The following is a 57,671-nucleotide window of genomic DNA, read 5'->3' on the forward strand; positions in this document are numbered from 1 at the left end:
GACCGAGGCGTTCGACCTGCTGCCCGAGCGGCAGCGCACGCGGCGCGCGGAGCTGAACCGGCCGTCGGCGCCGGTCCCTTCGGGGCTGCTGCACCACCCGCTGCGCCGTCGGTCCGTCGACCGTCCCCGCCGTCCGGCGGTCGTGGCGGCGGACGGGGCCCTGAACTACGGGGAGTTGGGCGAGCACTGCGAGCGGATCGCCGCGCTGCTGCGGGCGCACGCCGCGCCCGGTGGCGGCACGGTGGCCGTCGTCCTGCCCAAGAGCCGTCTCCAGGTGGCCGCCGTCCTCGGGGTGCTCTCGGCGGGGCGCGCGTATGTGCCGCTCGACCCGGAGTGGCCGCGGGAGCGGCTGCGGGCCGTCCTCGCCGACGCCGCGCCGACCGCCGTCCTCGCGGACCCGTCGGCCGTCGCCCGGCTCGCCGCCCTGACCGACGCGCCGGTGCTGGACGTGACGGCCCCGGCGCCGGACGCGCCGCCCGCCCCGGCACCCGAGCCCGCGCCGACCGACCTCGCGTACGTCATCTACACCTCCGGCTCCACCGGTCGGCCCAAGGGCGCGATGCTGGACCACCGGGGGCCGCTCAACACCGTCGCGGAGATCAACCGCAGGTTCGGCGTCACCGAACGCGACGTGCTGTTCGGCGTCTCCTCGCTCTGCTTCGACCTGTCGGTGTACGACGTGTTCGGCGCCGTCCACGCGGGCGCCTCGCTGGTCCTGCCGAAGCCGGGCGACCCGGACCCGGGCGGCTGGCTGGAGGCGGTGCGCGAGCACGGTGTGACCGTGTGGAATTCGGTCCCGGCCCTCATGCAGTTGCTGGTGGAGGAGGCCGAGGCGACCGGCGTGACGTGCCCGTCCCTGCGGACCGTGCTGCTGAGCGGCGACTGGATTCCGGTGGACCTGCCCGACCGGATCCGGGCGATCGCGCCCAACGCCGCGGTGATCGGCCTGGGCGGCGCCACCGAGGCGTCGATCTGGTCGATCTGCCACCCGATCGGCGAGGTCGACCCCGCGTGGGCCTCCATTCCCTACGGCAAGCCGCTGGCCAACCAGAGCTGGCACGTGCTGGACGACCGCGGCCGGCTCTCCCCCGCCTGGGTCCCCGGCGAGCTGTACATCGGCGGGGTCGGGCTCGCGCTCGGCTACCTCGGCGACGAGGAGCGCACCCGGGCCGCCTTCGTCCACCACCCGCACACCGGTGAACGGCTGTACCGCACCGGGGATTTGGGGCGCTGTCTGCCCGACGGCACGATCGAGTTCCTCGGCCGGGCCGACCAGCAGGTGAAGATCCAGGGCTTCCGGGTGGAGCCGGGCGAGGTGGAGCACGCGCTCACCGAACTGCCCTCGGTGGGCCGGGCCGCCGTGGTGGCGCACGGCACCGACGCGGGCAAGCAGTTGGCCGCCTACGTCACGGCCGCCGAGGAGGCCGTGCCGCCCACCGGCGAGGAGCTGTCGGTCCAGCTCGCCGAGCGGCTGCCGAGCTATCTGGTGCCCGCCCGCATCACCGTCCTCGACCGTCTTCCGCTGACCCGCAACGGCAAGCTGGACCGCGCCGCCCTCCAGGCGCGCGGCGCCGACGAGGCCCAGGCGGCCCGGCCGTACGCGGCGCCGCGCACCGACCTGGAGGCGGTGCTCGCCCGGATGTGGGCCACCGTCCTCGGCCAGGACCGGGTCGGCGTCCACGACGACTTCTTCGACCTGGGCGGGCAGTCGTTCACCGCGCTGCGGCTGATCGGTCAGATCGCCCGCAGGCTCGACAGGCGGGTCCCGCTGGGCACGCTCCTGGAGCGCCGGACGGTGGCCCGGCTCGCCGAGTGGCTGACGGCCGGGGACGAGGCGTGGGACCCGCTGGTCACCCTGCGCGAAGGTCCGGGGAACCCGTGGTTCTTCGTGCACCCCGCGGGCGGCAACGTGCTCTGCTACCGGGAGCTCGCCGACCGGCTCGGCGGCCCGTTCCACGCGTTCCAGGCCCCGGCGGAGCCCGCCGCGACGATGGACGGCCTGCTGGAGCCCTACGTCGAGGCGCTGCGCGCCGCACGCCCGCACGGCCCGTACCGTCTTGGCGGCTGGTCGTCCGGCGCGGTGATCGCCTCCGCGCTCGCCGAACGCCTTGAGTCGCTCGGTGAGCGGGTGGAGCGGCTCGTGGTGATCGACTCGCCCGCCCCGCTCGACGCGCGGACCCTCGATCCGGCGGACCTGCCCGCCTGGTTCCTGGAGGACCTGAACATCGGCTTCGATCCGCTCACGGCGGACGTCGGGGCGCTCAAGGCGCTGGTCGCCGCGACCGCATCGGACCGCGCACCCGACCCCGCGGAGACCGGCGTGCTGCTGCACCGGGCCGCGGGCGCGGACTGCACCCTCGCACCCTCCGAACTCGCCGCCGCCTACCAGGTGTTCCGTGCCGTCGTCCCCGCCTGCGCCGGGTACTCGGCGGGGCCGGTCGACGCGGACGTGACCGTGGTCCGCGCCGCGCACGGCACGGTCGGCGAGTTCGCGGACCACCCCTGCGCCGACGCCCCGGACTGGGGCTGGGCCGCCCTGGCCCCGGGCCGGACCGGAGCCGTCACCCTGCCCGGCAGCCATCACACCCTGCTCACCGGAGAACTGGTCGGCGCCGTCTCGGACGCCATCACCCGGTGTACCGAGGAGGACGTTCCCCGATGACCCAGGATCTGCTGGCCGAGCTCCATCGGCGCGGCATCAGACTGCGCCTGGTCGACGACCGACTCGACGTGGTCGCGCCGGCCGGCGCGCTCACACCCGAGCTGCGTACGGAGCTCAAGGCCCGCCGCGACGAACTGCTGACCACGCTGCGCGGGGTGCCCACCGAGGGCGTCCGCCCGGCCGTGGTGCCCCGGCCCGAGCTGCGCCACGAGCCGTTCCCGCTCACCGACGTGCAGCACGCGTACTGGGTGGGCCGGCGCCCCGCCGTCGAACTCGGCGGCGTGGCCACCTACCTGTACACCGAGCGGGAACGCGCGGGACTCGACGTGGACCGCCTGGAACGTGCGCTGAACCGGGTGATCGAGCGGCACGGGATGCTGCGCGCGGTCGTCCTGCCGGACGGCCGGCAACGGGTGCTGCCCGAGACGGCTCCGTACCGGATCGCCGTGGACGACCTGCGTGGTCTGCCGGAGTCCGAGCGCGCCGCCCGGCTGGCCGCGACCCGGGCGGCCATGGACCACCAGGTGCTGCCGACCGACCGCTGCCCGCTGTTCGACATCCGGGCGTCCCTGCTCGACGGGGAGCGCACGAGGCTGCACATCGGCCTCGACATCATGGTCGTGGACGGCTTCAGCATGTACGTGCTGTTCCAGGAGTGGCAACGGTTCTACGAGGACCCCTCCTGGTCTCCGGAGCCCCTCGAACTGACCTTCAGGGACATGGTGACGGCCGAGGAGGAGGCCAAGGACGGGGCCGCCCACCGCAAGGCGGAGGCGTACTGGCGGGAGGCGCTGCCCGAACTGCCGCCCGCCCCCGCGCTGCCGCTCGCGACGCAGCCCGCGCAGGTGGGCCGGCCCGTCTTCCGGCACCGGCACGGACGGTTGGCGGCGGAGCGCTGGCGGACAGTGAAGGCCCGCGCCAGGGAGCGCGGTCTGACTCCTTCGGTGGTGCTGATGACGGCGTACGCCGAGGTGCTGCGGCGGTGGTCGCAGCAGCCCGACTTCACGGTCAACCTCACCCTGCTCAACCGTCCGCCGGTGCACCCCCAGGTCGGCGCCGTGATCGGCGACTTCACCTCCACCACCCTGCTGGCCGCCCCCGACCGGCCGGGTGAGCCGTTCGCCGCCCGTGCCCGGATGCTCCAGGAACGGCTGCTGCGGGACCTGGAACACTCCGCGTACAACGGGGTGCGGGTGCTGCGGGAGCGGTCCAGGGCCGAGGGCGGGGGTCCGGGCGCGGGGATGCCCGTGGTGTTCACGGCGATGATCCTGACCGGCGAGGGCGAGGACCCGTCGGCCGGGATGGAGTTCTTCGGCGAACTGGTGCACCAGATCAGCCAGACCCCGCAGGTGTGGCTCGACCACCAGGTGACGGAGGAACACGGCGACCTGGTCTACAACTGGGACGCGGTGGAGGAGCTGTTCCCCGAGGGCCTCCTGGACGACATGTTCGCCGCCTTCGGACGGCTCGTCGAGGCGCTGGCCGACGCCCCCGGGGCGTGGGACGCCCTCGCCTCGCCCCAACTGCCCGCCTGGCAGGCCGAGTTGCGCCGCGAGGTCAACGACACGGCACGGGACATTCCCGAGCGGACGCTGTACGAGCTGGTGGCTGACGCCGCCCGGCGGACCCCCGACGCGACCGCCGTGATCACCGAGAGCGGCGAGCACACCTACGGCGAACTGCTCGCGACGGCCCACCGCTTGGCCCGGGTGCTGCGGCGCCTGGGTGCCGAGCGGGACACGCTGGTGGGCGTCGTGCTCGACAAGGGCTTCGACCAGGTCGCCGCGGTGCTCGCGGTGGCCGCGTCGGGCGCGGCGTATCTCCCGGTCGACCCGGGCTGGCCCGCCGAGCGGCGCCGGATGCTGCTTGAGCAGGGCCGGGTGCGCACCGTGGTGACGACCGGTCGGCCGGCTCCCGGCGGGCTGCCCGAGGGCGTCCGGGTGCTCACCGTCGCCGACGAGGAGGTGCGCGCGGCCGACCCCGGCCCGCTGGAGGGCGGGCCGGCGCCCCGCGACCTGGCGTACGTGATCTTCACCTCGGGCTCCACCGGCCGCCCCAAGGGCGTGATGATCGACCACGGGGCCGCCGCCAACACCGTTCAGGACATCAACTCCCGCTTCGGCGTGCACGCCGGGGACCGGGTCCTCGGCCTGTCGTCGCTCAGCTTCGACCTGTCGGTGTACGACGTCTTCGGCGTGCTCGCGGCGGGCGGCGCGGTCGTCCTGCCCACGCCCGGCCGGGAGCACGATCCGGCGCACTGGGCGGAGTTGGTGCGTCGGCACCGGGTGACGCTGTGGAACTCGGTGCCCGCGCTGATGCAGGCGTGGACGGAGAGCCCCGCCGCGTCCTCGGGCGGCGACGGGCTGCGGCTCGTACTGCTCAGCGGCGACTGGATACCCGTGCCGCTGCCGGACGCGATCCGTGCCGTGCACCCCGGGGCGCGGGTCGTCAGCCTGGGCGGCGCGACCGAGGCCGCCATCTGGTCGGTGTTCCACCCCATCGGCGAGGTGCCGCCCGAGTGGAGCCGCATCCCCTACGGCCGGCCGCTCGCCAACCAGCGGCTGCACGTCCTGCACGCGGACCTGACGCCGTGCCCGGTGTGGACGCCCGGCGAGATTTTCATCGGTGGCGTCGGCCTTGCCCGGGGCTACTGGGCCGACCCGGAGCGCTCCGCCGAGCGGTTCGTCACCCACCCGGGCACCGGGGAACGGCTGTACCGCACCGGGGACCTCGGCCGTTACCTGCCGAACGGGGACATCGACTTCCTCGGCCGGATGGACTTCCAGGTCAAGCTGAACGGCTACCGCATCGAACTCGGCGAGATCGAGGCGACGTTGCGGGCCCGCCCCGGGGTGGCGGAGGCGTTCGCCTCGGTGCGGACCAGCCCGCGCACCGGACGCCGCCAACTGGTCGGGCACGTGGTCCCGGAGCCCGGCGCGGCCGTCGACGCCGCCGGTCTACGGGCCGCCCTTGAGGAGACCCTGCCGTCCTACATGGTCCCGCACCATCTGCTGCTCGTGGACCGGGTGCCGCTGAGCGCCAACGGCAAGGTGGACCGCGCCGCCCTGCCCGATCCCTGGCAGGAGGAGGACGGCGAGGAGCGGGCCGCGCCCCGCGACGAGATGGAGCGGCTGCTCCTGAAGCTGTGGTCGGAGGTCCTCGGGGACCAGGAGTTCGGGGTGCACGACAACTTCTTCGAGCTCGGCGGGGACTCCCTGCACGCGGTGCGCATCCTCGGCCTGATCCACGCGGAACTGGACATCGAGCAACAGGCCGAGGACGACCTGGAGATGCTCTTCGACCATCCGACGATCGCCGAGCTGGCCCAGGCGCTGTCCTCCCGGATCGGGCCGTGATGCCATGCGTACGGTGAACGGCCGGTCCCCGGCATGGGACCACGTCGTGGTCGGCGGCGGCTCCGCGGGCTGTGTCCTCGCGGCGCGGCTCTCCGAGCGGCCGGAGAGCCGGGTGCTGCTCCTTGAGGCGGGCGGGGAACGGTCCGGGGCAGGCGACCGGCCCGTGCTGTCCGGCGCCAACTGGGACCTGACGGCGCACGCCGGGCGGCACGACGCGCCGGGGCGGACGTACCCGTACCCGGTCGGCAAGGTGCTCGGCGGGTCCTCGGCGGTCAATGGGGCGTTGGCGCTGCGCGGTCTGCCGGGCGACTTCGACGGCTGGGCCGCCGCGGGCAACGACGCGTGGGCCTGGGAGCGGGTGGGCCCGGTGTTCGCCGCGCTGGAGGCGGACGCCGACTTCAAGGGCCCCGGGCACGGCCCGGACGGGCCACTGCCCGTCCGGCGTACCCCGGTCGAGGACATGGTGCCCGCCGCGACCGCGTTCCTGGGCGCCGCCGCCGCTCTCGGCATCCCGTCGGCGCCCGACCTGAACAGCCCCGATGGCGCGCTCGGCGCCGGTCCGATCCCCCTCAACGCGGTGGGCCGGCAGCGGGTTTCGGCCGCCGAGGCGTATCTGCGGCCCGTCCTCGACCGGCCCAACCTGACCGTGTGGACGGACTGCGAGGTCCGGGAGGTACGGATCTCGGGCGGGCGGGCCACCGGGGTGACGGCGGTGCGCGCCGGCCGGCCGCTCACAGTGTCCGCCGGGCAGGTCACGCTGACCGCCGGGGCGGTCAACACGGCGTGTGTGCTGCTGCGTTCGGGCATCGGCAGGGCCGATGAGCTGGGCGCGCGGGGCATCCGTCCGGTGGTCGACCTGCCGGGCGTGGGCCGTGACCTGATCGAGCATCCGGTGGTCGCGCTGTGGGCGGTCACGCGGGCGGGGGTGTCCGGTCCCGACGATCCGATGCACCAGGTGCTGGCCCGGGTCAGCAGCGTCGGCTCGGCACTGCCCGATCTCAATCTCACCCTGGTGAACACCCTGGCAGGACTGCCCGTTCCGGGCGCCGCCGCCGTGCTGCGCGGCCGTCCCGCGCTGGCGGTGCACGCCACACTGCTGCGCCCGCGCTCCCGTGGAAGCGTCACGTTGCGCGGCGGGCAGCCGGTGGTCGAGCTGGGGCTCGCCACCGCGGAGGAGGACGTGGCGGTGCTGATGAGCGGCGCGCGCCGGGTGTGGGAACTGGCCCGGCGTCCCGAGCTCGGCCGGCACCTGGAGCGGACCCTGATGTGGACCGAGCGGATGGTCGGCACCGACGCGCTGCTGCGCCGCGCCGTGACCAGTGTCGTCGCCCCCGCCTGGCACCCGGTCGGCACGGCCCGGATGGGGCCGGACGACGACGCCGGCGCCGTCGTGGACCAGCGCCTGGCCGTGCGCGGCCTCGCGGGACTGCACGTCGCGGACGCCTCGGTGATGCCCGGCATGCCCAGCGCCCCGACCAACCTGACCTGCCTGATGATCGCCGAGAGGGCCGCCGCATGGCTTTGCTGACGAGTCCGCGACCGGCCTGGACCGCGGTCTGGGCCCCCGCCCCTGTCACCGCCCCCCGGCTGTTCTGCCTGCCCCACACCGGGGGCGGCGCCTCGGTCTACCGGCACTGGGCGCTGCGCCTGAGCCCGGACATCGAGGTGGTGTCGGTCCGGCTGCCCGGCCGGGAGAGCCGCCTGCGGGAGCGTCCGTACGACCGGCTGAGCGAGCTGGTGCCCGCGCTGGTCGACGCCGTCGCCGGACAACTGGACCGCCCGCACGCCTGGTTCGGGCACAGCATGGGCGCCCTGGTGGCCTTCGAGGTGTGCCGGGAGCTGGCCAGGCGCGGTCTTCCGCAGCCGGTGCGGCTGCTGGTCGCCGGGCGTCGAGCGCCGCATCTGCCGTCCCGGAGCAGGCCGGTGCACGCCGCGCCCGCCGAGGAACTCCTCGCCCATCTCGCCGAGTTGAACGGCACTCCGGACGAGCTCATGGGCAGGCCCAAGGTGCTCGCCGCGGTCCTGCCGAGGCTGCGGGCCGACTTCGCCGTCTCCGAGACGTACCGCTTCCGCCCGGGGCCGCCGCTCGGCACCCCGATCACGGTGCTCGGTGGCGTGGCCGACCCGGAGGCCCACGTGCCCGAACTGCGGGCCTGGCAGGCGCACACCCGCGCCGACTGCCCCGTCCGGCTGTTCCCGGGCGACCACTTCTTCCTCCACCAGGACCCGGAACCGGTGATCTCCACCGTGGCCCGGGAACTGTTCCCGACCAGTCCGCCGCCCGCCGGAGGCCCGCGATGACGTCACCGCACGACCACACGTTCCCGCTGACCGACCTCCAGGCCGCGTATCTGGTCGGCGCCAGCCCGCTGATGGAGCTCGGCGGCTTCAGACCGAACCTCTACTACGAGCTCGACGTGGTCGGATTCGACACCGAGCGCGCCGAGCACGCCGTGCGGTCGCTCGTCGACCGGCACGAGCATCTGCGCACCGTGGTGCTGCCCGAGGGCAGTCAGCGGGTGCTCGCCCCGGACGAGGTGACACCGTTCCGGCTGACGACCATCGACGTCGTCGGCGCGGACCCCGAGGAGCAGCGGGCCGTACTCGCCGCCACCCGGGAGCGGTTGGGCGGCGAGGGTCCTGCGCCGACCGGCTGGCCGCTCTTCGAGATCACCGCCGTACGGCTGCGCAGGCACCGCGTGCGACTGCACCTCGCGATGAGCCTGCTGCTGCTCGACTCCGGCTCCACCCGGCAGCTGGAACGGGAGTGGTGGCAGCTGTACTTGGACCCCGCCGTGGAACTGCCGCCGGTACGGGGCACGTTCCGGGAGTGCGTCGCCGCCGCTGCCGCCCGGGTCGACACCCCCGAGTACCGGACCCACATGGACTACTGGCAGGCGCGCCTCGACGATCTGCCGCAGGCTCCCGGGCTGCCGATGGCGCGACGCCCCGCGACGATCGACCCGGTGCGGCTGACCCGGCGCTCCTTCTTCCTCGACCGCGCCCAGTGGCAGCGCCTGCGCGCCGCGTTCCGCGCCCGTCGCGTGCTGCCGACCACCGGACTGCTGCACGTGTACGCGGAGACCCTCGGCGCCTGGGCGGCCGCCCCGAGGTTCTGCCTCAACGTGCTGCACCAGAACTGGACGAACAAGCACCCCGAAGCGGCCGGTGTGGTCGGCCAGTTCAGCGCCACGCTGCCGCTCGAAGTGGACCTCGAAGCCGCGGACACCTTCTGGGCCCGGGCCGCCGCCTTGCAGAAGCGGCTGTGGCGGGACCTGGAGCACGCGGACGTCTCCGCCGTGGCGATCACCCGGGAGCTGGCCGCCCGCCGGGGCTGGACGTCGAGCGCCGCGCTGCCGTACGTCTTCAACAGCATGCTCGGCCCCGCCGAACAGCGCCCCGCCGCCGGGCCCCGCTGCCGCACCGTCCACACGGGCCTTCGCACCCCGCAGGTGCTGATCGACAACCAGACCAAGGACGCGCCGGACGGCGGCGTCGAACTGGTCTGGGACACGGTCGACGAGGCTTTCCCCGAGGGCCTGCCGCAGACCTTGTTCGACACGTACCGCAGGGTGTTGGAGGAGTTGTCGGGGCCCGAGGGCGGGGGCCTCACCCCCGAACTGCTGCCGCCCGGCCACCGGGACACCGTGGAGACGCTCAACCGGCCGGCCCCCGCCCCTGAGGGCCGCCTTGAGGACGGGTTCCTGAGGCAGGCGCGGCAGCGCCCGGACGCCACCGCCGTGATCGCCGCGGGCCGCACCCTCACCTACGGCGAGCTCGACCGGGCCTCCGGCGCCCTCGCGGACCGGCTCGCCGCGCGGGGGGCCGGGCCCGGCACGGTGGTGCCGGTCGTGATGGCCAAGGGCTGGGAGCAGATCGTCGCCGTGCTCGGCGTGCTGCGGGCCGGGGCCGCGTACTGCCCCGTGGACGCCTCGCTCCCGGCGGAGCGGATCGCCCGGCTGCTCGACGCGTGCGGATCGCCCGTCGTACTGACCCAGTCCCACACCGAGCCGGAACTGCCCGACACGGCAAGCGCGTTGCGCGTCGACGAGAGCGCCACCGACGAGGCCCCGGCGGCCGGGGCGCGGCGCGGCGGCGCCCACGACGTCGCGTACGTCATCTACACCTCGGGGTCCACGGGCGTTCCCAAGGGGGTCGTGGTCGAGCACCGGGCGGCGCTGAACACGGTCGTGGACGTGGGCGACCGGATCGGTCTCGGCCCCGACGACCGGGTCTTCGGGATCTCCTCGCTCAGCTTCGACCTGTCGGTGTGGGACGTCTTCGCGACGCTGGGGGCGGGCGCGGCCCTGGTGCTGCCCGCCGCCGGTTCCCGGCCGGACCCGGTGGGCTGGGCCCGGTGCGCGGCCCGGCACGGCGTGACGGTGTGGAACTCGGTGCCCGCGCTGGCCGAGATGCTGGTGGAGCTGGTGGAGAGCGAACCGGACGGGCACACGCCGCCGGTGCGGGCCTTCCTGCTCTCCGGGGACTGGATACCCACCACGCTGCCGGACCGGATGCGCCGCCGCCTGCCCGGCGTCCGGGTGCTGGCCATGGGCGGCGCGACCGAAGCGGCGATCTGGTCCAATCTGCAGGAGGTCGACGAGGTCGACCCGCGGTGGCCGTCCATCCCTTATGGCGTGCCACTGACCGGTCAGACCATGCGGGTGCTCGACCACCGCCTCGGTCTGCGCCCGCCGTGGGCCACCGGGCGTATCCACATCGGCGGCACCGGCCTCGCCCGCGGCTACGCCGGGGACGCCGAGCGGACCGCCGAGCGCTTCCTGACGCACCCGCACACCGGTGAACGGCTGTACTGGACGGGCGACTTGGGGCGGTACTGGCCGGACGGCACCATCGAGTTCCTCGGCCGGGAGGACCGGCAGCTGAAGATCCAGGGGTTCCGGGTGGAGCCCGGCGAGGTGGAGACGGCCCTGCGCGAGCATCCGGGCGTCGCGGAGTGCGCGGTGTGCGCGGTGTCGGCCGCGGGAGGCGGGCAGACGCTGGTCGCGCTGGTCGTGCCCGCCGGGTCCGAGCCGCCCGCGCCCGCCGAGCTGACCACCCATCTGCGCGAGCGGCTGCCGTCCTACCTGGTTCCCGGCCGGCTCCACCTGGTGCGGCGGCTGCCGCTGACCGCCAACGGAAAGGTGGACGCGCGGGCCGCGCTGGCCCTGATCGAGGACGCGGATCCCGCCGGGGCCGAGGCGGAGCTCGACGACCGGATCCTGAAGCAACTGGCCGAGGTCTGGGCCGAGTTGCTCGACGTGCCGTCCGTCGGCCCGGACAGCGACTTCTTCGCGCTCGGCGGCAACTCACTGCTGGCGCTGCGGCTGGTCAACAGGCTCCGCACGGTGTTCGGCGCGGAGTTGGGCTTCGGCGAGGTCTTCGAGGCCCCGACGCTGCGGGCGCTCGGCGCCCGGCTCACGGACGGCGAGCGGTCCCGTTCCTGCGCGGTGCCGCTGTCCGAAGGCGCGGGGCCCGAGTTGGTGCTGTTCCATCCCGTCGGCGGCTCGGTGAGCAGCTATCTGCCGTTGGCCCGCGCCTGGCCGGGACCGGTGCTGGGTTTCCAGCATCCGGCTCTCGGCGGCGGCCCGGAGACGGTGGACGTGCCGGATCTGGCCGCGCTGGCCGCCGGCTACCGGGAGGAGCTGGAAAGGCTGCGGCCCGCGGGCCCGTATCTGCTCGGCGGCTGGTCGCTCGGCGGGGTGCTGGCCCAGGAAGTCGCCCGGCAGCTGGCCGAGCGGGGCGGGGACGCCCGGGTGGTCATGGTGGACAGCGTCGTACGCGAGCACCGGGTGCCCGCCGACGCGGCCGAGCGGCAACTGGAGTTCCTGCGCGATCTCGCGGGTGGGCGGCTGCCCGGCACGGTGGCCGACGCCGTGCGCGCCGTGCCCGCCGACGAGGCCCCGGCCGCGGCCCTGGCGGCCGCTGTCGCTCACGGGCTGCTGCCCCAGGAGGTCGATCTGGCCGCCCATCTGCGGCTGTCGGCGGTGCACACGCGGAACCTGGCGCTGCTCGCCGCCCACCGTCCGCTGCCCTGCGCGCTGCCCACGCTGCTCGTCGTGGCCGACGGGGAGGCCCGGTCGGGCGACCCGGCGGCGGACTGGGCGGAACTCTGCCACGACCTGCGGGTGGTGCGACGCCCGCGCGACCACTACTCGATCGTCTCCGGCGACGAACTCGGCCTGCTGGCCGAGGAGTTGTCCGGCTGGCTGGCACAGGCCGGCCCGCTGGACGGCTCCGGGCCCGAAGACGGCACCTCTCCCACAGACCCACCCGTTCTCGAAAGGACCAGAACGTGATGACCGATCCACAGCCCGTCGGCGAGCGCGTCGCCCGAGCGCTGGGCGACTCCTTCTCCGGAGCCCTGCACCTGCCGGGCAACGAGCCGTACGACACGGAACGGCTGGCCTGGATGCGCGTCGTGGAATCCCGTCCCGCGGCCGTCGCCGTCGCCTCCGGGGCGGCGGACATCCAGGCCGCCGTGCGGGCCGCCCGGGACCTGGACGTGCCCTTCGCGGTGCAGAGCACCGGGCACGGCGCGGTACGCCCGTCCGACGGCGGGCTGTTGCTGCGCACCTCCTCGCTGAACCGCGTCGTCGTGGACCCCGGGGCGCGTACCGCTCTGGTCGAGCCGGGCGCGCTGTGGTCCGACGTGATCGCGGCCGCCGCCCCGCACGGCCTCGCGCCGCTGTCCGGTACGTCGTCGGTCGGCGCGCTGGGCTTCACCCTCGGCGGCGGCATCGGCTGGCTGTCGCGCCGTTACGGGCTCGCCGCCGACAGCCTGCTCTCGGCAGAGATCGTGGGTGCCGACGGCACTCTGCGCACGGCCGACGCCGACAGCCACCGGGACCTGCTGTGGGCGTTGCGCGGCGGCAGCGGCAACTTCGGTGCGGTGACGCGGTACACGATCCGGCTGTATCCGGTGCGCACGGTGTACGCGGGTGCCGCGTTCTTCCCCGTCGAGCGCGGTGGCGAGGGGTTGGCGGGCTATCTGGAGTGGGCGCCGACGGTGCCCGACGAGATGTCGACGGCCGTGCTTCTCATGCGGATGCCGCCCGGCCCGCCCATCCCGGAGCCGATGCGCGGCAAGCAGTTCCTGTGTCTTCGGGTCTGCTTCGACGGGCCGGCCTCGGAGGGGGAGCGGCTGTTGAAGCCGCTCCTGGACACCTGGGGCACCCCGCTGATGAACGGCATCGCGGAGATGCCGTTCGCGCAGTCCGGCACCGCCATCGCCGGTCCGCCCCCGCCGCCCATGGTGGCGGCGCAGGAGATCGACCTGTTCCACGAGCTGCCCCGGGAGGCCGTGGACGTCATGGTCGCCGCCGCGGGCGCCGACTCGCCCGCGCCGCCCATGTCCACGGTGGAGATCCGGCACTGGGGAGGGGCCATGGCGGCGCCCGGTCCCGACGCGGGTCCGGCGGCCCATCGCGATGCGCCGTACTCCGTGATCACCACCGCGATGATCCCCGGGCCTCAGGCGGCGGAGGGGGTGACGGGCTGGACGAAGGGTCTCGCGTCCCGGCTGCGGCCGTACGCCACCGGGGGCACGTTCCTCAACTTCCTCATCGATCCCGCCAGGACCCGCTCCGCGTTCACGGAGGCCAACTGGGCGCGGCTGACCGAGGCCAAGCGGAAGTGGGACCCGGACAACGTCTTCCGGATCAACCACAACATCCCGCCGAACTGACCTTTCCGGTAGGGCCCTGAGTGACGTCCGCGCCCCGCCCGTCCGCTCCCCCGGAACGGGCGGGGCGCGGCGCTCGGTCAGTCCCGCGCCGTGGAGCCGACGAGGTGCAGGTACAGGACGGCCGAGTTGATTCCGTCCACGCCCACCAGTTGGTTGAGGGCGTCGTCGTAGTAACTGCTCAGCCCGACCGAGGACTTGCCCAGCCAGGTGGCGGTGAGCGCCAGGTTCTGCGCGAGGTGTCCGCTCTCCTGGAGCGTCAGCCGGTAGGAGCGCAGCCCGTAGTGCAGCCGCTGATACGTCAGGTCGCCCACGGTGAGGATCCACAGCGGGCAGTCGGCCGCGTCGATGTTCCGGCCGGACTTCGGCGAGGTGTGCACCTCGGGGTCGGTGGCCGGGGCGCAGCGGCGCAGTTCGGCGGAGATGTCCTCGGTGTCGAGCAGTTCGAGGGCGTGCTCCTCGGGCTCGTAGCGGTAGGTGCCGCGTTCGAGGCCGACGATGTCGTGGCAGTACAGGACGAGTTGCAGCGGATAGCGGGTGCCGGCGCTCGGGTAGGGGCGGACGCGGTACGCGAGGTCCTCGCTCATCCGTTTCACGGCGGTGACGGCGGCCGAGTGGTGCAGCAGGGTGGACAGTTCGGTGAGGTTCAGCGGGCCCCGGTAGGTGCCGTAGCGGCTGCGCCGCGCGAGCAGTACGTCGGGGAGGGCCGCGGCTCCCGGCGGGGCCTGCGGCTCGGGCAGCGGGACGGACTCCAGGACGGGGGCGAAGGGGTGCCGGCCGCGGGTCTCCGCCTGCGCGTGGTCGGGGCACTGGTCGGCCACCCGCGCGGCGACGAACTTGCTGTCCTCGTGGTAGCGCCGGTCGACGGCGTCGAGTCCGTCCGGGAAGTACGGCTCCCGGGGGCCGGGCAGCGCGGCGAGCGAGGCCAGCCAGGCCACGTACACGCGTTCCTCCGTGGACAGGCCGAGTTGGCGGACGGCCAGGTCGACCGCTGTGTGCAGGGCGTCGTCGCCGGAGTGGACGACGGTCGCGAAGATGTCCCGCCACGCGGCCGGTCGACCGCGTGGGCCGCGTAACTCGTCGGCGGTACCGGAGAATCGGCGCTGCCACGCGATCTGGTCGCGGTGGAAGTCCTCCTCGGCGCGGCGGCGGGCCCGTTCGGCCGCTGCGGCGGCGCCCCGGCCGCCGGCGTGGGCGCGCAGCCAGCGCAGTCGGGCCAGCGGTTCGGCGCCTGCCGCGTCGGCGGCGGCCAGCATCAACTCGACGCCGGCCCACAGTCGTTTGGGGCGTGACCGGGTGGCCCTGATCGTGTCGACGGTCAGGGTCGCCGCGGCGGTCAGGCACACGGTGGGCCAGTCTGTCTCCCCGGACGGCGCTGCCTGTGCGACGTGTCCGCCGGACTCCTCGACGGCCTCCGTCAGCAGTTCGCGCAGCTCGGTGACCACCTTGGCGTCGCCGGTGCGCACGGCCAGGATCAGGGTCTCCTCCGCCCGGTCCAGCGCCCAGCCCTCGATGACACCGGTGTCGAACGCCTCCTCGGCCCAGGGCGCCACCAGGTCGGTGAGCAGTGCCTCGCAGTCCGCTCCCGCCTCGATGTCGAGGCGGTGCCAGGACGCCACGCCTGCCGGGTCCGTGCCCGGTGGGCCCGCGGCGAGGGCGGTGACCGCCCCGATCCTGGCCGCCCTGTTCGTGCTCGTGCCCGATGTACGGTTCATCCATCACCTGTCGGTTCACGGGCCGGGGCACCCGGGGTGCCCGGCCGTTGACTTGGGTCGTGCCCGCTGCCCGGACTCCGGGTCAGGCGGCTGCCGCCGGTTCGCCCAGGAGGTCCGGCAGGGCCAGCAGTACGGGCGGGTGGTACCAGCGCGGTGGCTGCAGGACGAGATCCTGCCGCAGCACGGTGTTCCCCCCTGTGACGATCGGCCCGACGGTGTCGACGAAGAGGTCCTGCCGACTGGCGCACGGGACGTCGTCCGGGAACGTCCCGTGGCTCACGGCGTGGATGAACCAGGTGCCCGCGGGCACCCCGGTCAGCTGGAACGGGCCCGGCTCGGCGATGACCATGCGGACGGCGGGACATCGCTCCAGGATGGGGCTCTCGAAGACCCCGAGGTAGACCGCCGACACATCGGGTCCTGGCACCACCACGGTCCCGCTGACGGTGCCGGCGCCCGCGCCCGCCGGTGGCGCCTCGCCCCAGCCCACGTCCGGCAGCCGCCCCCGCGCGCGCTGGCGGTACTGGGTCGGGGAGCAGCCCACCGACTCGGTGAAGCGTCGGGTGAAGCTGCCCGTGCTGCTGTAGCCGACCTGCACCGAGATGTTGGAGACGTTGAGGGGGGTGCTGAGCAGGAGTCGCTTGGCCTCCTGAAGCCGGACGGCGCTGAGGAAGCGGCCGGGGGTGACTCCCGTGACGCGGCGGAACGTGCGCAGGAAGTGGAACTTGCTGACCATGGCCGACTGGGCCAGCTCGTCGAGGCTCAGTGGCTCGTTATATCGCTCGCGGATCGTGTTGACGGCATACTCGATTAAGTGCTCCATTGCCTGTCCCCCTGAACATCGCATGGCGCGTCCCGCCCACGACGCGAGGACGTCGTGGACGGGCGAAGAATGCGCGGTGTGAATACGGCACGAACTCGCGGAACCGGCCTTGACCCGGGTGTGGGGAGCCCTTGCTCGGCCGACGGTTACGCTGACCCGCTCATCGTCACAGGGCCGCGTTCTGCTGTCTTCTTCAATCTTGCGATTTCTAGAGGGTCACTAAAGTATTCTCGCTCCGGAGCCTACAAACGCGACGTCAGGGCCTCGGCGATCCGCTCCACGTACTCCTCCCTGAGCAACTCCGGGTGGGTGCACGGCAGATCGTGGTTGGTGATGCGGCCCGTGATGTGCGGGCGCCAGGCCTCGCGGGTCAGCCAGTCCTCGGGGCGCGGGGCTGCCGCGGTGAAGAAGAGGACGTCGCCCTCGTAGCGGCGGTGTTCGTGGGCGCGCATCATGCGGGCGTGGTTGGGGACGATGTCGACGATCCGGGAGAGGGTGCCGTCCGCCAGGCCCGCGAGGGGGCTGCCCGCCTTGCGGAGGGTGGCGAGGACGTCCTCGCGGGTGGCCTCGTCGGTGCGCTCGAAGCCGGCCATGCGCAGCACCGCGGTGAGCGCGTCGCCCTCCTCGGGGGCGGGGCGCTCGCGCCACTGCTCGGCGGGGAACGCGTCGAGCAGGGCGAGGAGTTCGACCGTTTCGCCCGCCTCCTGGAGCAGTACGGCGGCGGTGTGCGCGAGGATGCCGCCGACCGACCAGCCGATGAGCCGGTACGGTCCGTGCGGCTGGACGCGGCGTATCTCGTCGACGTAGTCCGCCGCCTGTTCCCACAGGGTCTGCGGGAGCGGGGCGTCGGAGGTCAGGCCGCGGGCCTGGAGGCCGTGGACGGGCTGCTCGCGGCCGAGGCGCGCGGTCAGCCCCGCGTAGCACCAGGAGATGCCGCCCGCCGGGTGGATCGCGAACAGCGGCGGGCGGCTGCCCTCCTGGCGCAGCGGGAGGACGACGCCGAGGGCGTCGGTGGCGACCGGTGCCGCGTCGTCGATGCGGGCGGCGAGGGCCGCGGGGGTGGGGGCCGCGAAGAGGGAGCCGATGGTCAGCTCCGCGCCGAGTTCCTCACGGACCCGGTTGACGAGGCGTACGGCGAGCAGTGAGGTGCCGCCGAGGTCGAAGAACGCGTCGTCGGGGCCCGCCCCTTCGGCGTCGAGCACCTCCGCGAAGAGGCGGGTGAGCGTCTCCTCGCGCGCGGTGGCCGGGCGCCTCGCCCCGCTGCCCGCGAAGACGGGCGCCGGGAGTTCGCGGCGTTCCAGCTTGCCGCTCGGACTGAGCGGGAACGCGGCGAGCGGCACGATCGCGGCGGGCACCATGTGTTCGGGCAGGGCGCGGGAGAGCGCGGCGCGGATCGCCGCCGGGTCGGGCGATTCCCCGGTCACGTATCCGACGAGGCGGTCGTCAAGGACCAGCGCACAGGCCCCGTCCACTCCCGACTGCGCTGCCAACTCGGCCTCGATCTCGCCGAGTTCGATGCGCTGGCCGCGCAGCTTGACCTGGTGGTCGGTGCGGCCGAGGTACTCGACCTCGCCGCGTTCGGTCCAGCGGGCGAGGTCGCCGGTGCGGTACATGCGGGCGCCGCCGAAGGGGTTCGGCACGAAGCGTTCCTCGGTCAGTTCGGGACGGTTGAGGTAGCCGTCCGCCAACTGCCGTCCCGCCAGGTGGAGTTCGCCGACCACTCCTGGTGGGCACGGCTGTCCGGCCGGGTCGAGGACGTACAGGCGGGTGTTCCACACCGGGCGGCCGATGGGCACGGGGCCCGTGCCGTTCGGTTCGCAGGCGTGGTACGTGACGTCGACGGCGGCCTCCGTCGGCCCGTACAGGTTGTGCAGCGCCACGCCGGGCAGGGTGCGGGCGAAGGCGTTCGCCGTGTCGCGGGGCAGCGCCTCGCCGCTGCAGAAGACGCGGCGCAGCGCGCCCGCGCACCGGCCCGCGTCCGCCTCCGCGAGGAACACCTGGAGCATCGAGGGCACGAAGTGGCAGGTGGTGACGGCCTGTTCGCGGATCAGGCGGGCCAGGTACGCGGGGTCCTTGTGGCCGCCGGGCTCGGCGACGACGAGCGTGGCGCCCTCGCGCAGCGGCCAGAAGAACTCCCACACCGACACGTCGAACGACGAAGGTGTCTTCTGGAGGACGACGTCGGCGGCCCCGATCCGGTACTCGTGCTGCATCCACCGCAGCCGGTTGTCGATCGCCGAGTGCGGCACGACGACGCCCTTGGGCCGCCCGGTGGAGCCGGAGGTGTAGATGACGTACGCGGGGTGGGCGGGGGTGAGCGCGCGGCCCGGGTCGACGGTGGCGTACGCGGAGAGGTCGAGGCCGTCGAGGGCCACGAGCGGGGTGCCCGCGTCGGCCGGGAGGCGCCCCTCGGTATCCGTGACGGCGCAGACGGGCCGGGCATCCTGGAGCATGTACGTGAGGCGCTGCTCCGGGTAGTCCGGATCGAGCGGCAGGTAGGCGGCGCCGGACTTGAGGACGGCGAGCAGCGCCACGATCAGCTCGACGGAGCGGGGCACGGAGACCGCGACGAGACGGCCGGGCGCGGCACCCAGGGATTGCAGATGACGCGCCAACTGGTTGGCGCGGGCGTTCAGTTGGGCGTACGTGAGGACTGTGCCGTCGTACACGAGCGCCGTCGCGTCCGGGGTGCGGGCGGCCTGCGCCTCGATCGGGCCGATGAGGGTGGTGGGCGGCAGGGCGCGCTCGGTGCGGTTGAACTCGTCGAGGACGAGGGCGAGTTCGGCGGGTGTGGCGATGGTGTGGGTGGCGAGCGGGAGCAGCGGGTCGGCGGCGGCGAGGCGACCGAGGAGGTCGACGAACCGTGCCTGGTGGGCGGCGAGTTCGGCGTCCTCGTAGAGCGCGGGATTGCCGTCGTGGTCGATGCGCAGGCCGCGTCCGTCGGCGCGGTCGTAGATGTTGACGGTGAGGTCGTCGACGGGGCCCGCCGACAGGTTGTGGGCGCGGGCCGGGGCGCCCGCGAACTCGGCGCCGTAGTCGAACGGCATGACGTTGACGAGCGGTCCGACGAGCCCCCGGCTCTCGCCGAGCAGGCCGAGGTCGCGCCGGATCTCCTCGTAGCGGTACCGCTGGTGGCGCCTCACCTGGCGTACGCCGAGGACGACTTGGCGTACGAGGCCGGCGAAGGTGGCGTCCGGGGTGACGGTGAGCCGCAGCGGCAGCACGTTCATCACCATGCCGGGCACGCGCAGCGCGACGGAGCCCATGCGGCCCATCATCGGCAGCCCGAGGACGACGTCCGCGCGCCCGGTGGCGCGGGAGGTGTAGAGGGCCTGCGCGGCGATGAGGACGTCGGGCCAGGTGGCGCGGGTGCGGTCGGCGAGCTCCTTCAGCCCTGCCGTCGTTTCGGGCGCGAGCCGTGTCGTGCGGCGCCGGAACGAGCGGGACGGCAGCGCGCCGCGCCCGGCGAGCCGGGGCGCCTCCGGGCGGTCGGCGAACGCCTCGCCCCAGTGCGCGCGGTCGGCGGCGAAGTCCTCGGACGAGCGGTACTCGGCGTCGACGGCCAGCAGGTCGGCGAGCGTCTCGAAGGGACGCGGACCGGGCTCCTCATCGCGTACGAGAGCCGTGTAGACCTCGGCGGTGCGGCGTACGAGGAGGGAGTAGCCGAAGCCGTCGATGACGAGGTGGTGGATGCGCTGGTACCAGAGCCAGCGCCGCTCCCCCACGCGGAACAGGGCGTGCCCGAAGAGCGGTCCTGCGGCCAGGTCGCAGGGTTCGGCGAGGTCGGCGCGCATCCACTCCAGCGCCTCCCGCTCGCTCAGGTCCGTGCGCACAGTGAGCGGCAACTCGACGTCCGCGCACACGCGTTGACGCGGCCCGTCGGGGGTGTCCTCGACGCGGACGCGCAGCGCGTCGGCCTCGGTGACGACGCGGCGCAGGGCGCGGGCGAAGAGGTCCGGGTCGAGCTCGCCGTCGATCTCCAGGTACTCGGCGGTGTTCTGCGCGGGGCTGAGCGGGTCGAGGGCCTGCGCGAACCACATGCCGGACTGGGCGGCGGTGAGCGGCAGCACGAGGTCACGGGCTTCGGTGGACCCGGTGGACTCGGTGGACCCGGTGGACCCGGTGGACCCGGTGGACCCGGTGGACTCGTCGATCAGGGCGGTCACGAGGCGGCCACCCCCAGGATCTTCACCCAGGCCTCGATGGCCGGCTGCTCGGCGAGGTCGACGAACGAGGCCTCGACGCCGTGGTCCCGGCGCCAGCGTTCGAGCAGCGTCATGACGCGCACGGAGTCGAGCCCGTAGTCGACGAGGTTCTCGTCGAGGGGGATGTCGGCGGGGTCGTCCTCGCCCAGGCAGTCGGCGACGTCCTCGCGGATCTTCTGAACGGTCAGGGTGGTCATGCGGCCCGCACCTCCTCGATGAGGCTGTCGGTGGTGGTGACGACGGCGCAGCGGCCCGCGGCCCAGCGCAGCGCCATGTCGTGGTCCTCGCGGGTGAAGTCGGCGACGGCGTCGGCGACGACGAACGCCTGGATGTCCCGCATCCACGCGTCGGCGGCGCTGATCATGACGCCGATGTGCGCGTACACGCCGACGACGACGAGCTGGTCGCGGCCCGACTCCCGCATCAGGGACTCGAGTTCGGTGCGGACGAACGCGCTGTACTTCCACTTGGTGAGGACGGTGTCGCCGTCCTCGGGCGCGACGGCGTCCGGCATGGCGAGCACGGCGGGGTCGTCGGCGGCGCCGGGCCCCCAGAAGTCGAGCTGCAGCCCGCGCTCCTCGGGGGTCTGGCCGCCGCGCTGCGCGGAGTAGTACACGGGTATGCCGAGGCTCCGGCTCTCCTTCAGCAGCCGCGCCGTGTTGTCGAGCATGCCGGTCAACGGCTGTTCGGACTGCGGGTACTTGGCGAGGAAGTGGTGCTGGAGGTCGTGCACGAGCAGCACGGCGCGGGCCGGGTCGACGGTCCAGGGGACGCGGTTCGCGGGGAGTTCTTCGGGAGTGGGGAGCGGGTAGGCGGCGATGGCGGGCAGGGCCATGGTGTGGGGGTACCTCTCAGTGCTGCTCAGCGGTGGACCGCTGGTGCTTCTTGCTGATCTTGCCGATGCCGGTCTGCGGGAAGGCGTCGACGAATTCGACGAGGTCGGGCACCTTGTACGCGGCCAGACCCCGCTCCCGTACGAACCGCTTGACGGCGACGGACTTCATGGGTTCGGCGTCCGCGCGCAGGATGACGTACGCGAGGGAGCGCTCCCCGAGGTACTCGTCGGGGACGCCGACGACGGACACGTCGTGGACGGCGGGGTGGGCGAGGAGGATGTTCTCGACCTCCTCCGGGGCGATCTTCTCGCCGCCCCGGTTGATCTGGTCCTTGGCGCGGCCCTCGACGACGAGGTGTCCGGTCGGGGTGCGCCGCACGATGTCGCCGGTGCGGTAGAAGCCGTCGGCGGTGAAGGAGCGGGCGTTGTGCTCGGGGGCCCGCCAGTAGCCGCGGATGGTGTACGGGCCGCGGGTGAGCAGGTGCCCGAAGTCGCCGTCGGGGACGTCCTGGTCGGCGTCGTCGACGACACGTACCTCGTCGTCCGGGGAGATCGGCAGCCCCTGGGTGGCGACGACGGTCTCCGGATCGTCGTCGAGCCGCGTGTAGTTGACGAGCCCCTCCGCCATGCCGAAGACCTGCATAAGGCGGCAGCCGAGGGCGGGTTCGAGCCGCCGGGCGGCCTGTTCGCTGTACTTGGCGCCGCCGACGAGGACGAGTTCGAGGCTGGACAGGTCGTGTACGGCCGCGTTCGCGGACTCCGTCCAGACATGGGCGAGCGGCGGCACGAGCCCGGTCATGGTGATCCGTTCGCTCGCGACGAGCGGGAACGCGGTGTCCGGGTCGGGCGCGGGCGACAGCACGACGGTGCCGCCCGCGTACAGCACGCCGAGCCAACCCGGGCTGCTCATCGGGTAGTTGTGCGCGGCGGGCAGCACGACGAGGAACCGGGTGTCGGCGTCGACGCCGCAGATCTCGTTCGACCCCCACAGCGAGTACAGGTAGTCGTCGTGAGTACGCGGAATCAGCTTCGGCCGCCCGGTGGTGCCACCGGAGAGCTGGAGGAAGGCGAGCTGGTGGGCCTCGGGCCCGTCCAACTCGACTGCGGCTACGGGCACTTCACTCAGCGGGGTGTGCTCCCCGGCATCAGTACCGGCATCGGTACCGGCATCGGTACCGGTATCGATATCGGAACCGACGACGAAGACGTGCTCGAGGGTCGGAACCTCACCCTTCACCTTGCTCGCGAGCGCCCGATGGTCGAACCCGGCGTGCCGCTCGGGAATCACATAGGCGACGGCCTCGGTGAAGGAGCAGAAGTACGTGATCTCGCTCTCGCGGTGCGCGGGCAACGCGTACACCGGCAGCGCACCGATACGGAACAGCGCGAAGACGACCTCGACGAACTCACCGACGTTCGGCAGCTGCACGACGACCCGGTCACCCTTGCCCACGCCCCGCGCCACGAACCCGGCGGCCAACTCGTCGACACGCTCGTCGAGTTGCTTGTAGGTCCACGTACGTCTGCTCGGGGCGGGGTCGACGAGCGCGACCCGGTCGGGATGAGCGGCGGCCCGCTCGCGCAGGACGCCGCCGAAGGTCTCGCCGCGCCAGTAACCGGCCGCGCGGTACCGCTCGGCGAACTCCTCGGGCCAGGTGGGCGCGTCGACGCCGGGCGTAAGAGAGTCGACAGTGGTCACAGGGTCGCCCCCACGGCGTTGAGGAACGTACGGAACTTGGCGCCGGTCTCGGCGGTCTCGGCGGCGGGCGAGGACTCGGCGACGACACCGGCCCCCGCGAACAGCCGCAGCAGCCGCCCCTCGGCCTCCGCGCAACGGATGGTGACGACCCATTCGCCGTCGCCGTCGGCGTTCTGCCAGCCGACCATGCCGGTGTAGGCGCCGCGGTCGAACGGCTCGGACTCGGCGATGACTTGGCGGGCGAGGCCGGTGGGGGTGCCGCAGACGGCGGGGGTGGGGTGCAGGGCGGACGCGAGGTCGAGGGCGGTGGTGTGTTCGGGGTCGGCGAGCTCGCCGGTCACGGTGGTGGACAGGTGCCACATGGCGGCGGTGCTGACGAGGGTGGGCCGGGCGGGCACGTCGATGCGGGCACAGAACGGGGCGAGGGCAGCGCGCACCGCGTCCACCACGACGGCGTGCTCGTGCAGGTCCTTCGCCGATTCGAGGAGCGCGGCGGCGCGGCGCACGTCCTCGGCGAGGTCGGCGCTGCGGGGCGCGGAGCCGGCGAGCGGGTTGGCGGTGAGGGTGGATCCGGTGCGGGACACGAGGAGTTCGGGGCTGGCGCCGACGAGCGTACGGCCGGGGGCGCTGGGCACCGCGAAGGTGTAGCCGGCCGGGTCGCGGCGGGCGAGGCGGCGCAGCATGGCGGGGAGGTCGGGGGCCTGCGGCGCGGTCAGCTCAAGGGTGCGGGCGAGCACGACCTTGTCGAACTCACCGCCCTTCATCCGCTCGACGGCCGCGGCGACGGCGGCCCCGTACACCTCCGGCTCCGGCACCTCGCGCACGCTCCACCGGTCACCGGTGGCCGGCACGGGCAACGCGATGAGCGGATCCTCCCGCAACGGCGGCGCCCACCGAACGGTCTCCGGCACGGCGAGCGCGGGCACCCCGTCCGGGTCGAACGGCAACGCGCCCATGACGACGGGATCCGCGTCCCCGGCACGCCGCCGCTCATCGAGCAACGCCCGCACCCGCTCACTCAACGCCCCACCACCGTGCGGCAGTTCGGCGACGGCGCCGCGCCCGAGGAGGGTGCGGTACGGGGTGGCGAGCAAACGGTCGGTGGCGGGCGCGTACTCCTCAAGAAGCACGGTGGCGTCCCCGGGCGACACAAGCGGGGGCGCGGACACGCCGGGACGGGTAACGGTGGTCATGACTGTCTCCAAGATGAATACGTAACAAGGCCGGGGCCCAAGGGGCCTGCGGGCAGCGGGCCAAATCAAGCCCTGCGGCGATTGAGCAGCGGGCCAAATCAAGCCTCCGCGGCCTGCGACCAACGAGCAGCGGGCCAAATCAAGCCCCTGCGGCGATTGAGCAGCGGGGTCCGGGGCAGCGCCCCGCGACGTGGGAACGGCTCCGCCTCACCCGCGGAGGGTGGCACCGCCATCGACGTACAGGTCCTGCATCGTGACGTGCCGCGCCCGCTCCGACGCGAGAAACGCGACCGCCTCCGCGATGTCCCCCGGCTCGGCGATCCGCCCGAGCGGAATCCCGGTCCGATACGCCGCGAGGTCCCCTTCGAGGACATCCCGCTCCCCGGCCCCCGACTCCCACATGCCCCGCTGCATATCGGTGAGCGTCGACCCAGGACACACGGTGTTGCACCGCACCCCGTGCGCGGCCACCTCAAGCCCCAGGCACTTGCTGAACATCACGGTCGCCGCCTTGGACGCCGCGTACGCCGCCATCCCCTGCCGGGGGATCCCGGCCGCGTTGGAGGCGACGGTGACGATGCTCCCGCTCCCCCGCCGCACCATCCGGCGCGCGACGGCCCGCGAGACCCGCATGACGCCGTCGGTGTTGACGCCGAAGCAGGCCGCCCAGTCCTCGTCGTCGAGGTCGACGACGGGCGAACCCCGCAGGATCCCGGCGACGTTGACGGCGACATCGATCGCTCCGAGCCCGCTCTCCGCATCGGCGACAAGCGCCTCGACAGCCGCCGCGTCAGTGACATCGAGCACCCGCCCGACCACCTGCCCCTCGGCGTACGAAGCCGCCACCTTCGCCACGGCCTCGCCATCGACATCCGTGGCGAGCACCCTCGCCCCGCGCCCGGCGAGCGCGGCGACGACCGCCTCACCGATGCCCCGGCCCGCCCCCGTGACGAGGGCGAACCGGCCTTCCAGGTCCCGCTCCTGACCAGTCATCACGGTCATCACTTGACCAACGCCCCCTCGATGTCGTCGAGGACGTTCCGCGCGGCGAGCGGCCCGCCGGCGCTGTTCCACGCCGAGCCGTCGATGACGACGACGTGCTTGTCCTTCTCGGCCTTCAACTTGCCGAAGTTCGCGACCTTTTGGGCCTCGGCGTACGCCTTCTCGCCGTCGGCCTCGCCGCCGAGCGCGCCGAGGAACAGCCAGTCGCCGTCGATGGTCGACAGCTTCTCCAGGGACACCGGCTCGCTGTGCCCGGTGCTCGCGCCCTGCTGGTCCTTGGGCCGTTCCATGCCGAGCGCCTTGAGCGTCGACCCGACGTGCCCCTCGCCCTTGCCGACGACCGACGGGGCGCCGTTCTGCCAGCGGATGACGGAGACGGACTTGCCCGCCTCGTCGCCGAGCTTCTTCTTCGTGTCGGCGACCCGCGCGTCGAAGTCGGCGAGCCACTTCGTGGCGTCGGACTTCTTGTTGAGGGCGTCGGCCGTGTCCGTGAACGCCTTCTTCCAGTCCTCGTTGAGCTTGGCGGTGACGACGGTCGGCGCGATCTCCTGGAGTTTGTCGACGGACTTCTTCGCGCCGGTCGTCTCGTCGAGCAGGATCAGGTCGGGCCGCAGCGCGGCCAGCTTCTCCATGTCGGCCTCGGCGACGGACGCGACGACCTTCGACGTGGCCGCCTTGTCGGCGAGGTAGGAGGAGACCCCCTTCTGTCCGCGGCCCGCCGTGGTGCCGACCGGTTCGACGCCGAGGGCGAGCGCGGCGTCGAGGGTCGGCTCGCTGAGTGCGACGACCTTCTTCGGGGCGCTCGGCACCTTGACGGCACGCCCTTGGGCGTCGGTGATCTGCCGCGTCTTCGCCGCCGATCCGGCCGTCGCGGCGCCACCGGCGTCGTCGCCGCAACCACTCAGCAGCAGGGCACCGGCGGCGGTGGCTATCAGGGCGGCGTGACGGACTCTAGGGGTGGACATGTACGTAATGCTCCTTATGTCAGATGTAAGACATCGGATATCGGATATCAGATGTCAGATGTCAGATGTCAGCGAGAAGAAGCCGGGTCGGTACGCGCAGGCGCGAACACCCGCACAAGCGCGTCCACAAGCGCGACCTGCCAACAGGCGTAGTCGTGCCCGCCGTTGAACTCGCCGCGCGTCACCCGGTACCGGGCGGAGTGCAAGGTGTCGTAGAGCGCCCGGCAGTGGTCGACCATCGACCCCTCGTGCAGGCCTACGTCGAGGTGCACGCTGATCGGCACCGGCTCGGCCGCCGCGTACTGGGCGACGAGCCACGGCACACCGAAGACGTGTTTGTGGACGACACCCGGCGGCAGCCCCGGCCGCCACCACAACGAGGGCGACTGCGCGACGACATGCCCGAACCGCTCGGGCCGCAGCCGCCCCGCGTGCAGCGCCGCCATGCCACCGAGGCTCTGACCGGCGACGACGGTGCGCGCTGGATCCACGGTGAGCGGCCAGCGCCCGGCCGCCCAGGGCAGCAGCTCGTCGGCGAGGAACTCCACGTACGCGTCGCGGGCGCCGAGTTCACGGCCGCGTACGTGCCGGTCGACGGCGTCGGGCGCGAGCACGGCGAGGGGCGGCAGCTTCCCGTCCGCGATCAGCGCGTCGAGGATGTGCTGAAGCCCTACGCGACCGAACCACATGTCGCCGTCACAGAGCACGAGCACGGGGAGCGGTTCACCATCACAGTGCGACGCAGCGGGCAAATACCCCCATATATCGCGCCCCGTCTCATCGAATCCCGCGCCGAGCGCGGCGGCCCCGATCCGGTGCCGCTCGACACGACCGACGGCATCCGACGGCAACGCTCCCCACGCCGGGGCGGGCGCCTCCGGCAGAGCGAACACGGACGCCTCCCCGGCACCCCAACGCGTAGGCATCGACACGGAGTTGAGCGGATCGCGCGCCGCGTGCGCGGCCAGTGACCGCAGCCGCGCCTGGAGCACTTCCGGGTCGGTCGGCGGCTCCTTCGTGGAGACGTCGGCGGCGATGCGGTACGAGCCGCGATGGTCGGCGCGCAGCCGCAGGCCGAGGTGCCAGATGTCGGTTCCGGGGACGTGCTCCATGAGGGAGTCCGCCAGGTTCGCGCGGTCGACGAGCCGGTTCGCCATGAGCAGCACCTGCCGGGTGGCGCGGTGACCGCGCCACAGGAAGGTGACCGCCCGATGGTCGGGGGCGTCGTCGAGCGCCTCGACGAGCGGGGTACCGCGGGCCGCGACGTCCTGCCAGAACTCCTCGGCGGCGCGGGCGCGTTGGGCCTCGTCGGCGGCGGCGACCCGGTCAAGGAGCCGGGCGATGCGCGGCCCGGTGACGCGTACCGGCCGGTGATCCGGCAGAGCGGCCAGGGACATCACGCCCACGCCTCCCCCTCCCTCTTCCTCTTGCTCGTTTTCCTCGTTGTTCTGCCTCGTGTTGGCAACAGAATTGTTAGCATACTTGGTTAGGTTAGCCTAAGCTAAACACATGCTCGCCGGAATACGACACCTCCCCCGCCACGCCATGGCCGTGCCCATCGGCCTCGCCGCACTGCTCGCGACGGCCGCCCTGTCGCTCACCGTGGGCACCGAGCACATCCCGCTCGACCAGGTGTGGCACGGGCTTTTCGCACCCTCTGGCTCCGCGAGCGACAACATCGTTCGTGAACTGCGGCTCCCCAGGACGCTCATCGGCATCGCGGCGGGCGCGGCGCTCGGGATCGCGGGCGGCGTGATGCAGACGCTGACCCGCAATCCGCTGGCCGACCCCGGCCTCCTCGGCGTGAACGCGGGCGCGTCCGCGGCCGTCGTCACGGCGATCGGCGTGCTCGGAATCACCTCGTTCAGCGGCTACTTGTGGTTCGCGCTCGCGGGCGCGGCCGTCGCCGCGACCCTCGTGAACGCGCTCGGCGGCGCCCGCTCCGCCACCCCCGTACGCCTCGCGCTCGCCGGCACCGCCGTCAACGCGGCCCTGTTCGGCTACGTCAACGGCCTCCAGCAGTGGGACCTCAGCTCGCTCGACTCGATGCGGCACTGGTCGGTCGGCACGCTCGCCAAGCGGGACCCCGAACTCCTGGTCACCGTGCTGCCGTTGCTCGTCGTCGGCGCTCTTCTCGCGTTCTCGCTGGCCCGGCCGCTGGGCGCGCTCTCGCTCGGCGAGGACCATGCGCGGGCGCTCGGCACCTCGATCCGCCGCACCCGGATCCTGTCGATCGTCGCGATCACGCTGCTGTGCGGCGCCGCGACCGCCGTGTGCGGGCCGATCGGCTTCATCGGCCTGATGATCCCGCACGCGGTGCGCGCGTTCAGCGGCCCCGACCCGCGCCGACTGCTCCCCTACTGCGCGCTGTTCGCCCCCGCCCTGCTGCTCCTGTCGGACGTGGTGGGCCGGGTCGTCGTGGCACCGTCCGAGATCGAGGTCGGCATCGTGACGTCGTTCATCGGCGGGCTTCTCTTCATCCACCTCGTGCGGCAGCGGAAGGTGGCCCAACTGTGACGATCACCACGGACGACGACATCACGGACGACGGCCTCACGGACGACGACCTCACGAACCGCGAACTGCGCCCGCACAAGCCGGGGTTGACGCACGGGCGGCTCCGCGCGGGCCGCTTCTCGCTCCGCTTCGACCCGCGCGCGCTGCTCGTCTGCGCGGCCCTGGCCGTCATCGGCGCCGTCGTGACGGTCCTCTCCGTCGGCACGGGAACGTACGCGCTCTCCCCGCTCGACGTACTGCGCACCTTCGCGGGGAACGGGCCGCCCGGCGCCGAGTTCATCGTGCTCGACCTGCGACTGCCGCGCGTCCTCGTGGCGCTGCTCGTCGGTTTCGGCACGGGCATGGCGGGCGCCGTCTTCCAGTCCCTGACCCGCAATCCGCTGGGCAGCCCGGACATCATCGGCTTCGGCAACGGGGCGTCGGCGGGCGCGCTCGTCGCGATCATCATCCTGAACGCGGGCACGGCGCAGACCGCGCTCGGCGCCCTGGTCGGCGGCTTCGCCACGGCGGCGGCCGTCTATCTGCTGGCCTGGCGGCGCGGCGTGCACGGCTACCGGCTCGTCCTCGTCGGCATCGGCGCGTCCGCGGTGCTCGGTTCGGCGACGAGTTTCCTCTACGTACGGGCCGACATCGGCAAGGCGGCGCAGGCCGCGAGCTGGACGATCGGCTCACTGAACGACCGCGGCTGGAGCGAGGTCCGGATCGCCGCGCTCGGCCTGGTGGTCCTGCTTCCGGTGATCCTCGCCTACGGGCGTCGGCTGACGATGCTGGAGATGGGCGACGACACGGCGGGCGCGCTGGGGGTGCCGCCGGAGCGCAGCCGGCTCGTGCTGCTGTGCGCGGGCACGGGCCTGACCGCGATGGCGGTGGCCGCGGCGGGCCCGATCCCGTTCGTGGCGATGGCCGCGCCCCAACTCGCCCGCCGGGTCACGCGGTCGGCGGGGCCGAACGTGCTCCCGGCGGCGTGGATGGGCGCGCTCCTGGTGTCGGCCGCCGACCTGGTGACACAGCGGGTGACCGGTTCGGCGCTGATGCCGGTGGGAGTGGTGACCGGGGTCGGGGGCGGGCTGTATCTGGCGTGGCTGCTGCTGCGGGAGCGGCGGGCGCGGCGGCTGTGAGGCGTTCGCCCAGGGTCGGTCAGGGGGCCGGGCGGGGAGCCGCTCAGGGGACCGGTCGGCGGCGGCCGCTCAGTGGACCTGTCGGCGGCGGCCGCTCAGTGGACCTGTCAGGGGAGCTGTCAGCGAGCCGCTCCGGGGGGGCCTGCCAGCGAGCCGTTCCGGGGAGCTGTCAGGGGAGCTGTCAGCGCGCCGCTCGGGTCCCGTCAGGGGGCCACGCCGAGGCCCTCCACCACGACGGCGCCCGGGAGTTCGGACAGGGCCTCGCCCGGGACGATCAGCTTGCCGCGCCGCGTGCCGCTGCCGATGAGGACGTACGGGAGGTCGACGACGGCCGCGTCCACGAGGACCGCCCAGTCGGCGGGCAGGCCGATCGGGGTGATGCCGCCGTACTCCATGCCGGACTCGCCGGTCGCGGTGTCCATGGGCGCGAACGAGGCCTTACGGGCGCCGAGCCTGCGTCGCACGGCGCCGTTGACGTCGAGCTTCGTCGCGGACAGCACGACGCAGGCCGCGAGCGTCGTCTCGCCGCCGCGCTTGCCCGCGACGACGACGCAGTTCGCGGACGTGTCGAGGAGGTCGGGGCCGTAGTGCTCGACGAACGTCGCGGTGTCCGCCCACTCGGGGTCGGTGTCGACGTGGATCAGCTCGTGCGCGGGCACCGTGCCGCGCCAGTCGCGGACGGCGTCGGCGACGGGCCGGGTGAGCAGGTCGAGGGCCTCGGGGGCGGGCAGGACGTGGTCGAAGGTGCCGATGGGTGCGCGCATGGCGGCACGCTAACAGCCGCCGCGCGCACCGGGACCCGGTGTCTCACCGTACGAAAGGCACCGACACGGCCATGATCATCTCGACGTCCTCGGTCCCGGCGTTGCGGTAGGAGTGCGGGACGCTCGCCTCGAACGAGACGCTCGCCCGCGCGGGCACCACGTGCTCGACGCCGTCCACGACGAGCGTCAGCTCGCCGGTCGTGACATGGACCAGCTCGACGGTCCCCTGCGGATGCGGGTCGGAGTCGCTGCCGTCGCCGGCCACCAGCCGCCAGTCCCACATCTCCAGCGGACCCTCCGCCTCGGTACCGGCGAGCAGGCGGTTGTAACTTCCCGCCTCCGAGTGCCAGAGCCGGACCGCCTGATCCTCCGTCACGATGCGGACGTTCGGGCCCTGTTCGTAGTCGAGCAGCGTGGTGATGCTGACGCCGAGCGCGTCGCCGATCTTCACTACGGTGCCGATGCTGGGGTTCGTACGGGCCTGCTCGATCTGGATGAGCATGCCCCGGCTGACACCCGCGCGGGCGGCGAGCGCGTCGAGGGTGAAGCCGCGCTCGGCCCGCCATTGCTTGACGTTGCGCGCGAGCGCCTGGTTCAGGAGGTCGAGGTCGGCCACGTTCCATCCAGGGTGGGTTCCGAGGTTTCGAGGTTCCGGGGTTCCGGGGTTCCAGGGTTCCGGGGTTCAATATTTTCGATGACAGTGTTCAGTTCATTGGACTACGGTGTGCTGCACTCCAACGTCCAGCAAACTGTACTGCGAGGTCCGGCATGACTGCACTCTTCGCCCTGGCCACCAGCCTCATGTGGGGTCTGGCCGACTTCGGCGGCGGGCTACTGACACGACGAACCCCGGCGCTCACCGTCGTGGTCGTCTCGCAGTCCATCGCGGTGGTCGTGCTCGGCGCGATCGTGCTCGGCACGGGTGCCTGGAGCGAGACGGGACCGCAGTTGTGGTTCGCCGTCGCGGCGGGGCTCGTCGGGCCTGTCGCGATGCTCGCCTTCTACAAGGCGCTCGCGCTCGGCCCGATGGGGGTCGTCTCGCCGCTCGGTTCGGTGGGCGTCGCCGTGCCGGTCGGGGTCGGGCTCGTGCTCGGCGAGCGGCCGGGGGTGCTGCAATTCGCGGGGATCCTCGTCGCGGTGGCGGGTGTGGTGCTGGCGGGTGGGCCGCAGTTCAAGGGGGCGCCGGTGCAGCGGCAGGCGGTGTTCCTCACCCTGCTCGCGGCGTTCGGGTTCGGGGCGGTGATGGCGCTGATCGCGGAGGCGTCGACGACGCTGACCGGGCTCTTCCTCGCGCTGTTCGTGCAGCGGGTGACGAATGTCGTGGCGGGCGGGGCCGCGTTGTACGTGTCCGCGAAGCGTGGGGGGCGGGTGCTCCCGCTGCCGGAGGACGGGGGGTGGCGGCTGATCCGTTCGTCGTTGCCGGCGCTCGCGTTCGTCGGGTTGGCGGATGTGGCGGCCAACGGAACGTATGCGCTGGCCGCGCAGGAGGGGCCGGTGACCGTTGCGGCGGTTCTCGCGTCGCTGTATCCGGTGGTTACGGCGTTGGCGGCGCGCGGGGTGTTGAGTGAGCGGTTGCGTGGAGTGCAAGCCGCTGGCGCGGGGCTCGCGCTGGTCGGAACGGTCCTCCTGGCAGCGGGCTGACCCCGGCACCGTGGTTACGCCCCCGCTGCTCAATCGCCGCAGAGGCTTGATTGGCCCACCCGCTACGCCACGCCTCCCCGTGCGCAACGCCCCACTCCCCACCCATCGCGGTCGACCGCAACCGCCTTGGGCAATCTGCCGCCTGGGGCGGCAGGGTGGGCAAGGCGGCGCACGGTGCGGTGCAACAGGGAACACGGGCGCCGACCCCGGCAAAGCTCCGAAACCCGGTGCGGCGCAACAGGAACGACCGGCACCGACCCCGGCACGGGTCAAAGCCCCCTGCGCGGCGCACACATCAGCACCGGCACCGCTCAGACCCGGTAGCGCCGCAACGCCGGTGCGGCGACCGCGAGCGTGAGCATCGCCAGGACCACCAGGAACCCGCCCCCCGCAACCGCCGCCCCCGCCCCGAAGGCGGACCCCGCCGAACCGTGCAGCACGTCCGCCAACCGCGGACCACCGGCCACGACAACCGTGAAGACGCCCTGCATACGCCCCCGCATCTCATCCGTCGCCGCCGACAACAGAATCGCCCCGCGGAACACCATCGACACCATGTCCGCGACCCCCGCCACCGCGAGGAACACCACCCCGAGCCACAGATTCCCGCTCAGCCCGAACCCGGCCACCGCGAGCCCCCACGCCACGATCGACCCGATGACCATCCACCCGTGCCGCCGCGCCCGCGAGAACGTCCCCGAGAACAAACCCCCGACCACCGCCCCGATCGGAATCGCCGCGAACAGCAGCCCAAGCGCGAGCCCCTCCCCGTACGGCGCGTACGTCTCCGCGGCGAGCTGCGGGAACAGGGCGCGCGGCATGCCGAACACCATCGCGATGATGTCCGCGAGGAAGGACAGCAGCAGCACCTTGTGCGTGGCCATGTACCGGAAACCGTCGACGATCTCCCGCACCCCCGCCCGCTTCTTCGCCACGGCCGCCGCCCCCAACGGCGGCAGCGCCGGCAGCCGGTACACCGCCCACACGGTGACGCACAGCGCGACCGCGTCGATCAGGTACAGCTCGGGCAGGCCGATCACCGGGATCAGGACCCCGGCCAGCAGCGGCCCCATGACCTGCCCCGTCTGCATGACGGTCGAGCCGAGCGCGTTGGCCGCGGCCAGTTGCTCCTCGGGGACGAGCCGCGCGATGGACGCGTTGCGGGCCGGGGAGTTGAGGCCCCAGAACGCCTGCTGCATCGCGAGCAGCACCATCAGCACGGCCACCGAACCGAGCCCGGATATCGCCTGCAGCCAGAACAGCACCGAGGTCACGGCGATGCCGCTGTTGGTGATCAGGAGGAGTTTGCGCCGGTCCATGTGGTCGGCGATCGCGCCGCCCCACAGCGCGAACACGACGAGCGGCACGAGCCCCGCCAGGCTCGCGGCGCCGACCCACGCCGACGAGCCGGTGATGTCGTAGATCTGCTTGGGCACGGCGACGGCGGTGAGTTGGCTGCCGATGGCCGTGACGATGGTCGAGGACCAGAGCCGACGGTAGGCGGGAACCCGCAACGGCCGGGTGTCCATGGCCCACCGCCGCCACCCACGCGGCTTGACCTCACTCCCCGTGCCCTCACCCGCCGCACCCTCGCCCCGCCCGGCGTCACCGGCGCCACCCACCGTGCTCGCCGACCCCGTCCTCCCCACCTGACTCGACTCGCTCGCTCGACCCGACCCGCTCACTCGACCCGACCCGCTCGTCTCGCCCGACCCGCTCGTCCCGCTCGTCCCGCTCGCGCCGCTCGTATCCACGTCTTCCCTGCTGATTGCTCGCTACATCTATCCGGTCCGGGGCTCAGTGTCCCAGGCGTGCTCGTCGTCGAGTGCGGACAGGGCGAGCAGTTGGTCCGGCGTGACCCCCTCCGGTATCGCCCGGGGCGCGGGCGTCCTGAGCGGGGGCTGCCAGCCGGCCTCCGGGTCCCAGCTGCGTACGACGCGTGCGGGCGCGCCCGCGACGACCGCGTGGTCCCGCACCTCGCCGCGCACCACGGCGCCGGCGGCCACCACCACGTTCCGGCCGAGCCTGGCGCCCGGCAGGATCACGGCTCCCGTGCCGATCCAGCAGCCGGGACCGATCTCGACCGGTTCCATCCGGGGCCACTGCTTGCCGACGGGCTCGTGCGGGTCGTCGTAGGAATGGTTGGTGGAGGTGATGTAGACGTACGGGCCCATGTAGACGTCGGAGCCGATGCGCACCGTCGTATCGGCGATGACATGGCTGCCGCGACCGATCACGACGCCGTCGCCGAGGGTGAGGATCGGGTCGGGGCCGAGGTCGAGGTCCGGCATCAGGCCCGCGGTCAGGGTGACTTGTTCCCCGATGATGCAGTGCGCGCCGAGCCGGATCCACGGCTCACCGAACACCGTGCCCTGCGGGAACGCGAGCTTCGTACCGTGCCCGATCGCACCGAACCGGTGCCCGCCGGGCTGCCGCGCGGTGACCGCGCCCTTGCGCTGAACCCAGCGCCATCCGGCCTGTACGAGCCGGTGTCCTGGCCCACCCTTGACGTTCCGCTTCATCGGCACGGCGACACGTTACCCACGCGTATCCACCACTCCCACCTCGCCGAACTGTGATCTTCGCCCTACGGGGCCACAGGTACGGTGCGGTTGGCGCGACACAAAGACGATCACGACAAGACCCAGGGAGCCCGACCCCATGTCCCAGTCCCACGAGCCACTCGTCACCGGCGTCAACGGCAAGGAACCGAAGGTGGACCCGGAGGCGTTCGCCGCCCCGATGTCCGTCCTGGTCGGCGACGTCACGCTGGGCGCCGGCGCGAGCGTCTGGTACGGCGCCGTGCTGCGGGCCGAGTTCGAGCCGATCACGCTCGGCGCCGACAGCAACATCCAGGACAACTGCACGGTCCATGTCGACCTCGGCTTCCCCGCGACGATCGGCGAGCGCGTCTCCGTCGGCCACAACGCGGTGCTGCACGGCTGCACCGTGGAGGACGACTGCCTCATCGGGATGGGCGCGACCGTGCTCAACGGCGCCGTGATCGGGGCGGGTTCGCTGGTCGCGGCGCAGGCGCTGGTGCCGCAGGGGATGGTGGTGCCGCCGGGCTCACTGGTGGCCGGCGTCCCCGCCAAGGTCCGCCGCGAACTCTCCGCGGAGGAACGCGAAATGGTGACCCTCAACGGCACGCACTACGTGGAACTGGCAAAGGCCCACCGCTCGCTGTAGCGCCAGTCCGCGGCAGCGCCCCGGGACCGCAACACCGTCCGGCGATCAGGCACCGGTCGGGCTGGACTCCGGCTCGGCCACCGCCTCATGCTCCGCCGCCATCTTCGCCGCCCGCTTCTTCACGATCAGCATCGAGACGAGCCCGATGAGCACCGCCACCCCGAGCCCCACGTACGAGAACTTCTTCAGCCAGTCCTCCGCGACCACACCCACGTAGTAGATGACGGCCGTCGTGCCGCCGGCCCACACCACGCCGCCCAGGAAGTTCGCGGTGAGGAACTTCCAGTACGGCATGTGGAGAACGCCCGCGAGCGGTCCGGCGAAGATGCGGAGCAGGGCGACGAAGCGGCCGAAGAAGACGGCCCACATGCCCCACTTCTCGAAGGAGCGCTCGGCGGTCGCGACATGTCCTGGGCCGAAGTGCTTGGGGAACTTGCGGCCGAGTTTGGCCAGGAGCGGGCGCCCGCCCTTGCGGCCGATCGCGTATCCGATGGAGTCGCCGATGACGGCGCCCGCGCTGGCGCAGGCGCCGAGGACGACCGGGTTGACGTCGCCGTGCTGCGAGGAGAGCAGCGCCGCGGAGACGAGCACGATCTCGCCGGGCAGCGGGATGCCGAGGCTTTCGAGGCCGATGACGCCGGCCACCAGGGCGTAGATGGCGACCGCCGGAATCGTGTCGAGCCATTCCTGGACGTGCATCGACGTCGCCTCCCGTACCCACCGAAATCTTGCCTGTGCCCGGCGTGCGCTCCCCTCCAGGTACGCGCACGCCGGGCAGCCTACCTGCTCCCTATGACGCGGCCGCGTCCCACAAGGTGCAGTGGTGTGCACGGTGAACATCGGTGGAGACGGTGATCCCGCCCACAGTCGCGGTCTTCAGGGACAGCACGTGACCGGGGGCCTTCCGCTGGTCGGGCACGGCGGGCGCGCCGTCCGCGCGCGGGACGCCCCCGTGGATGAAGGAGCCCCAGTACCGGACCATCCGGTCGGCGAGTACCCGCTGTTCGCTGTCGAGTGGTGAGTCGAGTCCGAAGTGTTTGAAGAGGTATTGGACTTCGTTCACGTGGGTGGCTCCGAAGTCGAACGTCCTGCCCGCCTCCCTGATCGAGGCGAACGGCGGCGAGGTCCGGTCCGCGAACTCGTACGCGTAGACGGGCGGCCCGCTCGCCGCGAGCCGCTCGTCGAGGCGGAGCGCCGGGCACGCCATGAGCTGGTCGCCCTGGGCGGCGGCGTACGCGTGGGTGGGCGACGCGTAGTCGGTCAGGGGGTAGGCGCGCAGGGCCTTCTCCCCTGTCTCCTCTCCGTACGTGTCGGTGAGCGCCTTGGGGTACGCCTGCGCGGTGAGCGGCTTGCCCTGGCCGTCGTACGCGCCGTAGGCGAAGAGGGTGCCCTCGTCCTTGTTGGCGCCGTTGAGTACGGGGACGTGGGCCGAGCGGCCCTCGGCGATCGCGGTCGACGGCTGCCGGGGCAGGAAGGCGCCGCCGGTGACGGGCGCCCAGTCGAATCCGTTCTGCGCGTCGAGGATCTCCTTGGCCGACTTGCCGCGCAGGCACGCCACCGGGTCGGCCACCGGGTCCGCCGCCGTACCGCATCCGGCCTTCTCCGCGAACTTCGCGCCCTCGGCGACGGCTTCCTCGTGCGCGCGGGCCGCGCAGTCCCCGTACGCACCCGATTCGATGATCCCGGCGCGGAACAGGCCGCGGCCGGTCGGCGACGCGAGCTGGGTGCACACCGAGCGGCCGCCCGCGGACTCACCGGCGATCGTGACCCGGTCCCGGTCCCCGCCGAAGCGGCCGATGTTGGCGTGCACCCAGCGCAGCGCCTGCTGCTGGTCCTGGAGGCCGAAGTTGCCGGAGACGCCGTCGGATGCCTGCTTGTCGAGGCCCGCCGCGGCGAGGAAACCCATCGCTCCGAGGCGGTAGTTGACGGTGACGACGACGGTTCCGGTGCGGCGGGCGAAGGTGTCGGGCACGATGTCGGCGCCCGCGCCCGCGGTGAGCCCGCCGCCGTGCAGCCACACCATGACGGGCCGCCCGGCGGAGCCGTCCGGCGCGTACACGTTCAGGTCGAGGCAGTCCTCGGTGTAGGTCGGATCCGGGTATCCGGGGTCCCCACTCGGTGGCTGTACGCACCTGTTGCCGAACCTCGACGCGTCGCGCACGCCGCTCCATGACCGCGCCGGGCGCGGCTCACGCCAGCGGAGTTCGCCGACGGGCCGTTCCGCGTACGGGATGCCGAGGAACTGCCGCCCCTCGTCGGTGTGTTGACCGCGCACCCAGCCGGAGGCGGTGTGCACCAAGGTTCCGCCGCCGGGCCGCTCGGCCGCGTGCGCGGGCACGAGGGCCGTGGCGGCGAGCGCCACCACGGCCGCGAGCACGACACGTATCCGGCCACCGTTCCCTATTCGACCTATTCGGGCTGTTCGGGCTGTTCGGGCTGTTCGGGCTCGCCGCACGTCACTTCCCCCTCTCCCGCTCGACCACCACATCCGTGCGCCGCACCAGGTCACCCGCCGACGCGCCCAGCCACACCGTGCGCTTGCCGGTGCCGAGGACCCAGGTGTGCCGCCCGCTGTCCCACGACGAGATCGTCCGGGGCGCGACCCGCACGGTGACCGGCCGCCGCTCCCCCGCCTCCAACGGCACCCGCCGGTATCCGCCCAACACCCGGACGACCTGGTCGAGTTGGAGGTCCGGCGAGCTGCCCACGTACACCTGGGGCACGGCGACACCCGCCCGCTTCCCGGTGTTGCGCACGGTGAACGACACCTCGATGCCGCGCCCCGTCCAGCGCGCCCGCAGGTCCTCGTACCCGAACGAGGTGTAGGAGAGCCCGTGCCCGAACGGGAACAGCGGCTTCACCTTCTTCGCGTCGTACCAGCGGTAGCCGAGATGGAGTCGCTCCGAGTACTCCTCGACGCCGTTCACGCCGGGGTAGCGGCGCGGGTCTCCGGACATCGGGTGGGTGTCCTCGGACGTCGGGAAGGACTGGGTGAGCCGGCCACCGGCGTCACAGTCCCCGTACAGGACGGCGGCGGTGGCCTCCGCGCCCTCCTGGCCCGGGTAGTACATCTGCAGCACCGCGCCCACCTTGTCGAGCCACGGCATGGTGATCGCGGAGGAGCTGTTGAGCACCACGGTCGTACGGGGATTGGCCTTGGCGACCGCCGCGATCAGGGCCTCCTGGTGGTCGGGCAGCGCCAGCGACGTGCGGTCCTGGCCCTCGGTGGCGTCCTCGTACGCGAAGAGCACCACGTGGTCCGCGCCGCTCGCGGCCCGCACCGCGTCGGCGACATCGCCCGCCCGCGTCACACCGGTCACCCGGCGCAGCCGGAACGTCTGCCCCTTGTCGCCGCCCTTCGCCGTGATCTGCAACCGGTGCGGACCGGCCGCCAGGTCGAGGGACTTGTGGCGCACGGCGAGCGCGTCGGGCGCGATGGAGACGAGCCCGCCACTGAAGAACTCGGCGCTGCCGGGCAGCAGCGGGAACAGTTCGGCGCCGTCGAGCACCACCTTGGGCCGCTCGCCGGAGTAGTGGACGACGAAGGTCCAGGCGTCGGCCTCGTCGACGGTGAGCGTCCCCTCGTACGTCCAGGTCTGCCCGGCCCCGACCGCGCGCTCCTCCAGGTCGACGGCGGGCGCGAGCGCGCCGCCGGGCAGTGCCTTGCCGTAGATGTCGCCGCCGAGCGCGTACGTCACCGAACCGCCGTCGCCCGCACGGTCCTTGATGGCCTGGTACGGGCTGTCGGCGCGGTCGGGGACGACGTGCGCGCTGCCGCCTCCGCTGACGAACGGGACGTACCCGGTGGCTCCGACGACGGCGACGGACCCGCCCTCCGGCAGCGGCAGGGTGCGGTCCTTGTTGCGCAGCAGGGTCGCGCCCGCCTTGGCGATGTCGAGGGCGACGGCGGCGCCCGCCTTCGCGTCCCGCCCCGGCCGGGGCGGCGGCTCCGCGGCGAGAAGGCCGAAGCGTTCCATCACCACCAGGATCCGCCGCACCGCCGCGTCCACCTGCGCCTCGGGCACGGTGCCGTCCGTGACGGCCCGCTTCAGGGCGGCGCCGAACGCGTCCTCGCTCGGCATCTCCATGTCGAGCCCGGCCGCCATCCCCGCGACGGTGGAGTGGGTGGCGTACCAGTCGGTCATCACCCAGCCCGCGAAGTGCCAGCGCCCCCGCAGAATTCCGCTGAGCAGTTCCTTGTTGTCGCAGGCGGGGGTGCCGTTGACCTTGTTGTACGAGCCCATGACCGAGCCGGCACCGGCCTCGACGGCGGCCTCGAAGCCGCGCAGCTCCAGCTCGTACATGGTCTGCTCGTCGGCCCGCACGTCGATCGACATGCGGTCCTTCTCCTGGTTGTTGAGCGCGAAGTGCTTGACGGTGGCGATCAGGCCCTCGCCCTGAATGCCGCCGATCTCCTCGACGACCATGTCGGAGGAGAGCAGCGGGTCCTCGGAGAACGTCTCGAAGTTGCGGCCCGCGTACGGCGTGCGGATCAGGTTGACCATCGGCGACAGCAGCACGTCCTGGCCGAGCGCCCGCCCCTCGCGGCCGATGACCTGTCCGTAGCGGCGGGCGAGCGCCGGGTCGAAGGTCGAGGCGAGGAGGACGGGGGCCGGGAGGGCGGTGGCGTGTTCGGTGACGCGGACGCCGGCGGGGCCGTCGGCGAGGCGCAGGGGCGGGATGCCGAGGCGGGGGACGCCGGGGATGTAGCCGGCCTGGCCGAGGTCGTGCGGGTCCTTGGCGCCGTGCAGGAAGCCGAGCTTCTCGTCGAGGGTGAGCTTGCCGAGCAGCGACTCGACGCGCGGCCCTGCTCCGCGCTCGCGCTCCTCGTCCGCCTCCGCGAGGCTCGGCAGGCCCGCCGTGACGGCGGCGGCGACCATGATCGCCCCGCCCATCCGGCGCAGGGCCGTTCGTCTGGAGATGCCGTCGGGGTTCTTTGCGTTGCTGGTCCCGCTGTCGGGCATGGGCTGTCTCTCCTCGTTGCGTTCGACTGTTAAACGCACTGTGCGACAAATCGGACTTGACGCCTCGTTAGACACCGCAAAAACCGAACGGAAAATATGACTGGCGCTGACTCGTGTCAATGGAACGCACAAGAAAACGCGAGGGGCGCCGACCTCGTGGTCGGCGCCCCTCGCGCGGTGCGGCCTCGGCTCAGCCGCTGCTCAACTATTGGGTCGCAACGTCCAGACGACGGTCATCTCGCCGGTCACGGCCCCGTCCTCACGCGTGATCGCGATGGCCACCGGGAACTCCGGACGCTCGCCCGCGTCGAGCTCGGCGACCACGTCGGCGGCCGGACGGCCGAGCGTCGCGGTGGCGGTGACCGGGCCCATCGCCAGCTTCTTGTACGCGATGTCGGCGCTCACGGCGAGCGGCACCGCGCGGGAGAGCTGCTCGCCGAAGGCGGCGAGCACGATGGCGCCGCTCGCGGACTCGCCGAGCGTGAACATCGCGCCGGCGTGCGGCCCGCCCACGTGGTTGTGGTAGTCGGCCTGGTCGGGCAGCGAGACGACGGCCTTCTCGGGCGTCGTCTCGTGGAACTCGAGGTTCAGGGTGCGGGCCATCGGCACCGTGGCGGCGAGCATCTCGCCGATGGACATCTGATCTGCGCTCATGCATGGAATGTTACCCGTGGGTAGCAAGCTTGACCATCCCTCCGCCACCCCTCGCGAGAGCAGGCAAATCAGGATGTGACCGACCAATCGTCCGGTGTCCGGGGAAACGGTTTGTCGATTCGGGCCGATGGCGGCGATAGTCCCCCAGTGACCTCTGCCTCCGCCCCCGACACCGGGCCCGACACCGGCCCCGCCCCGAAGCGTCCACGACTGCGCCCCACGTGGGCCGGGCGGAACTACACGCTGTTGTCCGTCTCGGCGGTCGTCACGACCCTCGGGGCGCACGGCGCGCTGATCGCGTCGGCGTTCGCGGTGCTCGACGCGGGCGGCGACGGCGGCGACGTCGGCCTGGTGGCGGCGGCGCGCACGCTCTTCCTCGTGGTGTTCCTGCTGGTCGGCGGCGCGGTCGCGGACCGCCTGCCGCGCCACCACGTGATGGTCGCGGCGAACGCCCTCAACTTCCTCTCCCAGGGCGCCTTCGCGCTGCTCGTCCTCCAGGGCGATCCGAAGCTGTGGCAGATGATGGCGCTCAGCGCGCTCGGCGGCACCGGCCAGGCGTTCTTCAATCCGGCCGCCGAGGGCATGCTGATGGCCTCGGTCTCCGGGGAGCAGGCGAGCCGCGCGTTCGCCCTGTTCCGGATGGGGATGTCCGGCGCGGGCGTGGGCGGCGCCGCGCTCGGCGGCGCGATGGTCGCGGCGTTCGGGCCCGGCTGGGTGCTGGCCGTGGACGCGGTGGCGTTCCTGGTCGCGGGCGGGCTGCGGATGTTCCTCGACGTGCGCCACATACCGCCGCGCGAGCCGGGCGGCGGGCTGCTCGCCGACATGCGGGACGGGTGGCGGGAGGTCGTCGGGCGGCCGTGGCTGTGGACGATCGTCGCCCAGTTCGCGATCGTGGTCGCGGTGGTGGGCGCGGCCGAGTCGGTGTTCGGGCCGCTGGTGGCGCGCGACGAACTGGGCGGGGCGGGGCCCTGGGGCCTGGCGCTCGGCGCGTTCGGTGTCGGCACGATCCTCGGCGGGCTGCTGATGATGCGCTGGAAGCCGAAGCGCCTCCTCTTCGCGGCGACCCTCTCGGTCTTCTCCCTCGCCCTCCCCTCGGCGGCCCTCGCCATCCCGGTGCCGCTCGGCTGGCTGATCGCCGTGATGTTCGTGTCCGGCGTCACCATCGAGATCTTCGGCGTCTCCTGGATCACCGCCCTGCACCAGGAGATACCGGAGGAGAAGCTCTCCCGCGTCTCGGCCTACGACTGGTTCGGCTCGGTGGCGATGGTGCCGCTGGCCACGGCGCTCGCCGGTCCGGCGGAGTCGGCGTTCGGGCGGACGGCCTCGCTGTGGGGCTGCGCGGCGCTGGTCGTCCTCGCGACGGCGGCGGTCCTCTTCGTACCGGACGTACGTCATCTGCGCCGCCGCGAGACGAGCCCGGCCAAGGTCGCCGAGGGCGGCCCGACCGCCCCGGACCCCGTCACCCCACGCTGAACGAACCTCCCGGCGGCTCCGGCGAAGGCACCGCGTCCGCATCGGCGACCGGCTTCGCGTCACCGACGAAACGGCGCAGCGCGACGCCGTGCTCCACGCGCGCGGGGAACGCGTCACGGGCGGTGCGCCGGGCCAGCTCCGCCACGTCCAACTCCTCCCGGGAGGCGAGCAGCACCGCGTTCCCGAACCGCCTCCCCCGCAGCACGGCGGGCTCCGCGACGAGCGCGACGTGCGGGAACACCGCCGAGAACGTGGCCAGCTGAGACCTCAGGAACGCGAAGGGCGCGCCGTCCGCGAGGTTCGCCGCGTACGTCCCGCCCGGCCGCAGCACCCGCGCCACCTGACGCGCGTACGCCAGGGTCGTGAACGGCGCGGGCACCCGGGATCCGCCGAACACGTCCGCCACCAGCACGTCCACGGACCCGTCGGCCGCCGCCTCCAGCCACCCCCGCCCGTCGGCGCCGTGCACCGCGATGCCCGAGCCGTCCGGCAGCGGCAGGTGTTCGGCGACGAGCGCGAGCAGCCCCCGGTCCGCCTCCACGACGTCCTGCCGGGAGCCGGGCCGGGTGGCGGCGACGTACCGCGGCAACGTCAGCGCACCCCCGCCGAGGTGCAGCACATCGAGCGCCGCGCCCTCGTCCCCGAGGCAGTCCACCACGTGCCCGAGCCGCCGCGCGTACTCGAACTCCAGGTGGGCGGGGTCGTCCAGGTCGACATACGACTGCGGCGCCCCGTCCACCGTGAGCAACCAGGCCCGCCGCCGGTCGACGTCGGGCAGCAACTTGGCGGTGCCGTAATCGACATCACGGACAACGGGTATCGGCTCGGGCTCACCGTCGGCTGCGTTCACGCCCCTATTGTGCCGGTCACATTCAAACCCCTGCGGCGATTGAGCAGCGGGGTCCGGGGCAGAGCCCCGATCTTTTGAACCCCAGCGGCGGGTGAGCACGATCAAGCCCCGCCGGCGATTGCGGCGCGGGGCCCAGGGCAGAGCCCCGATCTCTTGAACCCCAGCGGCGGGTGAGCACAATCAAGCCCCGCCGGCGATTGCGGCGCGGGGCCCGGGGCAGGGCCCCACGACCGCAACCACTCACCCCACCGACGTCACGGTGCCCGCACCAACCGTCCGCCCACCCTCACGGATCGCGAACCCGAGCCCCGCCTCCAACGGCACATCCCGCCCCAGCTCGACCGCCATCGTGACCGTGTCCCCGGGCAGCGCAAACCCCACCTCCCCAAGGTCGACGTCCCCGACCACATCGGCCGTACGCAGGTAGAACTGCGGCCGGTACCCGGTGGAGACAGGCGTCGCACGCCCACCCTCCGCCGCCGACAACACGTACACCCGCGCGGTGAAGCGCCTCGCGGGCCGCACACTCCCCGGCTCGGCGACGACGAACCCCCGCCGCACCGCGTCCCGCGCGACCCCGCGCAGCAGCAACGCCACGTTGTCCCCCGCCTGCGCCTCCGCCATCGGCTTCCCGAAGGTCTCGACGCCGGTGACGACGGTCTCGGCCTCCTCACCCGTGCCGTAGACCCGCACCTTGTCCCCGACCCGTACGCGCCCGCGCTCGACGGCCCCCGTCACCACGGTCCCGCGCCCACTGATCGTCATGACGTTCTCGACCGACAGCAGGAACGGCGCGTCCACATACCGCTCCGGCATCGGAACGTACGTGTCCACCGCGTCCAGCAACGCCTCGATCGCCGCCGTCCAACGCCCGTCCCCCTCAAGGGCCTTGAGCCCGGACACCCGCACCACCGGCACGGAGTCGCCCCCGTACCCGTGCGCGGACAGCAGCTCCCGCACCTCCAACTCGACGAGGTCCGTGAGTTCGTCGTCACCGGCGTCCGCCTTGTTGAGCGCTACGACGATGTGGTCCACGCCCACCTGCCGCGCGAGCAGCACGTGCTCGGCGGTCTGCGGCATGATCCCGTCGAGCGCGGAGACGACGAGGATCGCCCCGTCGAGCTGGGCGGCGCCCGTGACCATGTTCTTGACGTAGTCGGCGTGGCCCGGCATGTCCACGTGCGCGTAGTGCCGGGTGTCGGTCTCGTACTCGACGTGCGCGATGTTGATGGTGATGCCGCGCTGCGCCTCCTCCGGCGCCTTGTCGATGCGGTCGAACGGGACGAACGTGCCCGCGCCGCGCTCGGCGAGGACCTTGGTGATCGCGGCGGTCAGGGTCGTCTTGCCGTGGTCGACGTGGCCCATCGTGCCGATGTTGAGGTGGGGCTTGGTACGCACGTATGCCGTCTTGGGCATGGCGATGAGGTCCCTTCGGGAACTTCAGTGGATGAAGAAGATGAAGAGTGGTGGCCTCCGAGCCGGATCCGGGACGGTCCGAGACGGAGGCGGGGACCCCTGAGCCGTACCGACCCTCCCCCTGCGGGGTCCGCCGGAATGTCCGGAGAGGGTCAGCTTCGCGCGCCGTCAGTCGCGGCGGCGGTCAGGAAGACGGCAGCCCGAGCAGCGTCCGCGACTGCGGACAAAGCTGCGAGAAAGGCGTGCCGGAACATGTGCCAGATCTTCGCCGACCCGGCGCCGCCCGTCGACCGAATTTCCGCGCGCCGAAGCGCACGTGACGCTCCTCGCAAGTAGGGCAAGAGCCGGGAAAGTGAGACACAACCTACGGCGATCTTATGTATGGGTCGGTTAGTCTCCCCGGATGTTCGAGACCGTCCCCGCCCGACCCGCCCGCGCCGCCGGGCTCGCCGCGCGCTTCGGCCAGGCCCTGCTGTCCCCGTGGTCGCGGCTTTCGATGCTGGTGGTGCTGCTGACCGCGGGCGCGACGTGCGTGCTGCTCTTCGAGCCGCAGCGGCTGATCACGCAGGGCTGGCCACCAGCGGTGAACGGAGCGGCGGCGGTCGTCCTCTTCGCGGCGGCGTACGGAGTGTGCACGGTCGCGTTCGTACCGAGACCCCTGCTCAATCTGGCGGCGGGCGCCCTCTTCGGCTCCCAGCTGGGTCTGGCCGGCGCGATCGGTGGCACGGTGCTCGGGGCCGGGCTCGCCTTCCTGCTCGGCCGGCTGCTCGGGCAGGACGCGCTGCGCCCGCTGCTGCGCGGACGCTGGCTGAAGGCGGCTGACGGGCAGCTCAGCAAGCATGCCTTCCGGTCGACCCTGGCGACCCGGCTGTTCCCCGGCTTCCCGTTCTGGGCGGTGAACTACTGCGCGTCGATCTCGAAGATGAGCATCGTCCCGTTCCTGCTCGCGACGGCGCTCGGCTCGATCCCGAACACGGCGGCGTACGTGGTGGCGGGCGCCCGCGCCTCGACGCCCACGTCGCCGCTGTTCCTGGTCGCGATGGGCTTCATCGTCGTCACGGGGTGCGCGGGCGCGGTCGTGGCGTGGTGCAAGCGTCATCAGCTGCGGCAGCGGACGGAGCCGGTCGAGACGGTCGAAGCGGGAGAGACGATCGAAGCGGGAGAGACGGTCGAGACGCGGCAGGGCTGACCGGCTCGGGCTCGCCCTTGAGTCCCCGGCCGAGGCACAGCGTCACCGCGACGGACGCCGCGGCGAGCACCGTCATCGCGGTCGCGGGCGAGGTCAGCTGAGCCAGCGCGCCCGCCACCAGAGCCCCCACGCCCTGCATGGTCAGCATCCCCGCGGTGTGCAGGCCGAGCGCGTGCCCGCTCAGGCTCTCCGGGGTCAGCGCCATCAGCCGCTCCTGCAGCAGCAGACTCGCCGAGAAGCCGATCGAGGCGAGGGCCACCGCCGCCACGGCGAACGGCATCGCGGGGCGCACGGCGAACACCAGGTACGGTGCGGCCAGCAGCAGCCGCAGCGGCGCGGCGAGCCGGGCCCGCCACCGGGGCGGCAGGAAGCGTCCGGTGAGGACGTCCCCGGCGAGCATGCCGAGTGCCGCGCTCGCGAGTAGTACGCCCGCGTGCCCGGTGTCGTACGGGACGAAGAGCGCCTCGCAGCCGACGATCAGCCCGTTGGGCACCCACAGCGCGAGGTACACGTAGCGGCGCGGCACCGAGGACCACAGGGCGGCGTTGCCGCGCATCGTCTCGCGCGGGGACGGGCGTCCGGCGGCGCGCGCCGGGTGCCGGGAGAGGCCGAAGCGCGCGACCGCGGCGGCGAGCATGTAGAGCCCGGCCCCGACGAGGAGGGTGCCGCGCGCCGACAGCACGGCGACGAGCAGCCCGCCCGCCGCGTACCCGAGGATCTGGCAGACGCCCGCGCTCATGTTGAGGACGGAGCGGCCGAGGAGATAGCCGTCGCGGGCGAGGATGTCGGTGAGCATGCCGTACCGGACGCCGCCGCCGAGCGCGGCGGGCACACCCTGGACGAGGACGATCCCGAGGGCCGCCGCCGTCGGCAGGCCGGGCGTCGCCTGCACGGCGGTGGCGAGCCCGAGGAAGAGCGCGAGCGCGACAAGGGCGGCGCGCGGCGGCACCCGGTCCGCGGCCGACAGCAGCGTGAGCGCGCCGACGACCTGGGCGAGCGAGGGCCCGAACATCGCGAGCGCGGACAGCAGCGGCGAGCCGGTCGAGGCGTAGACGAGCGAGCCGAGCGCGAGCCCGCTCACCGTCTGCCCGGCGACCTGGAGCGAGACGGCGGCGAAGAGAGCGGGATATTCGGGCGTACGGAACAGGCCCCGGTAGGTGTCCATGCCGGGAGGCTGCGGGGTGCGGCGGGACGGCCGTTAATGTTTCGCGGACCGGCGAAAGGTTCCTCGATACACCGATGCGCCGGTACGTCGATACACCGATACACCGATACGCGGAGGGGGCGGCGGGTCATGGGTGTCTGGCAGGTCGACGCCGACACGCTCGCGGGCAGCCGGTTCGTCGTGTCGCGGCTCGCCGAGGCGACCGCGAGCCTGCGCAAGCTCGCCGACCCGGTCGCCGCGCACCCCGGCGAGCGGCGCTGGCTCGACGCGCACCTGCCCGGCTACCGCGCCCGACTCGCCGCGGAGCCGGCGACGGCGCTGCTCCTGGACACGGCGTTCGGGGCCCGGTGGATCGCCGACTTCATGACGCCCACGCCGGACGGCGCCCGCGAGGACGACCTGGCCGACGGCCTCGCGCGGATCCGCGCCACACCGCCGGAGGCCGTCCGCGCCGACCTCGCGGTCTCCTCCCCCGGCCGGCTCCCCGACGCACTCGCCCGCGCCGACGACCTCGCGGAGCGCGCGGCGACGCTGCTGGCGTGGGTGTGGCGGGAGACGGTGCTGCCGGAGTGGCCGCGCCGCCGCCGGGTCATCGAGGCCGATGTCCTGGCCCGGACAAGGGAGTTGACGCGGGGCGGCTGGGCGGCGGCCTTCGGCGGGATGCGGCCCACGATGGGCTGGCTCGGCGAGGGCCGGCTGCGCATCAACGCCCACGACTACCCGCCCCGTGACATCTCCGGCACCCGGCTCCTCTTCGTCCCGGTCACCCCGCAGCAGGGCTGGGTGTCGTGGCGGGATCCGGCCGACCGGTACGCCGTGGTCTACCCGTGCGCGGGCGCCCTCGCGGACGCGGACCGTACGGTGCCGCCCGACGGCCTCGCGGCGCTGCTCGGCACGGCCCGCGCACAGGTCCTCGCCCTCCTCGAACACCCCCTCACCACCACGCAGTTGGTGGCCCTGACCGGCCAGGGTCTCGGCTCGGTGGGCCGTCATCTGAAGGTGCTGCACGGGGCCCGGCTCGTAGCGCGCCGCAGGGCGGGCCGCTCGGTCCTCTACTTCCGTACGCCGACGGGAGACGCCCTTCTGACGGCGCAACGGGACGGTCGGTGAAGACCTCGCGCACGCCCTTGTGGTGATCCCGTCACTTTCGAGCGCTACCCTGCCCCACGCGAACCCCTGGGGGGGAGTTCGCACCGCCCGTCCCGTCCCGCCCTGCCCTGCCCTGCCCCGGCCCGCGTTCGCGGCCGGTTCCGTCGAGCACCTGGATCGCGTAGCCACCTCATGTCCTGGTTCGAATCATTCGTCCTCGGCCTCGTCCAGGGACTCACCGAATTCCTGCCGATCTCGTCGAGCGCCCATCTGCGCCTCACGGCCGCGTTCGCGGGCTGGCACGACCCGGGTGCGGCCTTCACCGCGATCACCCAGCTCGGCACCGAGACAGCAGTCGTCATCTACTTCCGCAAGGACATCGCCCGCATCATCTCCGCGTGGTTCAAGTCCCTTACGGACAGGACGATGCGCGGCGACCACGACGCGCAGATGGGCTGGCTGGTGATCGTCGGCTCGATCCCCATCGGAGTGCTCGGTGTGACGTTCAAGGACCAGATCGAGGGCCCGTTCCGCGATCTGCGGCTCACGGCGACGACGCTGATCGTGATGGGCGTGGTCCTCGGCGTCGCCGACCGGCTCGCGGCCCGCGACGAGGCGGGCGGCCGGCACCGCGCGGCCCGCTCCCGCAAGGAACTCAAGGACCTCACCGTCAAGGACGGCCTGATCTACGGCCTGTGCCAGGCGCTCGCCCTCGTCCCCGGCGTCTCCCGCTCCGGCGCGACGATCTCCGGCGGCCTCTTCCTCGGCTACACCCGCGAGTCGGCGGCCCGTTACTCCTTCCTCCTGGCGATCCCGGCGGTCCTCGCCTCCGGCGTCTTCGAGCTGAAGGACGCGAGCGAGGGCGGCCATGTCTCCTGGGGCCCGACCGTCTTCGCCACGCTGATCGCCTTCGGCGTCGGCTACGCGGTGATCGCCTGGCTGATGAAGTTCATCTCGACGCGCAGCTTCATGCCGTTCGTCTACTACCGGATCGCCCTCGGCATCGCCCTGTTCGTCCTCGTCAGTGTGGGCGTCCTCAGCCCGCACGCGGCGGAGTCGGCGGGCTGAGAGACTTCCGGGAGTCGAGTCGGCGCAAGCGGAAGAGACGGGGTGGGCGTGGCATGAAGGCGGTGCGGTTCCACGAGTACGGCGGGATCGACGTGCTGCGGGTCGAGGACGTGGCGCGGCCCGTCCCGAAGGCCGATCAGGTGCTGGTCGAGGTGCGGGCCGCCGGGATCCAGCCCGGTGAGGTGAGCATCAGGACGGGGTTTCTGCACGAGCGGTGGCCGGCCACGTTTCCGTCCGGGCAGGGCAGTGACCTGGCCGGGGTTGTGGTCGAAGTCGGGGCGCGGGTGCGGGACTTCAAGGTCGGGGACGAGGTCGTCGGGTTCACGCACCGGCGGGCCAGCCACGCGGAGTACGTGGTCGTCGACGACGTGAATGTGGTGCACCGGCCGGAGGGGCTGCCGTGGGATGTGGCGGGGGCCCTGTACGTCGCCGGGGTCACCGCGTACGCGTGCGTGTGGGCCGTGGACCTGGGGGCCGGTGACACCGTCGTGGTGTCCGGTGCGGCGGGCGGCGTCGGGGCGTTCGCCGTGCAGCTCGCGCGGCGGCACGGCGCCACGGTGATCGGCCTGGCCAGCGAGGCCAACCACGGCTGGCTGAAGGAGAAGGGCGTGATCCCCGTCGCGTACGGGGACGGGGTGCGGGAGCGGGTCCTGGAGGCGGCCGGCGGCAGCGGCGGCAGCGTTGACGCGTTCATCGATACGTACGGCAGCGGATACGTAGAACTCGCCGTGGAGTTGGGCGTGCGGCCCGGGCGTATCAACACGATCCGCGACTGGGAGGTCGCGGCACGGGTCGGCGCCCGGACCTATGGGGAGGGCGCGGCGGCCAGCGCCGTCGTGCTCGGTGAACTGGCCCGCCTCGCCGCGCGCGGAGAGCTGGAGGTGCCGATCGCGCGCGGCTATCCACTGGAGCAAGTGCGCGATGCCTTCCGCGAGTTGGAGAAGCGGCACACCCACGGGAAGATCGTGCTCAGGCCGCGCCCCGCATGACGCCTACGTGAACACGTGCGACCAGTAGCGCGCCTTGTAGAAGCGCGCCCCGGTGCGGACCGAGTCCGCGCGGCCGGAGAAGCCGACCGTGTCGTTCCACCACACGTCCGCGCTGGGGGCGTCGACCCAGAAGTATGTGCCGTCGGGGAGGCGGCCGAACGACTTGGTGAAGGACCAGTCGTAGATCTTGGTCGGGGATGCCAGGCTCCACGTGCCCGTCGCCGCGTCGTACGCGGGGGTGGCCTGCCAGATGCCGTGATCGGGGTTGACGCTGCCGCCCACCGTGTAGAAGACGTTGGCGGAGGCGTAGTCGGGCTGGATGTCGTGCGCGGTGCCGCCGAAGGTCACGGAGGCCACCTTCGTCAGGCCGGTGATGATGTCGCTGGCGTTGGTGACGAGCCGATAGGCGCGCAGTTCGTTCAGGCCGGTGGCGAGGAGCAGTTCGTGTTCCTTGTCCCACAGCACGCCGTGCGCGTCCGGGAATCCGACGCTGATGCTGCTGCCGTACGCGGTCGGGGGCGTGCCTCCGTGAGTGCTGGGCACGAACACATTGATGCCGCCGCCGGACTGGTAGGAGCTGCTGAAGACCCGGGCCCGTGAGCAGGCCGTGACGATCGCTCCGTGGTTCTCTATGCGTTCGACCGAGTGCGGGTTGCCCGGCACCACGGCGGTCCAGACGACCGCCTTGTCGCTCTCCCTGATCATGGCGGCCCGGCCGCCCCTGCTCGCGGTACCCGAGGCCGTGCACAGCGACACGTAACCCCACTTGGCGGTGGAGCGCCGCTTCACGTCGGAGAGGCCGATCCAGCTCGCGTCGCCGTCCGGGGCGGACCAGTACCAGTCCGGTGTGCCGTTCCAGTCGGTGCTGCCGTTACTGAACCGCTGTATCTGGTTGGCGGACTGTTCGACGGTCACGATCGGGTAGTCCGCGGCGAACGCCGACCCTTCCATCCCCACACCTCCCGCTGTGGTGAGCCCCGCGAGAACCGCTCCACGCAGCAGTTGTCGTCTTCGCAACTCCCTTACCTCCATTGCCTGGAGACGCCGTGGGGGGCGGCGACGTCACCGTGGCACAGAGGCAACCGGAGTAACAGGGGGCATCACCCTGGACACTCACCGGGCATCCCCCATGGTGTCACCAGGGCAGCGGGCCCTCGGCCGATGTGTACGTACCGGTCGGCCCGTCGGGACCGACCAGCGCCATGCGGACGACGATCTCCGCGCCCTGCTCGACGGTCTGCACGCCCGTGTTGCCGTTGAGGTCGGTCTTGGTGAAGCCGGGCTCGACGGCGTTGATCCGGATCTCCGGGAACGCCTTCGCGTACTGCACGGTCACCATGTTCACGGCCGTCTTGGAGGCCGGGTAGGCGATGCCGGGGTAGGCGGCCGCCGGGTTGTCCGGGTCGCAGGCGCCGGTCAGCGAGGCCAGGCCGCTGCTGAGGTTGACGACGACGGGGGCGGCGGAGCGGCGCAGCAGCGGCAGGAAGGCGTGGGTGACGCGGACGGTGCCGAAGACGTTCGTCTCGAACAGCGGGCGCAGCGTGTCCACGGTCTCGTCGGCGGGGAGCACGATGCCGTTGCCCTCGGTGCGGCCCTCGATGCCGGCGTTGTTGATCAGTACGTCGAGGCCGCCGTCGGCCTCGATCTGCTTCGCGGCGGCCGCCACGGAAGCGTCGTCGGTGATGTCGATGACGACGTGGCGGGCGCCGAGCTCCTCGGCGGCGCGGCGGCCGCGCTCAGGGTCGCGGGCCCCTACGTACACGGTGTGACCTGCGGCGACGAGTCGGCGGGCGGTTTCGCGGCCGAGGCCCTTGTTGGCTCCGGTGATCAGTGTGGTGGTCATGTGTCCAGGCTGCGCCAGGCGCGGGCCCGCGACCAGCCGTCCCGTCTTCCTGGGACTGCCGATACCAGGAAGATCCGTACGGGACGGGGCACAGTAGTGGCATGGCAACACCTCAGGCGCGCCTCGGAGATTTCGGCGACACGGTGCGGCGCTGGCGGGACCGGATCCCGCCGGAGGCCGCGGGGATCGCCGCCGTGGGGCAGCGGCGGGCGGCGGGGCTGCGCCGCGAAGAGCTGGCGCTGCTCGCCGGGATCTCGGCGGACTACGTCACCCGTCTCGAACAGGGCCGCGCCACCCACCCCTCGGACCAGGTCGTGGAGGCCCTGGCCCGCGCGCTGCGCGTCTCCGAGGCCGAGCGCGAGCATCTGTTCCGGCTCGCGGGTCTCGCCCCGCCCGGCCGGGAGACGGTGCCGGGGCGGCTCACGCCGAGCGCCCGGCGCCTCCTCGACCGGCTGCCGGAGACGCCGGTCGCGGTGTTCGACGCGGCGTGGACGCTGCTGCTCGCGAACCCGCTCTACACGGCGCTGCTCGGCGAGCGCCCCGAGTGGGGCGGGCACGGGCGCAACGGCGTGTGGTGGACGTTCCTCGGACCGGCCAGCCGGGTCCGGCAGTCCCCCGACGCCCGGCAGGCCATGGAGACGGCCCTGGTCTCGGACCTGCGGACGACCGCGAGCCGCTACCCGCTCGACCCGCGCCTGCACACCCTCGTCGACGAACTGCGCACCCGCAGCCCGCGCTTCGCCGAGCTGTGGGACTCGGGCGCGGTCGGCCGGCACGCCGCCGCGCGCAAGACGATCGACCACCCGCAGGCGGGTCCGCTGACCCTGGACTGCGACATCCTCACGGCGGCGGGCGACGACCTGCGCTTCATGCTCTACACGGCCGAGCCCGGCACCCCGGACGCGGACGCCCTGCGGCTGCTCGCGACGACGGTGCTGCCCACCCTGATCGGCGCCTGACCAGGGGTTGCGCCAACTCCTTTACAGCAACGGTCACTTGATGCGCAGGACCGCTCGCCGAGGGTTCCCAACCGGCCACCCCGCACGTAGCCTTGGCACATGCCGCCCGTCACATCTTGTCCAGTGCGGTCTGCCGAGGAAGTCAACGAGCAGATCCGCGGTCTGTGGCTGCGCACCGGGGGCCGGCTCAGCGCCGAGCAACGTTCCGAGTACGCGCTCCTGGTCACGGAGTGGGCCGACGCGATGCGCGCGGAGCTCCGGCGGGCCGTCGTGGAAGCGGCCTGAGCCCCGGTCCGCTCAGCGTCCCCCGGCCACCCTCAGCACGGTCCCCGTCGCGTACGACGCGTCCGAAGACAGCAGCCAGGCGATCGCCCCGGCGATCTCCTCGGCCGTCCCCGGCCGCCGCAGCGGAATGCCCGGCGCCGCCTCGCGGGCGATGTCGGGGGTGCCGCTGGTGGCGTGGATCTCGGTGTCGACGATGCCGGGCGCGACGCCGTTGACCCGCACGCCCACCGGGCCGAGCTCCTTGGCGAGGCCGAGGGTGACCGTGTCCACGGCCGCCTTCGACGCCGCGTAGTGCACGTACTGGCCGGGGCTGCCGAGCGTGGCGGCGCCGGACGAGACGTTCACGATGGCGCCCGCGCCCGCCGCCGTCATGTCCCGCGCGGCGCGCCTGCAACACAGCAGCACACCGAGGACATTGACGTCGAGGACGCGGCGGAAGTCCTCGGTGCGCGCCTCGGCGAACGGGCCGACCGGCGCGGTGACGCCCGCGTTGTTCACGAGCCCGGTGAGCGGGCCGAGTTCCGCCACGGCCTCGTCGAACATCCGCTCCACGTCGGCCTCTTGGGATGTGTCGGCCTGGACGACGACGCAGCGGGCGCCCTCCGCGCGGACGGCCTCCGCGGTGCGCTCGGCGGCGTCCTTGTCGCTCACGTAGGACAGCGCGACGTCGTGCCCTTCCCGGGCGAGGCGCAGCACGGTGGCGGCGCCGATGCCGCGGCTGCCGCCGGTCACGAGCGTGGTGGGGCGGGTCAAGGTGGCCTCCTGGTCAGGGCTGCGTCGCCCCCGTGGACCGGGTCGCGGCCACGCGGACGATGATCATGTCGCGCCGGGCGCACCGTACCAGCGCCACTTCTCACGCCGCTCCTTGCCCTCCAGGTCGCCGCGGCCCGTGGCCCACAGCAGCGTCGCCCATGGTGCGGTGTCACGGGGGACGTCGGGGAAGAGGCGGTGCAGCGTGCGCGCGCACAGTCCGGCCGGTGGCTCGAATTCGACGCCGAGGCCGAGCGCCAGGTCGTGGGCGTGCACCAGCGTCTCGACGACGCCCATCGCGGCGAAGCCCTCCGGGTCGGAGGCGCCGAAGACGTGGAAGCCGCGGGCGGTCTCCGGTGTCGCGCGGACCACGGCGGCGAGGATGCCGCCGCCGGCCTCCAGCGCCCGGAACATCGCGGTCGGCCCCGCGTCGAGGTCGACGGTGATGGTGTTGTCCGGCCCGTCGGAGCGGCGCCGACTGTAGCCCCAGCGCACGTAGTCGTCCGCCATGGGTCGCAGCGAGCCGATCTGCGCCGCGTAGAAGAAGAGGTCGTCGACGAGGTGCTCGCCGGTCTCCCAGCACGTCCACTCGAGCGGGCCCGCCGGTACGTTCCAGTCGGCGTCGGCGGCCGGGGCCAGTGCGGCGACGGCGAGCGCGACCGCTTCGGCGACGTCGTCGGCGGTGACGGGGGCCAAGGAGGCGTTCGGTTCGGCTGACATGGGGCGACCGTAACAACGAACTCCACGACCGCCCCATGGATTTACCGACACCCTGGACGGCCCCCTGGGCCAAGTTCCGGACCGGGTTCCGGGCCGACGCCCTGGACCGGGTTCTGGGCTGAGTTCCGGGCCGACGCCCAGGACCAGCGTCCCGGCACGGCGCCCCGGACAGCCCCGGCCCGGCACCGCGACCCGGCGCCCCGGTCCGGCGTCAGCCCTTGCCTTGTCCCGCCTTCTTCGAGAGGCGCCGCTTCTGGCGCGGCGTCAGCTCCTTGCGTGCGGTCTGCTTCTCGTACGCGGCCCTGCGATCGGCGTTGTTCATCAACTACCCCCTGTTTCCCGGCCAGTTGACCGGATCTTCGTCCGCGCCATCCTACCCACCGGCATTCCGGCCCCGCACGACTCTTGGCTCTGTGCACCGGGGGCCCGAAACTGAGCCGATGACGCAGCGTGTGGAACTCGCGACCGTCCTCGACCGGCTCGCCGTCGACGAGTTGGTGACGGACTACGCCGCGGCCGTGGACGACGGGGACTGGGCCGCGTACCGCGCCCTGTTCGAACCGAACGGCCGCGCCGACTACCGGGAGGCGGGAGGGGTGGAGGGCAGCGCCGAGGAGATCGCGGCGTGGCTTTCGACGACGATGGAGCTGTTCCCGATGCGCCAGCACCTGATCGTGAACCGACGGATCCGCTTCGACACCGTCGACCGCGACATCGGCGACACGGCCCGCGTCCGGGCCGACTACTTCAACCCGATGCGCTTCGCGGGCGACGGCGACTCGACGGCCCCCGACTTCATCTGCGGCGGCCGGTACGCCTTCGATCTCATGCGTACGGAAAATGGTTGGCGATTGCACCGGGTGACGGTCTACGAGAAGTGGCGCCGCGTCCCCCGGCGGGCCGAGACAGGCAGCTGACCGCTCCCCCGCCCCGCCCGGCGCGCACTGTCGTCGATCACCTGCGGCGCGCACACTGAGGGAACTGGGCAAACCGTACAACGTACGGCGTACGAGTCGGGAGGCGCGGCGGATGGAGCGGTGGCGGCAGCGGCTCGACACCTCGCCCTGGTGGCGGGGCGCCGCGGCGGTCGGCGCGGGCGCGCTGCCCGCGCTCGCGTTCCCGGCGCCTTCGCTGTGGTGGCTCGCGTACGTCGCGCTCGTGCCGTGGATGCTGCTCGCGCGCTCGGCCGCGACACCGCGCCGGGCGGCTCTCGACGGCTGGCTCGGCGGTCTCGGGTTCATGCTGGCGGTGCACCACTGGCTGCTGCCGAGCCTGCACGTGTTCACAGTCGTCCTCGCGGCGCTGCTCGGCGCGCTGTGGGCGCCGTGGGGGTGGCTGCTGCGGCGGCTGCTGCACGGCACCCCGACACCGGGGCAGGCGGCGACCGCGCTCGTCGCCGTCCCCTCGGCGTGGCTGATGGTCGAACTGGTCCGTTCCTGGGAGGGCTTGGGCGGCCCGTGGGGCCTGCTCGGCTCCAGCCAGTGGGAACTGGTGCCCGCGCTGCGGCTCGCGTCGGTGGGCGGGGTGTGGCTGGTGAGCCTGCTGGTGCTGGTCGTCAACACCGGTGTGACACTGCTCGTCGTCGCGCGCGGCGCCCGGGCTCCTGCGGTGGCCGGGCTCGTCGCGACGGTCACGGTCACCGGGGCCGCGTGGGCGTGGGCGCCGCGGCCCGAGACGGACGGGCGGGCGCGGATCGCGGTGGTGCAGCCGGGGGTGGTCGACGGCATGGGCAGCATTCAGCACCGCTTCGACCGCGAGGTGGCGCTGACCCGTCAACTGGCGGGCCGGGGCGCCGACCTGGTGGTGTGGGGCGAGAGCAGCGTCGGCCTCGACCTGCCCCGCCGCCCCGACCTGGCGGCCCGGCTCGCGGCGCTCTCCCGCGAGGTCGACGCGGAGATCCTCGTCAACGTGGACGCCCGCCGCCGCGCCGCCGACGGCTCGGGCCAGGGCATATACAAGAGCTCGGTGCTGGTCGGCCCCAAGGGCCTCACCGGCGACCACTACGACAAGATGCGCCTCGTCCCCTTCGGCGAGTACGTGCCCGCGCGCTCGCTGCTCGGCTGGGCGACATCGGTCGGCAAGGCGGCGGGCGAGGACCGCATGCGCGGCACACGACAGGTCGTGATGGACGTCCGCCACGGCGAACGCTCACTGCGGGTCGGCCCACTGGTCTGCTTCGAGTCGGCGTTCCCCGACATGACACGGCAGTTGACGGAGGACGGCGCGCAGATACTCCTCGCCCAGTCCTCGACCTCCACGTTCCAGCACAGCTGGGCCCCCGAACAGCACGCCTCGCTGGCCGCGCTACGAGCCGCGGAGACCGGCCGCCCCATGGTCCACGCGACACTTACCGGAGTATCCGCGGTCTACGCCCCGACCGGCACCCCCGCCGGCCCCTGGCTCGCCACCTCGGCCAGCACCTCCCACGTCTACGACGTACCAACCGCACAGGGCACCACCCTCTACGTCCGCTTCGGCGACTGGCCGGTACACGGAGCGGTAACGGTGCTGGCACTGCTGGCCGCCCTCGACGCCACACGCCGCCTGCCTTTCAAGCCCCCGCGGCCACTTCGCCCTTCAAGCCCCTGCGGCGACTGAGCAGCGAGGCCCAGCCTTCAAACCCCTGCGCCCACTGCGGCATTTCAAGCCCCTGCGGCGATAGAGCACCGAGGTCCAGCCTTCAAACCCCTGCGGCCACTGCGGCATTTCAAGCCCCTGCGGCGATTGAGCAGCGGGGTCCGGGGCAGAGCCCCGGGTCCGCAACGCCGTCGCAGGCCGAGCGGAACACTCGACGTCCGCTAGGCCAAGCCCTGCCGCACCTCACGCACGACCTGCTCACACAGCTCATGCGTGACAAGCGCATCCCTCGCACTCAACACCTTCCCCGCC

At 72.8% G+C, this 57,671-nt stretch carries 44 protein-coding genes and 1 pseudogene (2 of these 45 only partly in view); 19 read left to right on the top strand and 26 right to left on the bottom strand.

What is annotated here, in order from left to right; all coding sequences use genetic code 11:
* The 6 genes in view from RBJ65_RS20475 to RBJ65_RS20500 are tightly spaced (at most 4 nt apart) and all read left to right on the top strand, a layout consistent with a single transcriptional unit that may run on beyond the window.
* A protein-coding gene (locus RBJ65_RS20475; RefSeq protein WP_306323275.1) for an amino acid adenylation domain-containing protein crosses the window boundary here: on the top strand, nt 1-2,662 show its 3' portion. The gene continues 1,511 nt to the left of window position 1, outside the view; the window shows 2,662 of its 4,173 coding nt (coding positions 1,512-4,173); its start codon lies off the left edge, out of view; its stop codon occupies nt 2,660-2,662.
* Nucleotides 2,659-6,018: an amino acid adenylation domain-containing protein gene (locus RBJ65_RS20480; protein WP_306323274.1), complete on the top strand. Its 3,360-nt coding sequence runs from the start codon at nt 2,659-2,661 to the stop codon at nt 6,016-6,018. The genes RBJ65_RS20475 and RBJ65_RS20480 overlap by 4 nt, the downstream gene beginning before the upstream one ends.
* 4 nt (nt 6,019-6,022) lie before the next feature.
* Nucleotides 6,023-7,546, top strand: coding sequence for a GMC family oxidoreductase (locus RBJ65_RS20485; protein ID WP_306323273.1), 1,524 nt, complete (start codon nt 6,023-6,025; stop codon nt 7,544-7,546).
* Nucleotides 7,534-8,319 carry a thioesterase II family protein gene (locus tag RBJ65_RS20490; protein WP_306323272.1) on the top strand — a complete coding sequence of 262 codons (786 nt, stop codon included), beginning with the start codon at nt 7,534-7,536 and terminating at the stop codon, nt 8,317-8,319. The genes RBJ65_RS20485 and RBJ65_RS20490 overlap by 13 nt, the downstream gene beginning before the upstream one ends.
* Nucleotides 8,316-12,317, top strand: coding sequence for an amino acid adenylation domain-containing protein (locus RBJ65_RS20495; RefSeq protein ID WP_306323271.1), 4,002 nt, complete (start codon nt 8,316-8,318; stop codon nt 12,315-12,317). The genes RBJ65_RS20490 and RBJ65_RS20495 overlap by 4 nt, the downstream gene beginning before the upstream one ends.
* Nucleotides 12,317-13,705 (top strand): FAD-binding oxidoreductase, encoded by a 1,389-nt coding sequence (locus RBJ65_RS20500; RefSeq protein ID WP_306323270.1) that lies wholly within the window; start codon nt 12,317-12,319, stop codon nt 13,703-13,705. Before RBJ65_RS20495 ends, RBJ65_RS20500 begins: the two co-directional genes overlap by 1 nt.
* A gap of 77 nt (nt 13,706-13,782) precedes the next feature.
* Here the strand turns inward: RBJ65_RS20500 and RBJ65_RS20505 are convergent, their stop codons facing one another.
* The 10 genes from RBJ65_RS20505 to fes all read right to left on the bottom strand — a co-directional run bounded on the left by RBJ65_RS20505 (nt 13,783) and on the right by fes (nt 27,536).
* Nucleotides 13,783-15,417 carry a SagB family peptide dehydrogenase gene (locus RBJ65_RS20505; protein WP_306323269.1) on the bottom strand — a complete coding sequence of 545 codons (1,635 nt, stop codon included), beginning with the start codon at nt 15,415-15,417 and terminating at the stop codon, nt 13,783-13,785.
* Nucleotides 15,418-15,499: 82 nt separating this feature from the next.
* Nucleotides 15,500-16,240 carry a helix-turn-helix domain-containing protein gene (locus RBJ65_RS20510; RefSeq protein ID WP_306323268.1) on the bottom strand — a complete coding sequence of 247 codons (741 nt, stop codon included), beginning with the start codon at nt 16,238-16,240 and terminating at the stop codon, nt 15,500-15,502.
* 242 nt (nt 16,241-16,482) lie between these two features.
* Entirely contained in the window at nt 16,483-20,310 is a 3,828-nt protein-coding gene (locus RBJ65_RS20515; protein ID WP_306323293.1) for an amino acid adenylation domain-containing protein, read from the bottom strand.
* Between the two features lie 92 nt (nt 20,311-20,402).
* A complete protein-coding gene (locus tag RBJ65_RS20520; protein WP_306323267.1) occupies nt 20,403-20,642 on the bottom strand; it encodes a phosphopantetheine-binding protein in 240 nt (79 codons plus the stop codon).
* Nucleotides 20,639-21,280, bottom strand: coding sequence for an isochorismatase family protein (locus RBJ65_RS20525; RefSeq protein WP_306323266.1), 642 nt, complete (start codon nt 21,278-21,280; stop codon nt 20,639-20,641). The genes RBJ65_RS20520 and RBJ65_RS20525 overlap by 4 nt, the downstream gene beginning before the upstream one ends.
* A gap of 16 nt (nt 21,281-21,296) precedes the next feature.
* Nucleotides 21,297-22,979: a (2,3-dihydroxybenzoyl)adenylate synthase gene (locus RBJ65_RS20530; RefSeq protein ID WP_306323265.1), complete on the bottom strand. Its 1,683-nt coding sequence runs from the start codon at nt 22,977-22,979 to the stop codon at nt 21,297-21,299.
* Nucleotides 22,976-24,172, bottom strand: coding sequence for an isochorismate synthase (locus tag RBJ65_RS20535; RefSeq protein ID WP_306323264.1), 1,197 nt, complete (start codon nt 24,170-24,172; stop codon nt 22,976-22,978). Before RBJ65_RS20535 ends, RBJ65_RS20530 begins: the two co-directional genes overlap by 4 nt.
* A gap of 207 nt (nt 24,173-24,379) precedes the next feature.
* Nucleotides 24,380-25,165: a 2,3-dihydro-2,3-dihydroxybenzoate dehydrogenase gene (locus RBJ65_RS20540; RefSeq protein ID WP_372341447.1), complete on the bottom strand. Its 786-nt coding sequence runs from the start codon at nt 25,163-25,165 to the stop codon at nt 24,380-24,382.
* A gap of 8 nt (nt 25,166-25,173) precedes the next feature.
* Entirely contained in the window at nt 25,174-26,139 is a 966-nt protein-coding gene (locus tag RBJ65_RS20545; RefSeq protein WP_306323262.1) for an ABC transporter substrate-binding protein, read from the bottom strand.
* A 68-nt stretch (nt 26,140-26,207) separates the two neighbouring features.
* Complete coding sequence (gene fes, locus RBJ65_RS20550; protein ID WP_306323292.1) at nt 26,208-27,536, bottom strand: enterochelin esterase; 1,329 nt, start codon at nt 27,534-27,536, stop codon at nt 26,208-26,210.
* Between the two features lie 112 nt (nt 27,537-27,648).
* Here fes and RBJ65_RS20555 point away from each other — a divergent pair, with 112 nt between their 5' ends.
* Both RBJ65_RS20555 and RBJ65_RS20560 read left to right on the top strand, forming a co-directional pair.
* Entirely contained in the window at nt 27,649-28,656 is a 1,008-nt protein-coding gene (locus tag RBJ65_RS20555) for a FecCD family ABC transporter permease (RefSeq protein ID WP_372341443.1), read from the top strand.
* Nucleotides 28,657-28,721: 65 nt separating this feature from the next.
* Nucleotides 28,722-29,774 carry a FecCD family ABC transporter permease gene (locus tag RBJ65_RS20560; RefSeq protein WP_372341446.1) on the top strand — a complete coding sequence of 351 codons (1,053 nt, stop codon included), beginning with the start codon at nt 28,722-28,724 and terminating at the stop codon, nt 29,772-29,774.
* Nucleotides 29,775-29,977: 203 nt separating this feature from the next.
* Here RBJ65_RS20560 and RBJ65_RS20565 read toward each other — a convergent pair whose 3' ends face one another.
* On the bottom strand, nt 29,978-30,538 hold the full coding sequence (locus RBJ65_RS20565; protein ID WP_306323261.1) for a YbaK/EbsC family protein: 561 nt from the start codon (nt 30,536-30,538) through the stop codon (nt 29,978-29,980).
* A 43-nt stretch (nt 30,539-30,581) separates the two neighbouring features.
* The gene (locus tag RBJ65_RS20570; protein ID WP_306323260.1) at nt 30,582-31,154 is read right to left on the bottom strand and encodes a helix-turn-helix domain-containing protein; all 573 of its coding nucleotides are present in this window, start codon (nt 31,152-31,154) and stop codon (nt 30,582-30,584) included.
* A gap of 152 nt (nt 31,155-31,306) precedes the next feature.
* Here RBJ65_RS20570 and RBJ65_RS20575 point away from each other — a divergent pair, with 152 nt between their 5' ends.
* Nucleotides 31,307-32,179, top strand: coding sequence for a DMT family transporter (locus RBJ65_RS20575; protein WP_306323259.1), 873 nt, complete (start codon nt 31,307-31,309; stop codon nt 32,177-32,179).
* A gap of 311 nt (nt 32,180-32,490) precedes the next feature.
* Here the strand turns inward: RBJ65_RS20575 and RBJ65_RS20580 are convergent, their stop codons facing one another.
* Both RBJ65_RS20580 and RBJ65_RS20585 read right to left on the bottom strand, forming a co-directional pair.
* Entirely contained in the window at nt 32,491-33,828 is a 1,338-nt protein-coding gene (locus RBJ65_RS20580) for an MFS transporter (RefSeq protein WP_372341442.1), read from the bottom strand.
* A 132-nt stretch (nt 33,829-33,960) separates the two neighbouring features.
* Entirely contained in the window at nt 33,961-34,701 is a 741-nt protein-coding gene (locus RBJ65_RS20585) for an acyltransferase (protein WP_306323289.1), read from the bottom strand.
* Nucleotides 34,702-34,840: 139 nt separating this feature from the next.
* Between RBJ65_RS20585 and RBJ65_RS20590 the strand changes: the two genes are divergently transcribed.
* Entirely contained in the window at nt 34,841-35,368 is a 528-nt protein-coding gene (locus RBJ65_RS20590) for a gamma carbonic anhydrase family protein (RefSeq protein ID WP_306323258.1), read from the top strand.
* Between the two features lie 45 nt (nt 35,369-35,413).
* On the opposite strand, the gene RBJ65_RS20595 is transcribed toward RBJ65_RS20590, so the two are convergent.
* From RBJ65_RS20595 to RBJ65_RS20610, 4 genes are all read right to left on the bottom strand, one after another.
* A complete protein-coding gene (locus RBJ65_RS20595) occupies nt 35,414-36,067 on the bottom strand; it encodes a DedA family protein (protein ID WP_306323257.1) in 654 nt (217 codons plus the stop codon).
* A gap of 91 nt (nt 36,068-36,158) precedes the next feature.
* A complete protein-coding gene (locus RBJ65_RS20600; protein WP_306323256.1) occupies nt 36,159-37,745 on the bottom strand; it encodes a carboxylesterase/lipase family protein in 1,587 nt (528 codons plus the stop codon).
* Between the two features lie 79 nt (nt 37,746-37,824).
* Nucleotides 37,825-40,332 carry a beta-glucosidase gene (locus RBJ65_RS20605; RefSeq protein ID WP_306323255.1) on the bottom strand — a complete coding sequence of 836 codons (2,508 nt, stop codon included), beginning with the start codon at nt 40,330-40,332 and terminating at the stop codon, nt 37,825-37,827.
* A 201-nt stretch (nt 40,333-40,533) separates the two neighbouring features.
* On the bottom strand, nt 40,534-40,971 hold the full coding sequence (locus RBJ65_RS20610) for a DUF4442 domain-containing protein (RefSeq protein WP_306323288.1): 438 nt from the start codon (nt 40,969-40,971) through the stop codon (nt 40,534-40,536).
* A gap of 162 nt (nt 40,972-41,133) precedes the next feature.
* Here RBJ65_RS20610 and RBJ65_RS20615 point away from each other — a divergent pair, with 162 nt between their 5' ends.
* The gene (locus tag RBJ65_RS20615) at nt 41,134-42,459 is read left to right on the top strand and encodes an MFS transporter (protein WP_372341441.1); all 1,326 of its coding nucleotides are present in this window, start codon (nt 41,134-41,136) and stop codon (nt 42,457-42,459) included.
* Here RBJ65_RS20615 and RBJ65_RS20620 read toward each other — a convergent pair.
* Together RBJ65_RS20620 and tuf are read right to left on the bottom strand one after the other, a co-directional pair.
* Nucleotides 42,446-43,309, bottom strand: coding sequence for a spermidine synthase (locus tag RBJ65_RS20620; RefSeq protein ID WP_306323254.1), 864 nt, complete (start codon nt 43,307-43,309; stop codon nt 42,446-42,448). The two genes, RBJ65_RS20615 and RBJ65_RS20620, sit on opposite strands and share 14 nt — an antisense overlap.
* Nucleotides 43,310-43,549: 240 nt before the next feature.
* Entirely contained in the window at nt 43,550-44,725 is a 1,176-nt protein-coding gene (gene tuf / locus RBJ65_RS20625; RefSeq protein ID WP_306323253.1) for an elongation factor Tu, read from the bottom strand.
* 403 nt (nt 44,726-45,128) lie between these two features.
* Here tuf and RBJ65_RS20630 point away from each other — a divergent pair, with 403 nt between their 5' ends.
* Nucleotides 45,129-45,914, top strand: coding sequence for a TVP38/TMEM64 family protein (locus RBJ65_RS20630; protein ID WP_306323252.1), 786 nt, complete (start codon nt 45,129-45,131; stop codon nt 45,912-45,914).
* On the opposite strand, the pseudogene RBJ65_RS20635 reads toward RBJ65_RS20630, so the two are convergent.
* A pseudogene (locus tag RBJ65_RS20635) lies at nt 45,895-47,079 on the bottom strand (MFS transporter); the annotation flags it as partial. The gene RBJ65_RS20630 and the pseudogene RBJ65_RS20635 sit on opposite strands and share 20 nt — an antisense overlap.
* Nucleotides 47,080-47,208: 129 nt before the next feature.
* Here RBJ65_RS20635 and RBJ65_RS20640 point away from each other — a divergent pair.
* The 3 genes from RBJ65_RS20640 to RBJ65_RS20650 all read left to right on the top strand — a co-directional run bounded on the left by RBJ65_RS20640 (nt 47,209) and on the right by RBJ65_RS20650 (nt 50,225).
* A complete protein-coding gene (locus RBJ65_RS20640; RefSeq protein WP_306323251.1) occupies nt 47,209-48,189 on the top strand; it encodes a helix-turn-helix transcriptional regulator in 981 nt (326 codons plus the stop codon).
* 171 nt (nt 48,190-48,360) lie between these two features.
* Complete coding sequence (locus RBJ65_RS20645; RefSeq protein ID WP_306323250.1) at nt 48,361-49,236, top strand: undecaprenyl-diphosphate phosphatase; 876 nt, start codon at nt 48,361-48,363, stop codon at nt 49,234-49,236.
* 53 nt (nt 49,237-49,289) lie between these two features.
* Nucleotides 49,290-50,225, top strand: coding sequence for an NADP-dependent oxidoreductase (locus RBJ65_RS20650; RefSeq protein ID WP_306323249.1), 936 nt, complete (start codon nt 49,290-49,292; stop codon nt 50,223-50,225).
* 3 nt (nt 50,226-50,228) lie between these two features.
* Here the strand turns inward: RBJ65_RS20650 and RBJ65_RS20655 are convergent, their stop codons facing one another.
* Both RBJ65_RS20655 and RBJ65_RS20660 read right to left on the bottom strand, forming a co-directional pair.
* Entirely contained in the window at nt 50,229-51,176 is a 948-nt protein-coding gene (locus RBJ65_RS20655; RefSeq protein WP_306323248.1) for a DUF6528 family protein, read from the bottom strand.
* Between the two features lie 184 nt (nt 51,177-51,360).
* Entirely contained in the window at nt 51,361-52,068 is a 708-nt protein-coding gene (locus RBJ65_RS20660; RefSeq protein WP_306323247.1) for an SDR family NAD(P)-dependent oxidoreductase, read from the bottom strand.
* A gap of 101 nt (nt 52,069-52,169) precedes the next feature.
* Here RBJ65_RS20660 and RBJ65_RS20665 point away from each other — a divergent pair, with 101 nt between their 5' ends.
* Both RBJ65_RS20665 and RBJ65_RS20670 read left to right on the top strand, forming a co-directional pair.
* The gene (locus RBJ65_RS20665; RefSeq protein ID WP_306323246.1) at nt 52,170-53,027 is read left to right on the top strand and encodes a helix-turn-helix transcriptional regulator; all 858 of its coding nucleotides are present in this window, start codon (nt 52,170-52,172) and stop codon (nt 53,025-53,027) included.
* Between the two features lie 123 nt (nt 53,028-53,150).
* Entirely contained in the window at nt 53,151-53,312 is a 162-nt protein-coding gene (locus tag RBJ65_RS20670; protein ID WP_372341440.1) for a hypothetical protein, read from the top strand.
* A gap of 12 nt (nt 53,313-53,324) precedes the next feature.
* Here RBJ65_RS20670 and RBJ65_RS20675 read toward each other — a convergent pair whose 3' ends face one another.
* Complete coding sequence (locus RBJ65_RS20675; RefSeq protein WP_306323244.1) at nt 53,325-54,065, bottom strand: SDR family NAD(P)-dependent oxidoreductase; 741 nt, start codon at nt 54,063-54,065, stop codon at nt 53,325-53,327.
* Between the two features lie 63 nt (nt 54,066-54,128).
* Nucleotides 54,129-54,782, bottom strand: a complete 654-nt coding sequence (locus RBJ65_RS20680) for a hypothetical protein (RefSeq protein ID WP_306323243.1) — start codon at nt 54,780-54,782, stop codon at nt 54,129-54,131.
* A 440-nt stretch (nt 54,783-55,222) separates the two neighbouring features.
* On the opposite strand from RBJ65_RS20680, the gene RBJ65_RS20685 reads away from it, so the two are divergent.
* Both RBJ65_RS20685 and lnt read left to right on the top strand, forming a co-directional pair.
* A complete protein-coding gene (locus RBJ65_RS20685) occupies nt 55,223-55,699 on the top strand; it encodes a nuclear transport factor 2 family protein (protein ID WP_306323242.1) in 477 nt (158 codons plus the stop codon).
* A gap of 112 nt (nt 55,700-55,811) precedes the next feature.
* A complete protein-coding gene (lnt, locus tag RBJ65_RS20690; RefSeq protein WP_306323241.1) occupies nt 55,812-57,380 on the top strand; it encodes an apolipoprotein N-acyltransferase in 1,569 nt (522 codons plus the stop codon).
* A 200-nt stretch (nt 57,381-57,580) separates the two neighbouring features.
* On the opposite strand, the gene RBJ65_RS20695 is transcribed toward lnt, so the two are convergent.
* Nucleotides 57,581-57,671 carry the 3' end of a Gfo/Idh/MocA family protein gene (locus RBJ65_RS20695; RefSeq protein WP_306323240.1) on the bottom strand. 815 nt of this gene lie beyond the right edge of the window, so the window shows 91 of its 906 coding nt (coding positions 816-906); the start codon falls outside the window, past its right edge; the stop codon is at nt 57,581-57,583.

Source organism: Streptomyces sp. KL109B (assembly GCF_030766935.1).
GTDB lineage: Bacteria > Actinomycetota > Actinomycetes > Streptomycetales > Streptomycetaceae > Streptomyces.

Coding starts and splice junctions, on each gene's coding strand:
- RBJ65_RS20540 (WP_372341447.1), bottom strand. CDS start 25,165: ATGACTGGTCAGGAGCGGGACCTGGAAGGCCGGTTCGCCCTCGTCACG.
- RBJ65_RS20565 (WP_306323261.1), bottom strand. CDS start 30,538: ATGCGCGCACCCATCGGCACCTTCGACCACGTCCTGCCCGCCCCCGAG.
- RBJ65_RS20665 (WP_306323246.1), top strand. CDS start 52,170: ATGGCAACACCTCAGGCGCGCCTCGGAGATTTCGGCGACACGGTGCGG.
- RBJ65_RS20660 (WP_306323247.1), bottom strand. CDS start 52,068: ATGACCACCACACTGATCACCGGAGCCAACAAGGGCCTCGGCCGCGAA.
- RBJ65_RS20655 (WP_306323248.1), bottom strand. CDS start 51,176: ATGGAAGGGTCGGCGTTCGCCGCGGACTACCCGATCGTGACCGTCGAA.
- RBJ65_RS20590 (WP_306323258.1), top strand. CDS start 34,841: ATGTCCCAGTCCCACGAGCCACTCGTCACCGGCGTCAACGGCAAGGAA.
- RBJ65_RS20680 (WP_306323243.1), bottom strand. CDS start 54,782: ATGTCAGCCGAACCGAACGCCTCCTTGGCCCCCGTCACCGCCGACGAC.
- lnt (WP_306323241.1), top strand. CDS start 55,812: ATGGAGCGGTGGCGGCAGCGGCTCGACACCTCGCCCTGGTGGCGGGGC.
- RBJ65_RS20575 (WP_306323259.1), top strand. CDS start 31,307: ATGACTGCACTCTTCGCCCTGGCCACCAGCCTCATGTGGGGTCTGGCC.
- RBJ65_RS20640 (WP_306323251.1), top strand. CDS start 47,209: ATGGGTGTCTGGCAGGTCGACGCCGACACGCTCGCGGGCAGCCGGTTC.
- RBJ65_RS20545 (WP_306323262.1), bottom strand. CDS start 26,139: ATGTCCACCCCTAGAGTCCGTCACGCCGCCCTGATAGCCACCGCCGCC.
- RBJ65_RS20605 (WP_306323255.1), bottom strand. CDS start 40,332: ATGCCCGACAGCGGGACCAGCAACGCAAAGAACCCCGACGGCATCTCC.
- RBJ65_RS20645 (WP_306323250.1), top strand. CDS start 48,361: ATGTCCTGGTTCGAATCATTCGTCCTCGGCCTCGTCCAGGGACTCACC.
- RBJ65_RS20630 (WP_306323252.1), top strand. CDS start 45,129: ATGTTCGAGACCGTCCCCGCCCGACCCGCCCGCGCCGCCGGGCTCGCC.
- RBJ65_RS20520 (WP_306323267.1), bottom strand. CDS start 20,642: ATGACCACCCTGACCGTTCAGAAGATCCGCGAGGACGTCGCCGACTGC.
- RBJ65_RS20595 (WP_306323257.1), bottom strand. CDS start 36,067: ATGCACGTCCAGGAATGGCTCGACACGATTCCGGCGGTCGCCATCTAC.
- RBJ65_RS20555 (WP_372341443.1), top strand. CDS start 27,649: ATGCTCGCCGGAATACGACACCTCCCCCGCCACGCCATGGCCGTGCCC.
- RBJ65_RS20480 (WP_306323274.1), top strand. CDS start 2,659: ATGACCCAGGATCTGCTGGCCGAGCTCCATCGGCGCGGCATCAGACTG.
- RBJ65_RS20500 (WP_306323270.1), top strand. CDS start 12,317: ATGACCGATCCACAGCCCGTCGGCGAGCGCGTCGCCCGAGCGCTGGGC.
- RBJ65_RS20525 (WP_306323266.1), bottom strand. CDS start 21,280: ATGGCCCTGCCCGCCATCGCCGCCTACCCGCTCCCCACTCCCGAAGAA.
- RBJ65_RS20490 (WP_306323272.1), top strand. CDS start 7,534: ATGGCTTTGCTGACGAGTCCGCGACCGGCCTGGACCGCGGTCTGGGCC.
- RBJ65_RS20485 (WP_306323273.1), top strand. CDS start 6,023: ATGCGTACGGTGAACGGCCGGTCCCCGGCATGGGACCACGTCGTGGTC.
- tuf (WP_306323253.1), bottom strand. CDS start 44,725: ATGCCCAAGACGGCATACGTGCGTACCAAGCCCCACCTCAACATCGGC.
- RBJ65_RS20510 (WP_306323268.1), bottom strand. CDS start 16,240: ATGGAGCACTTAATCGAGTATGCCGTCAACACGATCCGCGAGCGATAT.
- RBJ65_RS20585 (WP_306323289.1), bottom strand. CDS start 34,701: ATGAAGCGGAACGTCAAGGGTGGGCCAGGACACCGGCTCGTACAGGCC.
- RBJ65_RS20650 (WP_306323249.1), top strand. CDS start 49,290: ATGAAGGCGGTGCGGTTCCACGAGTACGGCGGGATCGACGTGCTGCGG.
- RBJ65_RS20610 (WP_306323288.1), bottom strand. CDS start 40,971: ATGTCCATCGGCGAGATGCTCGCCGCCACGGTGCCGATGGCCCGCACC.
- RBJ65_RS20505 (WP_306323269.1), bottom strand. CDS start 15,417: ATGAACCGTACATCGGGCACGAGCACGAACAGGGCGGCCAGGATCGGG.
- RBJ65_RS20495 (WP_306323271.1), top strand. CDS start 8,316: ATGACGTCACCGCACGACCACACGTTCCCGCTGACCGACCTCCAGGCC.
- fes (WP_306323292.1), bottom strand. CDS start 27,536: ATGTCCCTGGCCGCTCTGCCGGATCACCGGCCGGTACGCGTCACCGGG.
- RBJ65_RS20535 (WP_306323264.1), bottom strand. CDS start 24,172: ATGACCACCGTTACCCGTCCCGGCGTGTCCGCGCCCCCGCTTGTGTCG.
- RBJ65_RS20685 (WP_306323242.1), top strand. CDS start 55,223: ATGACGCAGCGTGTGGAACTCGCGACCGTCCTCGACCGGCTCGCCGTC.